This is a genomic window from Mesorhizobium sp. G2-6-1, from assembly GCF_055809095.1.
Genome location: NZ_CM147896.1, coordinates 1,037,413 through 1,093,923 on the forward strand (window position 1 = coordinate 1,037,413; position 56,511 = coordinate 1,093,923).

At 56.7% G+C, this 56,511-nt stretch carries 55 protein-coding genes and 7 pseudogenes; 23 read left to right on the forward strand and 39 right to left on the reverse strand.

Annotation, left to right across the window (positions count from 1 at the left end; translation table 11 throughout):
• Positions 1-206: 206 nt before the first annotated feature.
• Complete coding sequence (locus tag AC0L7S_RS04915; RefSeq protein ID WP_473473334.1) at positions 207-815, forward strand: LysE family translocator; 609 nt, start codon at positions 207-209, stop codon at positions 813-815.
• Positions 816-899: 84 nt separating this feature from the next.
• Here AC0L7S_RS04915 and AC0L7S_RS04920 read toward each other — a convergent pair whose 3' ends face one another.
• The 8 genes from AC0L7S_RS04920 to AC0L7S_RS04955 all read right to left on the reverse strand — a co-directional run bounded on the left by AC0L7S_RS04920 (position 900) and on the right by AC0L7S_RS04955 (position 10,204).
• Entirely contained in the window at positions 900-1,238 is a 339-nt protein-coding gene (locus AC0L7S_RS04920; protein ID WP_473473335.1) for a hypothetical protein, read from the reverse strand.
• A gap of 491 nt (positions 1,239-1,729) precedes the next feature.
• Complete coding sequence (locus AC0L7S_RS04925; protein ID WP_473473336.1) at positions 1,730-3,091, reverse strand: WD40/YVTN/BNR-like repeat-containing protein; 1,362 nt, start codon at positions 3,089-3,091, stop codon at positions 1,730-1,732.
• 259 nt (positions 3,092-3,350) lie between these two features.
• Complete coding sequence (locus AC0L7S_RS04930) at positions 3,351-4,400, reverse strand: ABC transporter ATP-binding protein (RefSeq protein WP_473473337.1); 1,050 nt, start codon at positions 4,398-4,400, stop codon at positions 3,351-3,353.
• 1 nt (position 4,401) lies between these two features.
• Entirely contained in the window at positions 4,402-5,928 is a 1,527-nt protein-coding gene (locus tag AC0L7S_RS04935) for a sulfatase-like hydrolase/transferase (RefSeq protein ID WP_473473338.1), read from the reverse strand.
• A 7-nt stretch (positions 5,929-5,935) separates the two neighbouring features.
• Positions 5,936-7,009, reverse strand: coding sequence for a DUF4432 family protein (locus tag AC0L7S_RS04940; RefSeq protein WP_473473339.1), 1,074 nt, complete (start codon positions 7,007-7,009; stop codon positions 5,936-5,938).
• A complete protein-coding gene (locus tag AC0L7S_RS04945; RefSeq protein ID WP_473473340.1) occupies positions 7,006-7,815 on the reverse strand; it encodes a carbohydrate ABC transporter permease in 810 nt (269 codons plus the stop codon). The genes AC0L7S_RS04940 and AC0L7S_RS04945 overlap by 4 nt, the downstream gene beginning before the upstream one ends.
• A 35-nt stretch (positions 7,816-7,850) precedes the next feature.
• Positions 7,851-8,729 carry a carbohydrate ABC transporter permease gene (locus tag AC0L7S_RS04950; protein ID WP_473473341.1) on the reverse strand — a complete coding sequence of 293 codons (879 nt, stop codon included), beginning with the start codon at positions 8,727-8,729 and terminating at the stop codon, positions 7,851-7,853.
• A 98-nt stretch (positions 8,730-8,827) separates the two neighbouring features.
• The gene (locus AC0L7S_RS04955; protein WP_473473342.1) at positions 8,828-10,204 is read right to left on the reverse strand and encodes an extracellular solute-binding protein; all 1,377 of its coding nucleotides are present in this window, start codon (positions 10,202-10,204) and stop codon (positions 8,828-8,830) included.
• A gap of 91 nt (positions 10,205-10,295) precedes the next feature.
• Here AC0L7S_RS04955 and AC0L7S_RS04960 point away from each other — a divergent pair, with 91 nt between their 5' ends.
• The 3 genes and pseudogenes from AC0L7S_RS04960 to AC0L7S_RS04970 all read left to right on the forward strand — a co-directional run.
• On the forward strand, positions 10,296-11,201 hold the full coding sequence (locus tag AC0L7S_RS04960; protein ID WP_473473343.1) for a LysR family transcriptional regulator: 906 nt from the start codon (positions 10,296-10,298) through the stop codon (positions 11,199-11,201).
• A gap of 285 nt (positions 11,202-11,486) precedes the next feature.
• The gene (locus AC0L7S_RS04965; RefSeq protein ID WP_473473344.1) at positions 11,487-12,470 is read left to right on the forward strand and encodes a formylglycine-generating enzyme family protein; all 984 of its coding nucleotides are present in this window, start codon (positions 11,487-11,489) and stop codon (positions 12,468-12,470) included.
• An 83-nt stretch (positions 12,471-12,553) separates the two neighbouring features.
• Positions 12,554-12,844, forward strand: a pseudogene (locus AC0L7S_RS04970) (FAD-dependent oxidoreductase); the annotation flags it as partial.
• Here the strand turns inward: AC0L7S_RS04970 and AC0L7S_RS04975 are convergent.
• Both AC0L7S_RS04975 and AC0L7S_RS04980 read right to left on the reverse strand, forming a co-directional pair.
• Positions 12,789-13,370 (reverse strand): FAD-dependent oxidoreductase, encoded by a 582-nt coding sequence (locus AC0L7S_RS04975; protein ID WP_473473345.1) that lies wholly within the window; start codon positions 13,368-13,370, stop codon positions 12,789-12,791. The pseudogene AC0L7S_RS04970 and the gene AC0L7S_RS04975 sit on opposite strands and share 56 nt — an antisense overlap.
• Positions 13,371-13,468: 98 nt before the next feature.
• A complete protein-coding gene (locus AC0L7S_RS04980) occupies positions 13,469-13,933 on the reverse strand; it encodes a helix-turn-helix transcriptional regulator (protein WP_473473346.1) in 465 nt (154 codons plus the stop codon).
• Between AC0L7S_RS04980 and AC0L7S_RS04985 the strand changes: the two genes are divergently transcribed.
• Positions 13,932-14,195, forward strand: a complete 264-nt coding sequence (locus AC0L7S_RS04985; protein WP_473473347.1) for a hypothetical protein — start codon at positions 13,932-13,934, stop codon at positions 14,193-14,195. The genes AC0L7S_RS04980 and AC0L7S_RS04985 overlap by 2 nt on opposite strands.
• Here the strand turns inward: AC0L7S_RS04985 and AC0L7S_RS04990 are convergent.
• Positions 14,192-14,521: a hypothetical protein gene (locus tag AC0L7S_RS04990; protein ID WP_473473348.1), complete on the reverse strand. Its 330-nt coding sequence runs from the start codon at positions 14,519-14,521 to the stop codon at positions 14,192-14,194. The two genes, AC0L7S_RS04985 and AC0L7S_RS04990, sit on opposite strands and share 4 nt — an antisense overlap.
• Before the next feature lie 149 nt (positions 14,522-14,670).
• Complete coding sequence (gene rnk / locus AC0L7S_RS04995; RefSeq protein ID WP_473474183.1) at positions 14,671-15,120, reverse strand: nucleoside diphosphate kinase regulator; 450 nt, start codon at positions 15,118-15,120, stop codon at positions 14,671-14,673.
• A 1,187-nt stretch (positions 15,121-16,307) separates the two neighbouring features.
• On the opposite strand from rnk, the gene AC0L7S_RS05000 reads away from it, so the two are divergent.
• Both AC0L7S_RS05000 and AC0L7S_RS05005 read left to right on the forward strand, forming a co-directional pair.
• Positions 16,308-17,828, forward strand: a complete 1,521-nt coding sequence (locus tag AC0L7S_RS05000; RefSeq protein ID WP_473474185.1) for a DegQ family serine endoprotease — start codon at positions 16,308-16,310, stop codon at positions 17,826-17,828.
• A gap of 134 nt (positions 17,829-17,962) precedes the next feature.
• Positions 17,963-19,118, forward strand: a pseudogene (locus tag AC0L7S_RS05005) (ABC transporter substrate-binding protein).
• A 240-nt stretch (positions 19,119-19,358) separates the two neighbouring features.
• Here AC0L7S_RS05005 and AC0L7S_RS05010 read toward each other — a convergent pair.
• Positions 19,359-19,490 (reverse strand): annotated as a pseudogene (locus AC0L7S_RS05010) (IS66 family transposase); the annotation flags it as partial.
• Positions 19,491-19,507: 17 nt separating this feature from the next.
• Here AC0L7S_RS05010 and AC0L7S_RS05015 point away from each other — a divergent pair.
• A pseudogene (locus AC0L7S_RS05015) lies at positions 19,508-19,972 on the forward strand (ISKra4 family transposase); the annotation flags it as partial.
• A 174-nt stretch (positions 19,973-20,146) separates the two neighbouring features.
• On the opposite strand, the gene AC0L7S_RS05020 reads toward AC0L7S_RS05015, so the two are convergent.
• From AC0L7S_RS05020 to AC0L7S_RS05065, 10 genes are all read right to left on the reverse strand, one after another.
• Positions 20,147-21,316: a pyridoxal phosphate-dependent aminotransferase gene (locus AC0L7S_RS05020; RefSeq protein WP_473473349.1), complete on the reverse strand. Its 1,170-nt coding sequence runs from the start codon at positions 21,314-21,316 to the stop codon at positions 20,147-20,149.
• Between the two features lie 66 nt (positions 21,317-21,382).
• Positions 21,383-21,664 (reverse strand): proline racemase family protein, encoded by a 282-nt coding sequence (locus AC0L7S_RS05025; protein ID WP_473473350.1) that lies wholly within the window; start codon positions 21,662-21,664, stop codon positions 21,383-21,385.
• Positions 21,546-23,384, reverse strand: coding sequence for an alpha/beta fold hydrolase (locus tag AC0L7S_RS05030; RefSeq protein WP_473473351.1), 1,839 nt, complete (start codon positions 23,382-23,384; stop codon positions 21,546-21,548). The genes AC0L7S_RS05025 and AC0L7S_RS05030 overlap by 119 nt, the downstream gene beginning before the upstream one ends.
• Positions 23,384-24,007, reverse strand: a complete 624-nt coding sequence (locus tag AC0L7S_RS05035) for a TetR/AcrR family transcriptional regulator (protein WP_473473352.1) — start codon at positions 24,005-24,007, stop codon at positions 23,384-23,386. Before AC0L7S_RS05035 ends, AC0L7S_RS05030 begins: the two co-directional genes overlap by 1 nt.
• Before the next feature lie 115 nt (positions 24,008-24,122).
• Complete coding sequence (locus tag AC0L7S_RS05040) at positions 24,123-24,842, reverse strand: type 1 glutamine amidotransferase (protein WP_473473353.1); 720 nt, start codon at positions 24,840-24,842, stop codon at positions 24,123-24,125.
• Positions 24,843-25,153: 311 nt separating this feature from the next.
• Positions 25,154-26,725: a tyrosine-type recombinase/integrase gene (locus tag AC0L7S_RS05045; protein WP_473473354.1), complete on the reverse strand. Its 1,572-nt coding sequence runs from the start codon at positions 26,723-26,725 to the stop codon at positions 25,154-25,156.
• A 168-nt stretch (positions 26,726-26,893) separates the two neighbouring features.
• A complete protein-coding gene (locus tag AC0L7S_RS05050) occupies positions 26,894-27,232 on the reverse strand; it encodes a helix-turn-helix transcriptional regulator (RefSeq protein WP_473473355.1) in 339 nt (112 codons plus the stop codon).
• 325 nt (positions 27,233-27,557) lie between these two features.
• Entirely contained in the window at positions 27,558-28,052 is a 495-nt protein-coding gene (locus tag AC0L7S_RS05055; RefSeq protein ID WP_473473356.1) for a hypothetical protein, read from the reverse strand.
• A 639-nt stretch (positions 28,053-28,691) separates the two neighbouring features.
• Positions 28,692-28,964 carry a YrhK family protein gene (locus AC0L7S_RS05060; protein WP_473473357.1) on the reverse strand — a complete coding sequence of 91 codons (273 nt, stop codon included), beginning with the start codon at positions 28,962-28,964 and terminating at the stop codon, positions 28,692-28,694.
• A gap of 447 nt (positions 28,965-29,411) precedes the next feature.
• Positions 29,412-29,966 carry an EF-hand domain-containing protein gene (locus AC0L7S_RS05065; RefSeq protein WP_473473358.1) on the reverse strand — a complete coding sequence of 185 codons (555 nt, stop codon included), beginning with the start codon at positions 29,964-29,966 and terminating at the stop codon, positions 29,412-29,414.
• A 241-nt stretch (positions 29,967-30,207) separates the two neighbouring features.
• Here AC0L7S_RS05065 and AC0L7S_RS05070 point away from each other — a divergent pair, with 241 nt between their 5' ends.
• Together AC0L7S_RS05070 and AC0L7S_RS05075 are read left to right on the forward strand one after the other, a co-directional pair.
• Entirely contained in the window at positions 30,208-30,927 is a 720-nt protein-coding gene (locus AC0L7S_RS05070; RefSeq protein WP_473473359.1) for a response regulator, read from the forward strand.
• Entirely contained in the window at positions 30,927-32,339 is a 1,413-nt protein-coding gene (locus AC0L7S_RS05075; protein WP_473473360.1) for an ATP-binding protein, read from the forward strand. Before AC0L7S_RS05070 ends, AC0L7S_RS05075 begins: the two co-directional genes overlap by 1 nt.
• A gap of 192 nt (positions 32,340-32,531) precedes the next feature.
• On the opposite strand, the gene AC0L7S_RS05080 is transcribed toward AC0L7S_RS05075, so the two are convergent.
• The 3 genes from AC0L7S_RS05080 to AC0L7S_RS05090 form a co-directional block, all read right to left on the reverse strand.
• Positions 32,532-32,822: a hypothetical protein gene (locus AC0L7S_RS05080; protein ID WP_473473361.1), complete on the reverse strand. Its 291-nt coding sequence runs from the start codon at positions 32,820-32,822 to the stop codon at positions 32,532-32,534.
• A 417-nt stretch (positions 32,823-33,239) separates the two neighbouring features.
• Positions 33,240-33,461, reverse strand: coding sequence for a hypothetical protein (locus AC0L7S_RS05085; protein ID WP_473473362.1), 222 nt, complete (start codon positions 33,459-33,461; stop codon positions 33,240-33,242).
• A 95-nt stretch (positions 33,462-33,556) separates the two neighbouring features.
• The gene (locus tag AC0L7S_RS05090) at positions 33,557-35,053 is read right to left on the reverse strand and encodes a sensor histidine kinase (protein WP_473473363.1); all 1,497 of its coding nucleotides are present in this window, start codon (positions 35,051-35,053) and stop codon (positions 33,557-33,559) included.
• 351 nt (positions 35,054-35,404) lie between these two features.
• Here AC0L7S_RS05090 and rpmH point away from each other — a divergent pair, with 351 nt between their 5' ends.
• The 5 genes from rpmH (at position 35,405) to yihA (ending at position 39,246) form a co-directional block, all read left to right on the forward strand.
• On the forward strand, positions 35,405-35,539 hold the full coding sequence (rpmH, locus tag AC0L7S_RS05095) for a 50S ribosomal protein L34 (protein ID WP_473473364.1): 135 nt from the start codon (positions 35,405-35,407) through the stop codon (positions 35,537-35,539).
• Positions 35,540-35,555: 16 nt separating this feature from the next.
• Positions 35,556-35,909 carry a ribonuclease P protein component gene (rnpA, locus tag AC0L7S_RS05100; RefSeq protein ID WP_473473365.1) on the forward strand — a complete coding sequence of 118 codons (354 nt, stop codon included), beginning with the start codon at positions 35,556-35,558 and terminating at the stop codon, positions 35,907-35,909.
• 8 nt (positions 35,910-35,917) lie between these two features.
• Complete coding sequence (gene yidC, locus AC0L7S_RS05105) at positions 35,918-37,747, forward strand: membrane protein insertase YidC (protein ID WP_473473366.1); 1,830 nt, start codon at positions 35,918-35,920, stop codon at positions 37,745-37,747.
• 210 nt (positions 37,748-37,957) lie between these two features.
• Positions 37,958-38,596, forward strand: a complete 639-nt coding sequence (locus AC0L7S_RS05110; protein WP_473473367.1) for a CatB-related O-acetyltransferase — start codon at positions 37,958-37,960, stop codon at positions 38,594-38,596.
• 2 nt (positions 38,597-38,598) lie between these two features.
• Positions 38,599-39,246, forward strand: coding sequence for a ribosome biogenesis GTP-binding protein YihA/YsxC (gene yihA, locus AC0L7S_RS05115; protein ID WP_473473368.1), 648 nt, complete (start codon positions 38,599-38,601; stop codon positions 39,244-39,246).
• A 2-nt stretch (positions 39,247-39,248) separates the two neighbouring features.
• Here yihA and msrB read toward each other — a convergent pair whose 3' ends face one another.
• From msrB to AC0L7S_RS05135, 4 genes are all read right to left on the reverse strand, one after another.
• Positions 39,249-39,749 carry a peptide-methionine (R)-S-oxide reductase MsrB gene (gene msrB, locus AC0L7S_RS05120; RefSeq protein WP_473473369.1) on the reverse strand — a complete coding sequence of 167 codons (501 nt, stop codon included), beginning with the start codon at positions 39,747-39,749 and terminating at the stop codon, positions 39,249-39,251.
• Between the two features lie 211 nt (positions 39,750-39,960).
• On the reverse strand, positions 39,961-40,518 hold the full coding sequence (locus tag AC0L7S_RS05125; protein ID WP_473473370.1) for a fasciclin domain-containing protein: 558 nt from the start codon (positions 40,516-40,518) through the stop codon (positions 39,961-39,963).
• Between the two features lie 131 nt (positions 40,519-40,649).
• A complete protein-coding gene (locus AC0L7S_RS05130) occupies positions 40,650-41,378 on the reverse strand; it encodes an anti-sigma factor (RefSeq protein ID WP_473474186.1) in 729 nt (242 codons plus the stop codon).
• On the reverse strand, positions 41,375-41,914 hold the full coding sequence (locus AC0L7S_RS05135; protein ID WP_473473371.1) for a sigma-70 family RNA polymerase sigma factor: 540 nt from the start codon (positions 41,912-41,914) through the stop codon (positions 41,375-41,377). Before AC0L7S_RS05135 ends, AC0L7S_RS05130 begins: the two co-directional genes overlap by 4 nt.
• A 160-nt stretch (positions 41,915-42,074) precedes the next feature.
• On the opposite strand from AC0L7S_RS05135, the gene argB reads away from it, so the two are divergent.
• On the forward strand, positions 42,075-42,968 hold the full coding sequence (gene argB, locus AC0L7S_RS05140) for an acetylglutamate kinase (RefSeq protein ID WP_473473372.1): 894 nt from the start codon (positions 42,075-42,077) through the stop codon (positions 42,966-42,968).
• Between the two features lie 57 nt (positions 42,969-43,025).
• Here the strand turns inward: argB and AC0L7S_RS05145 are convergent.
• A pseudogene (locus tag AC0L7S_RS05145) lies at positions 43,026-43,501 on the reverse strand (Lrp/AsnC family transcriptional regulator).
• Between the two features lie 134 nt (positions 43,502-43,635).
• Between AC0L7S_RS05145 and phhA the strand changes: the two are divergent.
• Positions 43,636-44,469 carry a phenylalanine 4-monooxygenase gene (gene phhA / locus AC0L7S_RS05150; RefSeq protein ID WP_473473373.1) on the forward strand — a complete coding sequence of 278 codons (834 nt, stop codon included), beginning with the start codon at positions 43,636-43,638 and terminating at the stop codon, positions 44,467-44,469.
• Between the two features lie 10 nt (positions 44,470-44,479).
• On the opposite strand, the pseudogene AC0L7S_RS05155 reads toward phhA, so the two are convergent.
• The 3 genes and pseudogenes from AC0L7S_RS05155 to AC0L7S_RS05165 form a co-directional block, all read right to left on the reverse strand.
• Positions 44,480-45,918: pseudogene (locus AC0L7S_RS05155) on the reverse strand (GMC oxidoreductase).
• Positions 45,915-46,103: a hypothetical protein gene (locus AC0L7S_RS05160; RefSeq protein ID WP_473473374.1), complete on the reverse strand. Its 189-nt coding sequence runs from the start codon at positions 46,101-46,103 to the stop codon at positions 45,915-45,917. The pseudogene AC0L7S_RS05155 and the gene AC0L7S_RS05160 overlap by 4 nt, the downstream one beginning before the upstream one ends.
• Positions 46,104-46,332: 229 nt before the next feature.
• Entirely contained in the window at positions 46,333-47,094 is a 762-nt protein-coding gene (locus AC0L7S_RS05165; RefSeq protein ID WP_473473375.1) for a GGDEF domain-containing protein, read from the reverse strand.
• 159 nt (positions 47,095-47,253) lie between these two features.
• On the opposite strand from AC0L7S_RS05165, the gene AC0L7S_RS05170 reads away from it, so the two are divergent.
• On the forward strand, positions 47,254-47,961 hold the full coding sequence (locus AC0L7S_RS05170) for a pyrimidine 5'-nucleotidase (protein WP_473473376.1): 708 nt from the start codon (positions 47,254-47,256) through the stop codon (positions 47,959-47,961).
• A gap of 16 nt (positions 47,962-47,977) precedes the next feature.
• On the opposite strand, the gene AC0L7S_RS05175 is transcribed toward AC0L7S_RS05170, so the two are convergent.
• Positions 47,978-48,817 carry an LOG family protein gene (locus AC0L7S_RS05175; RefSeq protein ID WP_473473377.1) on the reverse strand — a complete coding sequence of 280 codons (840 nt, stop codon included), beginning with the start codon at positions 48,815-48,817 and terminating at the stop codon, positions 47,978-47,980.
• A gap of 142 nt (positions 48,818-48,959) precedes the next feature.
• On the opposite strand from AC0L7S_RS05175, the gene dapD reads away from it, so the two are divergent.
• The 4 genes from dapD to AC0L7S_RS05195 all read left to right on the forward strand — a co-directional run bounded on the left by dapD (position 48,960) and on the right by AC0L7S_RS05195 (position 52,230).
• On the forward strand, positions 48,960-49,814 hold the full coding sequence (gene dapD, locus AC0L7S_RS05180; protein WP_473473378.1) for a 2,3,4,5-tetrahydropyridine-2,6-dicarboxylate N-succinyltransferase: 855 nt from the start codon (positions 48,960-48,962) through the stop codon (positions 49,812-49,814).
• Positions 49,815-49,837: 23 nt separating this feature from the next.
• Positions 49,838-50,215, forward strand: a complete 378-nt coding sequence (locus tag AC0L7S_RS05185) for a DUF805 domain-containing protein (protein ID WP_473473379.1) — start codon at positions 49,838-49,840, stop codon at positions 50,213-50,215.
• Positions 50,216-50,439: 224 nt separating this feature from the next.
• Positions 50,440-51,633, forward strand: coding sequence for a succinyl-diaminopimelate desuccinylase (gene dapE, locus AC0L7S_RS05190; RefSeq protein ID WP_473473380.1), 1,194 nt, complete (start codon positions 50,440-50,442; stop codon positions 51,631-51,633).
• Positions 51,634-51,636: 3 nt separating this feature from the next.
• Positions 51,637-52,230, forward strand: a complete 594-nt coding sequence (locus tag AC0L7S_RS05195; protein ID WP_473473381.1) for a transporter — start codon at positions 51,637-51,639, stop codon at positions 52,228-52,230.
• Between the two features lie 48 nt (positions 52,231-52,278).
• Here the strand turns inward: AC0L7S_RS05195 and truA are convergent, their stop codons facing one another.
• From truA to def, 4 genes and pseudogenes are all read right to left on the reverse strand, one after another.
• On the reverse strand, positions 52,279-53,031 hold the full coding sequence (gene truA, locus AC0L7S_RS05200) for a tRNA pseudouridine(38-40) synthase TruA (RefSeq protein ID WP_473473382.1): 753 nt from the start codon (positions 53,029-53,031) through the stop codon (positions 52,279-52,281).
• A 19-nt stretch (positions 53,032-53,050) separates the two neighbouring features.
• Positions 53,051-53,560 carry a GNAT family N-acetyltransferase gene (locus AC0L7S_RS05205; protein ID WP_473473383.1) on the reverse strand — a complete coding sequence of 170 codons (510 nt, stop codon included), beginning with the start codon at positions 53,558-53,560 and terminating at the stop codon, positions 53,051-53,053.
• A pseudogene (gene fmt / locus AC0L7S_RS05210) lies at positions 53,557-54,506 on the reverse strand (methionyl-tRNA formyltransferase). Before fmt ends, AC0L7S_RS05205 begins: the two are co-directional and overlap by 4 nt.
• 9 nt (positions 54,507-54,515) lie before the next feature.
• Complete coding sequence (gene def / locus AC0L7S_RS05215; RefSeq protein ID WP_473473384.1) at positions 54,516-55,046, reverse strand: peptide deformylase; 531 nt, start codon at positions 55,044-55,046, stop codon at positions 54,516-54,518.
• Between the two features lie 103 nt (positions 55,047-55,149).
• On the opposite strand from def, the gene AC0L7S_RS05220 reads away from it, so the two are divergent.
• Positions 55,150-56,418 (forward strand): DNA recombination protein RmuC, encoded by a 1,269-nt coding sequence (locus tag AC0L7S_RS05220; protein ID WP_473473385.1) that lies wholly within the window; start codon positions 55,150-55,152, stop codon positions 56,416-56,418.
• Positions 56,419-56,511 lie beyond the last annotated feature (93 nt).

Below are 56,511 nucleotides of genomic sequence, written 5' to 3' on the forward strand. Positions count from 1 at the left end.
TCAAGGGCCCCTTGTTTGACCAGTCGGTGATCCGGCTTTGCGTGCGCTCGTACCTTTGGGAGGCACCGATTCGTTCGTCGTTTATGAATTTCCACATAAGCCCTATAGGCGAGCGTTCTTCCTCACCTAGACGATAGCAATCGGATGAAACGGTCATTGACGATTGGAATGATTGCGACGAAGCAGATTTTAGTGAGAGGAACCGGATGTCATTTGAATTTCTGTTTACGTCGCTGATCGTGGTGCTTCTGCCGGGAACAGGAGTCCTCCACACTCTTTCTATTGGCTTGGGACGCGGCTTCAAAGCAAGCGTTGCGGCAGAGTTTGGCTGTACTTTCGGAATTATTCCTGAGGCCATCGCGAGCATTCTCGGACTGGCTACCTTGTTGCATACAAGCGCATTGGCTTTCCAACTGACAAAATATCTAGGCGTGATTTATCTGTTCTACATGTCCTGGAAAATACTGAAGTACAATGGGGCCATGGAGGTATCTGGAAATAGGGATAAAGCAGGCCTCACACGAATTGCAATTACCGGTGCGCTGCTAAACGTCCTCAACCCCAAGCTGTCGCTGTTCTTTCTGGCATTTCTGCCTCAGTTCATTTCTCCCAACGTTCCCAATGCAACAGCAGCGCTAATTGGTCTTGCGGTTACCTTTATGATGATTACCTTTCTCATTTTCGTTTGCTACTGGGCGTTCGCGGCCTCCGCGCACGACTATGTGATCCAGCGCCCTTCCGTGATGCAATGGATCAAATGTTGTTTCGCAGAAACCTTCGTCCTTCTCGGAGCGAAATTAGCGCTCTATAAATAGATAAATGCCATCCCGAACGACTGCCTTGGGTTAAATTTTAGCGCTCGTGAATGAGAACATCATGCTATAAGCATTCGTTGCCAATCAAAGATCGACAATCTTGCCGTCCTCGGCTGTTTCGAACGACAGTTTGTTCAGGCGAGAGAGCATATCATCGTTCATATGCGTAGGGATCAATCGTTTCGGTGCGATCAGCGGGAGCTTGCCCTCAAGCGTCGCCAGATCGAGATGAAGCGGCACCTTCTTTTCGAAAGAATACGCCTCGGCGATCAGCAAATCAGCGTTGCGCCCAATATCTATGAGAGCATCAACCCATTCCGTGTCGCCTGTATAGGCGATGGTCTTATGAGCGCGGGACGCATTTTGCGTTGATTTTATTTTATCTTTCCGGCTTCCCAGGTAAAGGGCGCGGAGAATTCGCACCAGCCGTTTCGAAGTGGGGAACGAGCGATGCTGCGCTTCCGGCGGGTCCGGACATTGCAGAATGTTCGCATCGGTTCACGCCTCAGTCTCCAATCACTTCAATCAGGAACTCAGCCTCTCCTTCCGAGCCCACTTCAAACTGAACCGCGCCGTCGCTCTTGCGGAGTGGCGCCAATTCGGCGCGGCATGAAGGACAGCGGTCTGTCCTTGCAGAGACTGGTTCGCATTCGTCTGACAGCGCCCAAATGCGCCTTTACGATATTGTCCCTTTGATCGAGCGCCGCGGTGTTTGCCACCGAGGGTGATCCAACGCCAGCCCAAGCCGCTAGCCCTGCCCGCCTCCAACCGTCGCGCCTGCCCATCTTCCCCTTGCCCGGCTCTCGCTCCCTGCTCCATCCACCGCTGTACGATAACAAGCGTTGTCGGTCTGCGGTGGTATGCATGTCTCCAGGTCGGTGGCCATGCCGGACCCGGTCATGCGATGCCCGGTGTCAGCGGCCGATCCGCACCTCAGCAATCGATAACCTCCACCGCCAGGATGGTCGGCAGGTGCCGCGCGACCTCGATCCAGGTTTCGCCCTCGTCGAGGCTGGCAAAAACCGAACCGCTGTTGGTGCCGAAATAGACCCCAGCCGGGTCGCGCGCATCGCCCGCCATCGCCTGGCGCAACACGGTGAAGAAGCAGCCTGACTGCGGCAACCCCTCGCGCATCGCCTGCCAGCTTCCCCGCCATCACAGGATCGCCAGACAGCCGCCGCCGCATCCGGCGGAAACCGCCCGACGCTGTCGCCGTTCAGCGGAATTGTCCAGATACGGTCTGGATCGCGCGGATGGACCCGGATCGGAAACCCGAAGGTCGAGGGCAATCCCGCCGTGATGTCGTCCCAGCTCCGCCCGCCGTCGGCCGAGCGCCAGACGCCGTGGTGGTTCTGCTGATAGAGCACATCCTCGACCCCCGGCGCTCGCATCATGTTGTGGACGCAGTGCCCGATCTCGCCGTCACGCGGCGCCGCAGGGTGGCTGTGTTCAGTGCATGCCTCGGCATTCGACAGACGGTTGCGCCGTTCCCAGGTCGCCCCGCCGTCCTCGGTTGCGAATACCCCCGCCGCCGAGATCCCGACCCAGAGCTTCTGCGGATCGCGCGGATCGGCCACGATGGTATGCAGCACCAGACCAGCGGCGCCGGGGTTCCAGCTGTCGGATGAGGGATGATTGCTCAACCCTTCGACCCGGTTAAAGGTCTTGCCACCGTCGCGGCTGGCCAGCAGGCTCGCCGGTTTGGTGCCAGCGTAAAGCGTGCCATCCACCAGCCCCAGGGACCAGACCTGCGAGAACTCGTCGTCGAACGGCAGCGGCTCGTTCTTCCAGCCGATCATCGCGGCGAAATCGGCATCCTTCGCGGCCCAGTCGTCCATGGTCCCCTTGGTCAACCGCGTGACGTCCCAAGACTTGCCGCCATCTGTCGAGCGCCAAACGCCAGCGCCATGCCAATCGCCGCCGCCGCCTGCCCAAAGCGTGCCACTGGCGGGATCGCCTATGACATGGTTGATCGGCCAGCCGTCGCAGAACGGCCCCGAGACCGCCCAGTTGCCACGTGCACCGCCACCCGATACCAGAAACGCCCCTTTGGTGGTGCCGACAAGTACCGTGAGTTCACCGTCCGTCATGATTTTGCGCTCCGCTATCGGGTCTCCAGAATAGCATCCGGCGCCGAACTCGCATAGCAACCCCCGGCGTTCCTTGGCTAAATTCCCCGCCCGTGAGGCGGCGCGACCGTCGGCAAAATGGAACTCCGGCGCATGCGCGTAAGCGCCCCTTGATCCGAGCCCACAACCCGCACTGAAAGCAGGCAAGCCAGCGCGCGCTGCGGCGCCCGAAAGTCTTCACTCGGTCTCTGTCAACCGGGCATGAGAAAATTCTGGCTGTGAAATTGCACCGAACCGTAACACATGGCTGCGGAACATCATCCTGCTGATTCCGCTAAATTTTCGGCGCTTGCAAGGGGTTCGACCAATTCAATTTTCGTTCTTACAAAATGTCAATTTATGGTGCTAAGTCGCATGATAAACTCAATTTTCTAACAGGGTCCAAGTTGGGCAAGAATTCACAGCCTCACACGCGCAAACCCGTTTCGCGGTCGAAAAAATGCAGCCGCTCATCCGCGACAGACAAGGTGACGACATCGCCGGGCTTGAAGTTGCGCCGATCCGACATGCTCACGTTCAGCAGGTTTCCTGCAACCTGTGCGGAAATGATCAGGCGCTCACCGGTATTCTCGACGCTTTCAACGGTTGCGAAGAACTGCCCTTTCCTGTCGTGCATAACCTCGACGTGCTCAGGACGAAATCCCAGGATCACCGGGCGCGTGACGCGCGCGGGGACGGCAATTTCAGTGCCCAAAGCAGCGATTGTCCCCTCGGACACCATTTCCGTGCCCAGAAGGTTCATCGGCGGGCTTCCAATAAAGGCGGCGCCAAACACACTGGCAGGCCGATCATATAGTTCGAGCGGCGGAGCGAATTGTTCGATCCGTCCTTGGTTGAGAAGCATGACCCGATCAGCCATCGTGAGGGCCTCGATCTGGTCGTGGGTGACATAGATTGCCGTCACACCGAGACGTTGTTGCAAACTCCTGATCTCGCCCCGCATCTGCACGCGCAGTTTGGCATCGAGATTGGAAAGCGGCTCGTCGAACAGAAAAACCTTGGGTTCGCGCACGATGGCACGTGCCATGGAGACGCGCTGGCGCTGGCCACCGGAAAGATCGCGTGGCTTGCGATCAAGATACGGCACCAGATTTAAAAGGCCTGCAGCATCGTCAGAGCGTTGCTTGCGTTCATCGCGGGACAAGCCGAGCACTTCGAGTGGGAACTCGATATTCTCGCGCACCGTCATGTGCGGATAGAGTGCGTATGTCTGAAACACCATCGCGATATCCCGCTCCTTTGGCGTCAGATGCGTCACCACACGGCCGTCGATCTCGATCTCGCCCGCTGTGGCGTCCTCGAGCCCGGCGACGATTCGCAGGAAAGTGGACTTGCCGCAGCCGCTTTCGCCGAGAACTGCGATGAATTCGCCATCCGCAATGTCGATATCGAAGCCGTGAAGAACCTCGACATCGCCGAAGGCTTTACGAAGGTTTTTGACTCTTACGCGTGCCATGTCAGGCCTCCTGCAAGGACAGGCAGAGACGGCCAAAGGCTTCGGGCGGTGCATCGTTGCGCAGCATTTCTTCGCGGAGCAACTTCGACAGATGCACCTCGAGTTCCGGATCGTTCAGTGGCGATTGTTGCCCCGGGTCTTCCACGATATCGAAAAGAAGCGTGGCGCTGGGTTCCATCACCGCCGGACCGTGGGACTGATACCAGGGCGAGCCCGGCATGACAGGCACGCGCAGGACCGGATAACCTTCTGCAAACGCCAAATCTGTCGCCAGTGTAGCGGCCTTGAGCTCTTCGCGGCCAAAAGGCAAGAGCATGTGACTGGGCATCAACGTATACTGGTAGATGTCCTGATCCAGCAGATTGGCCGGATACCGGAAATATACGTAGCGTCCGTCAGTCACGTTCACTGCACCGCCAAAATACCCAAAGATCGCAGCTTCATGCCCCGGCGTATCCGGATCGGCCAAGGCGGGCATCAGCGATCGGCCACGCACAGCCTTAGGAGCGATGCAACCAAAGGCATCAAGGATCGTTGGCATCAGGTCCGGCGTCTGGCAAAGACCGTCATATGTCTCGCCGTCGCGATCTGCGTGACCGGGGTGATGGATGAACAAAGGAATATGCGCGATCTCCTGATAGGCAGGCATCCGGTTCTTCGCCCACCAGCCATGTTCGCCAGTCAGAAAGCCGTGGTCCGTCGACACGATCAGCATGGTATCGTCCCACATCTCCAACTCGTCCATCTTGTCGAGCAGCCGGCCAAGCTGTTCGTCGCAATGCGCCAGCAGGGCATTGTAATTTGCGCGCAGCTCATCGGCCTCGTCCGCTGCTTCGCTGACCTTCGCGTAAGGTGGCCAGTCACGGACGGGACCTTCCCAGCCTGTCGGGAAATTTTTCCGCAACCGTTCGGGCGCATGAAAAGGCTCATGCGGATCGAAAGTCTCGATCTGCAGGAACCAGTTGTCGGCGGCGTGGTTGCGGTCAAGAAATTCGCAGCCGAGGTCAAAGCACTGCACGGAGGGGAAATCGCCTTCTTTCGCGATCTCGCCTCGGTTGACCATGTTGTGATATCGCAGATTGCCGGGTGTCTCGCTGTATTGCGCTTTGTGATAAGTCCTGCGCCACTTCTCCAGTGGCGGCGCTACATCGGCCTTCCACCGATCACCCTCATGGCCGCGCACTACTTCGAAGCTGCCAAAAGTGTTCAGATATCCGGCGCCGCCGGTTTCCAGATAGTGATAATGGTCCGTTACGATGTGGCTGTAGACACCGGCCGTTTTAAGGATTTTCGGCATAGGCACGTCAAACGGCTCCAGCGGTCCCCAACTGCGATGCAGGAAATTCAGACGCCCGGTCTGGAGGTCTCGCCGCGCCGGCATGCAGGGCAGCGAACCGACGTAATGCCGATCGAACCGGACCGAGCGAGCGGCCAATCTGTTGAAGTTCGGTGTTCTCACCCCGGTTCCGCCATAAGGCTCGAGACAATGCCGGTTCAACGTATCGAAAAGAACAAAAATCGCGCGCATGATGGGTTTATTCTTTCTCAGGGGCAATGGTTCTCTTGGCAAGCGAGATATCGAGCGCGAAGTCACGCGTCTCTCCAGGTGCGAGTACGGGCAGCTCGCCGGCTTCGCGGGCAGCCTGCCGACTTCGGTGGACGGTCGTGCATGGCTCGATCCCTGTCATGTAGTACCCGGCCCCGCGTAATCGGAGTAATTGCAAGCACGGCAGGGCGGCCACATCAAATGCAATACTCAGTTCCAACCCACGAGCCGGGTTGATCAACCGACACGTCGCCAAACCAGGCGATGTCAAGCGATGCAGGGAGATCTCCGAGACATAGGTCTCACTTGGCGGCCCGATGGGTTCGTCGGGCGCGTGATCCATGCTCTGCCAGACATGTTCGGCAGGACCGAAATCCAACCAGCTTTCCGCATCGACAAGTGGATAGCCAAGGTTGAAATGATACAGCATCATGTTGGGGGCAGGATGCGGGCCAATGTTTTCGATCCTGTCGCGGATGCGAAAACCGAAACCGCCGAGCGGCATCTCGATGCGTCGTCTCATGCGCAGCGCGCCGCGGAACGTCATCGACTGGATCACCTCGCCCTCGCACCACAAATACGGAGTATCTGCGGTTTCGCACAGGCCGTGGCCGATCAGGGTCGCGGGTTGATGCGCGCCCATCCCGTGCAGCGGATATGCGATCTCTGCAGTGGGGTGCAGCGGCAGGTCGTGCGCAGCCTCGGATTCGGGTTGGCGGATATGGTCGAACCCGCAGGTCGATAGAAATCCCGATAGTCCGCGCAGATAGCCCTGCCCGCCGTCACCGTGCGGGTCGACCAGGCTTGGGTGCCGGTACCCGCCCGGCGCATGCCAGGAAACAGTCTCTCCGCCCAGTGCCAGACGACCGATGTCGAAAGACCGGTCTACGACGATCTCGGCCTCGAGCCCAGCTCCCGAGCGCATCTCGATCACCCTCAGGCCTCGACCAGCGCCGTCTTCTAGCCTCACCAGCCGGGTCCCGGCATAGGCGTCGAGGCTAGCATGATGACGGCGCAGCAACTTCATGTCGAGGGGGTTCTGATAAGAGCGTCCGATGATCATTTCACCGCCCCCGCGGTCAACCCTTTTACGATGAACCGCTGACAAAAGATGAGCACCAGGAGCGCTGGGATGGCTGACAGAACCGAGGCCGCCGCCATCTGGGTATACTTGATCTCGTTCTCCTGCGCGAACTTGGCGATGCCCACCGGCACCGTCGCCGACTGGTTGTTGGTCAGGGCCAGTGCCACCGGGAATTCGTTCCAGCTGAAGATGAAGATCAGGATGCCGGTCGATACCAGTCCCGGCATCATGATCGGCACCACTACGCGGCGCATCAGCCGACCGAAACCAGCGCCATCCACGACCGCAGCCTCTTCCAGTTCCCGCGGGATTTCGCGCAGGAAAGACGACAACAACCACAACGCCATAGGCAGGTGCAGCGTGGTGTGTGCCAGGATAAGCGCCGTCAGGGAATTGTTCATACCAACGGCGCGGAATACTTCGTACCATGCGCCAGCCAGCGTCACCGGCGGAACGAGGTTGAATACAACCGTCCATAACAGGAACATGTTGACCACCACGCGCGGCCATCTCATCCGCAGCAATGAATACCCGGCAAGGAACCCGACAGTCAGCGCGATCGCGGTACTGGAGGTAGCAACGATGACCGAATTGAGGAAGTTGACGGTGAAGGTCGAGCTGCTGCCAAATAGCACTTCGACATAGTTCATCGACACAGGCTTGAACGCCACACTACCCATCAGGAGTGCGATTTGCGTCTTCAGCGATGCCAGTGCGATCCACAGGAATGGGCCAAGGGTCAGCACGGCAGCAAGTGCCAGCGCACAATGCAGAACGATGTCCACTGTACGGCGTGCGGGAAATCTGCGGGAAGCGATGCTCATTGATTGCGAGCCTTCTGACGTGTCGTCGCGACACCGATCACGACCGCGACGATGAACATGACAAAGACGGACATCGCGGCGCCGTAGCCGGCGCTGTCTTGGACGAAGAACCGCTGATAGATGGTAAAACTGATCACCTGCGTGGAGGTGCCGGGGCCACCGCCGGTTAGCAGGTAGACTTCATCGAACACCTTGAAGGCAATGATTGCACGAAAGACGAAGGTGGTGAAGATTGCCGGCCACAGAAGCGGCAAGGTTATGCGCCTGAAGGTACGCCACGCCCCCGCTCCGTCGATCTGCGCCGCTTCGAACACATCTCGCGGCAGCGCCTCGACGGCGGCCAGCAGCAGCAGGAAGGAAAATGGCGTCCAGTGCCAGACATCGACCGCGATGACCGAGGCCAACGCCAACGACGAGGAGCCAAGCCAGTCGATTGGACTGATGCCGACAAGGCCGAGCACCTGATTGATGACGCCGAACTGGACATTGTACATCAGCTTCCAGATAGCCCCGATGATGATGCCGGGGATCAGGATCGGTAGCAGAAACAGGGTACGGTAGGCCTTTGCGCGGTGTCCCAGCCGCGAGCAGATCAACGCAAGCCCCAGACCGATTCCGACCTGGATCGTGGTGGCGCTGACAACGAGGATAAGCGTGTTCAGTATCCCCGCCACGAAAAGTGCGTCCCCGGCCAAGGCGCGGTAGTTGGCGAACCCTACCCAGTCCCAAGTCGCGCTACCTTCGGCCCATGTCACCTTGGCAAAACTCAGCGCCACAAGATTGGCCAGCGGCAATGCCGACAGCAATACAAGAAATGACAGTGCCGGAAGCACGGTCAAAAGCTTCACTGTGCGACTGGCTTTTACCGTTGCCATGGACATGTCCAGGATTTGGGGCCACGCAGTGCGCAGACCGGTTACAATGGGGCCACCACCAGTGGCGGCCCTCACCAAGAGTGGGCGCTAAGCAAACTCTATTTGTTCAGGTCAGGAAGACGTCCGGTTTTGTATCCGGCATCCTGCATGATCTTCTCGATCTCTGCAGCCATCGAATTCAGCGCCTCTGCCGGTCCAATCTCACCGGCCACCGCCCGATTCAGGCCCACCTCGGTCACGGCCACGATCTCGGCCCCTTCGGGGATGGTCCACATCCGCCGTGCCATCGGAAGCGCGTCGCGCATCGTGATCATGTAGCGGTTCTCGGGTTTTTGAGCGAACTCACCCTCGTATGCGGCGGCACTGACTGGCGAACCACCCATTTCAGCATAGGCGATTTGCGTCTCAGGCTTTTGGAACCAGTCGAGGAAGGCCAAGGCGGCTTTCTTGTTCGCGTCTGGAATGTTCTTCGGAATGCAGCCGAGCCAATGGCCAAGGGCGGGCGCACTTTTTTGCCCTGGCGCATGTGGCAGGTTCATGTAGCCCACTTTGCCCACTACTGCGGATTTGTTCGGGTCATCCATCTGCGACTGAGCCGCCACCGGCAGCACCGCGTGCGCCGTCTGGCCGGTGACCATATATTGGATCAGAGCCGCCTGATCCATCGCAGCGGGGTTGGGAGGACCAACTTCCTTGGCGATCTTCAGGTACATCTTTAGCCCCTCCAACGCCTCGGGGCTGTTCAGGGTGACGAAAAAATCGCCCCCGCTCTCATCCCGAAACAGAGATCCGCCATAGCTGTTCAAGTAAGGCCAGTAGTCCCAGCTGATCGAAATCGCCGCGCGCGCCGCGCGCTGCATCATACCGACGATACCCTCACCTTCCTGGATCACCTTGGCATTTGCAAGCAACTCGTCCCAGGTCTCAGGGATTTTCAATCCGTACTTCTCGTAAAGATCGGCACGATAGAACATCATCGTGATATTGGGATTGACCGGTACAGCAAGCAGATCTCCAGTTTCCCGGTTCACGGTCTTGGTCTTGCTATCGTACCAGAGCGTGTCGTCAAACGTGTATATCTGCGGGTCCAGTTTGAAGCTGGAATCGATATTTTCCAAAGGCTCAAGAAAGCCGCCCTGATACATTTCGGGGTAGAAAATCCCGTTGACGATCAGGATGTCATACTCGCTCTGACTGGCGCGAACCGCATTGCGCTGCTTTTCCAAACTTCCAGCGTATGGATTGACGTCAAGCGACACCGTGTTGCCAGTCTCCTGTTCGTAGCGATCCACGAGCTTGGAAAACCCGTCCAACCAAGGCGACTGGTTGATAACGATGTCTATGGGTTCAAGCGTCTCGGCTCGACTCCCAGATGCTGAAAAAACGAGCAAAGAAGCTGCAACGGCAAGCGGCAGCGTACGCATATGTTTTGAAATGAAGCTCATGGTTTCCTCCCTTGAGACCATACTCATCATGTGCGCGGCGAGCTAAATCTACAAGCTTCTTTTCTGTAGATTTATGAAACCTTTTGTTATATCAAAGCAGGCCAAACCGGATGGCAATCTCATGATCAATCTTCGGCAGTACGGGCACTTCATCGCCGTTCTGGAAAGCGCCAGCCTGCTCGAGGCCTCCCGCAAGTTGAACATCAGTCAGCCCGCCTTGAGCAAGAGCATCGGGGCGCTTGAGACCTATTACAGGGCAGCTTTGTTCCGCCGCTTACCGCGTGGCGTGCGTCCGACAGCCCTCGCCCTGACGTTGGAGCCGCATGCCCGACGATTGCTACATGATCTTGCCGAAAGCGAGACCGAGATGGCGGCGGTAGCCTCTGGCTCTTCCGGCACGGTGGCAGTCGGGGTTGGCGCTTCGTTTGTGCAAATCGTCAGCGAGACCATCCGTGAACTCGACGACGACTTCCCGAACGTGCAGTTCAAAGTCATCACCGATCATGGGCACAACCTTCGACAGGCACTCCTGGCGAATAGGATCGAGTTCTACATCGGCATGGCCAACAACGAGATGAAGGACAGCCTGTTCGATGTCAGGTTTCTATTCGCCGACAGTCTCGTGGGCATTTGTTCGCCACAACACCCCTTCGCCGACCGTGACATAGAACCCGACCAATGCCACGACAGCGAATGGATCGTCCCTGACCTCGAAGAGCCCGGTCGAGCAGCTCTAAACGCTTATTTCGTCTCGACATTGAAGAGCAGGCCAAAGGTCAAGGTTACGACAAATGCCGACCACCTGATGCGCCAGTTCCTTGCCGACACTCGCTACGTTAGCATCACGCCCGAACTCACGCTACGCATGCCTGGCTACCAAGCTTTTAAACAGTTTCGCCTGCGGGGCTTCGACTTCAAGCGCGAAGTAGGGATCGTCCGGCGCACCGGGAATTTCAGTACGACGCTGGGCATTCGTTTCTCGGACTCACTAGCGACCAAGCTTCGGGCGCTTCCGAACCGCATCTGAACATGCCTTCCAAAAGTGGACATCGATTTCGGGAAAGTGAACATGGTACCATGTCTGTTGGTAAGCCGGGTTAATGCATTTGGCTTCCTGAACCGTACCAACATCTGGCCCTTTGTTCCGATTTCCGGTCGGGGCAACCAGTTGACCCCTTGAATAATCTCGTGACGATTGGGATCATAATTGCTGGTTGCCCCCAACGTTGGGTTTCCATTTGGTGAGCGCCATGCAACTAAGAAATGCAAAATGTCTTTATCAAGCGCGTTCCGATGAGGAGGTTTGGCGGCGTTGAAAGTATCGGCACACCTCTCGCACAAACCGGCAGATAGCACCATCAAGGGGTGCTGCTTACCTTCGCGCCCCTGCGCCGGTGCCTCGCCATCCATAGGTAACAACAACAGCCTGCCGCTCGACAGCGCCCGGATTGAGATCGAGACAGTCGACATTCCCGGTGGGCGGTCGATCCTCGGCACAACCCGACCACGGATCGCCGATGATGGCGAAGAGCTTCGGAAATCGCAGCCTCTCAAGGACTATCGGATCGGTACACTCACAGTAACAAATGCAGAATTTGCGGCTTTTGTTGATCAGACAGGCTATGTGACCGACGCGGAGCGAATTGGTTGGTCTTTTGTGTTCTGGTCCGACGTGACGGCGCACATCTCCGAGACCGAGGGTATCGTCGGTATCGAGTGGTGGCGCCGGGTCGACGGTGCAAACTGGCGCGACATTCATGGCCCCGGAACGTACAGCCAAGCTTGGAAACCCGAGCATCCGGTCGTACAGGTCTCCTGGAACGATGCCAACGCCTTTGCGGCTTGGGTAGGCGGCCGCCTTCCGACCGAGGCGGAATGGGAACATGCCGCCCGTGGCTGCGTTGGGGACGTTCCCTATCCTTGGGGCGAAAGGGATCCTGACGATACGCAATTCATGCCTTGCAACATCTGGCAAGGCGAATTTCCCCACACCAATACCTGTCAGGACGGATACGCAGGCACGGCGCCGGCAAAATCATTCGAGCCAAATGGTTACGGATTGTACAACACTGTCGGCAACATTTGGGAATGGACATCGGATCCTTTCCGCATCCCCTCGCTCAAACGAGTCGTGAAAGAAAAGCTTCAAACGATGGTCGGCTACAAGATAGTTAAAGGCGGTTCATTCCTTTGCCACAAGAACTATTGCTGGCGTTATCGCATTCCCGCGCGCTCGGGCAACTCACCAGACAGTGCGACACCGCACATAGGATTTCGCTTGGTGTTTGACACGTAGCAGAGCCACTCTGACGCCGGCCCTGAGCGGGTGGCTGGCTTCAGTCCAAGTGCACTGGGACTAGGCACTCGTGGTGTGTCGGCGTGAGTGGCCGCTACGCATGCCATCGATTCAGAAGTAAACTGAACTCTCCCATTGACCTCGCCCGTGAGAGCGCGGACACGCTTGGCGTCGGCGGTATCCAGTTGCATTTTAAAAAGGCGGTTCTCGCGTCGGGAGCGCGCCCAAAAACCCCCAATATATCGGGACGCGTCCAGATGGATTATCGCACTAGTGCGACGATTTTCGAGATGGCAGCGTTGCCGAATCGTCTCGCCGTCATCGGTGGAGGCCCACTGGGATGCGAACTGGCACAGGCCTTTTGCCGTTTGGGATCGCATGTGACAATCGTGCAAAACGGACATACATCATCACGGCCATGTGCAGCCTCTTGGCGCGAGTGTTCAGCCGCACCGGCAATCCGAACTTTTCGGCGTAACTTTCGAGGTAATCCGCCATCTGGTCTTTGGTTGGGAAGGCATCCCGAGCCGCCGGGAAGCGGTAACCGTCAAGCGAGTCGAACTTCGCCGGGGTGAAGAGCCTGAGCGAGTCCCAGCGGTTGCGCCAGACATCGCCGACACGAGAGGCGCCATCCAGGATAATGTGGTCGATGCCCTTCCGTTTCAGGTGATAGGCAACCGACAGCCCGGCCTGGCCTGCCCCGATCACCACTACTTCGTGATGCTGGGGCTTGGCATCAAGCTGTTTCTTCGCAGATGCCGCTGGAAATGCACCGGGCTGAGTTCTGAGCAGATTGCCCGGCTCTACTAAGTCCGCGGGATGGCGGCCAGCGTGGAGCATCTCTACTGTTGGTTTTGTCATGCGCGGGGTGTCCATAATCATTCTCCAGTTTTGTGCCATTTCCGGAGACGAGCCTAGTCATGCGGCCACCGTGCTTCATCGTGAGGATGCCCCACTCCAAGTATTTTCTGAATGGGGTGTTCTACCCACTCTCTGCTTCAAATCGAGCCGGTCTTTAACGCCTTCGCGACGGCGGCAGCGCGCGAAAAGACACCGAGTTTGTCGAAAATGTTCTCGACATGGCGGTTCACCGTCTTGGGACTGAGGTTCAGTTCCTCGGCAATCTCGCGGTTCGTGCCGCCATCGGCCACAAGCGACAGCACCTGTCGCTCGCGCGCCGTCAGATTGTCCGCCCTTGGTGCCTTTGTCCCAGTCCGAATTTCATGGATTCGAGCCAGGTCAGGCGTGGCGCCGAGGCTCTGGAATATCTTCTCAGCCGCTTCGAGCTCCCGCTCGGCGCTTTCTACGTCGCCCAACTCGGCACAGCCTCGTGCAATGTCTACGCGCAGTCGCGCCACGAGATAGGGCGCGCCGAACTCCGACCAGTAGCGCCGTGCACGAGTCAGTGCGGCTACAGCATCACCGAATTTTCCATGCGCCAGAGCCAGCGAGACCCTGTCCATGATCGGCCACGCGGGCGAGGATTTCCGTCCCGAAGAGCTCTGCTATGTCCGACAATTCACCGCAAAGCCGTTCGGCCAAGTCCAGATCACCGCAAGCGATGAATATCTCAATGCCGGCAGGCAGCAACGCCGTTTTCCGGGGCATGTCTCCAGTCAATTCCAGTGCGCGCCGTATCGCAGCAGTCGCCTCGTCATGTCTGTCCTGCGCAAGTCGGAGCAGCGCCAGTCCGGGCTGTGGGTCGATCCCGATTTCGCCGGCTAGGCGATATTCGGCATCGGATTTCTCGAACTCACCACGCAGCCGCAGAATTCGCGTACCTTGCCGTTGCGCTGCACGACCTCGGCATCATCGTTGCCCGCCTCGCTGCGGATACGGGTGTCGGTTTCGCCTCCATTAATGTTGAACGCGACACGGCTGCTCAATGTGGCCACGTTCGTAGGCACGTCTTCGCGAAACACGACCTTCGCCGCGTTCAGCATTCTCTTCAGGAGAGGGACCATCGGGTCGTCCCGGCCCAGGCAGCGATCAAGCATGACTTCGAGGATTGTTAGGTCTTTAGTCATTAGGATACATGCTTCATTGGACATCGCAGTTCTCCATCGCTCCATCAGGGAAGCAATTTCAGTTGAAACAACAGTGGAGGATCCCCTGGCCGCATATTGGCGGCACAGGGGCTACGATTCTGCGATCAGACAGGTTCCATAAAGAGAGACGCGGCGGCGCAACCAGAAGTTTGTCATGATACTGCGCGCAGTTCGTTGCCCATCTCAGGGGCACCTGCACGACGCGGCTTTTCCACGCTCTCAACGGTAAGACGATGGACTTGCCCATCACGCGCGATCCAGTCGATGGATTGCCCGTCGGAAAGACCGATTAGTGCAGCACCGATTGGTGTCAGGACCGAAATCTTGCCTTCTGCGATATCAGCCTCGCCAGGGAATACCAATGTCACCGTCCGGTCTTCGCCTGCACTGGTGGTGAAACGTAGAGTGGAACCCATCCGGACGACATCCTCACGGAGCTGATTGTCAGACACAATTTTCGCACGATCGAGCTCGGAGAAGAGCTGGTCCGCTACGGTGGGGTTTCTTCCCACAAATGCCTCAGCCATCAGCGACAGCCGCTTGTGATCCGAGCCGGTCATCTTGATTGCCGGTTTGCGTTGTTTTTTAAGCGCGGGTGCCATCTCGTGACCTCCTGTAAATTCGCGTGCGAACGCATCATAGGCGTCCACGATCATGTTTTTCTTAGCTTGTGAGTTGGTATCGTTTTGTCCGGATCGTCTTTCCTGCGTCAGGAAAGCTTATCCAAAAACCCCGCGACCGGGGCGCACCGCGACCGAGCCGGGGGTTAATTTCCCGCGATGGGGCATACCCGATGAAGAATAAGAATTGGATGCTCGGTGATGTACATACCCTTGAACTTGGTGGCACAACCACGAATTGTCAAGCCAATGCTCTGGTTCAGAATTATCTGACATACAAGATGATCGCGTTCCGACTTCATGACGTGATTTCCGATCGTTCATTTTGATCGTTCATGGCTCTAGGCATCAGGTGAGGAACGTCGGGCCATCGCATTCTTTCAATTGTGGACAAGGGATGGCACGCTGTTCGAATGATCGCGAGCGTCTCTGCTGCCGATTTCGCCAGGCGCACCATATCCCGCAGAGTGGCTGAACGAAACGCTCGACACGCGCTGGCTAACGCCGGCAGGAAATTACCGGTATCATGTCGCGGCCATAGCAGTGTGAAAATGAGATCCACTGGCACGTCATCCGGGGCACCGAAATCGATTGGATGTGAATTTCACCCAACCTGGACCCTCAGTCGAGTTAGCGTTATCATGCTGATTTGGCAGTATAAATCGACATTTCTATGAAGACGAAAAATGCGCTGGTCGCACCCCCGTGCCAGCGCCCAAAAACCTTGCGGATGGCGAGCGCATTCCCTGCTTTGCCGCGTAGCACAAAAATCTCCGCAAAGTCACGCCCGACTGTGTAAATATCCGCGGAACTAGGACCCCGTGTCGAGAAATCCAATCATACGGATTTCACGGTATAAATTGGATTTCCACGAGATAGCGAATTCCGCTGGTCGTGAACCTACTCGTAGTTGGATCGGTTGGTTGATGTTCCACAGTCTGGGGTACCGTTCTGAGTCGCTTCACATCAAATCATTGTGATTTGGTTCCGAGTGCCTGATCCTGGTCACATTCGGCCCTAGACTTCCTTGCATCGACTGATCGATAGCCACCCGTGCGAGGCTGGCCGCCCCCGACAATCGACGTGCCGGATAGACGGCTCCACCTGATGGAACACGCCACGACGCTTGCACCAATGTCTCGCATGGACAAGATCATGTCGACTCCTCTATTCTAAGCAAGCATCGCCTCGCTACCCTCCTTGGCGCGGCATTTATCATTTCTCCATTCGTGTTGCCGGTTGGGTTACGAACAATCGAAGCGCAGGCACAAACTGCGGCGCCGGCGCCCACTGCCAGTTTGGCTATGCATGGTGGATCGTTCGCTCCGATAGTGGCGCAGGATAAGCCGGCCGTGGTTACCATAACGGCCAAATTAGAGACACAGTCCACCGACACAGCCACGCCCTTCGGCAATTCGCCGTTCGACCAGTACTTCCAGCAATTTTTCGGTCAACAAGGCATACCACTACCTCAGCCGACGCCCCAGCAGTCCGCTCCGCAAGCCAAAGTGCTGGGTTCCGGGTTCATCATATCGGCCGACGGCATTATCGTCACAAATAATCACGTCGTCGAAGGAGGCTCTGACATCAAGGTCACACTGGACGACGGGACCGAACTGGCGGCAACGGTCGTCGGCAGTGATGCCAAGACCGATATGGCGGTTCTCAAGGTGAAGGCCGCCAAGCCGCTACCGACCGTTCATTGGGGTGATTCAGACAAGCTGTTGGTGGGCGACCAGGTGCTGGCGATCGGCAATCCGTTCGGCATCGGCACGACCGTCACCGCGGGCATCGTCTCGGCTCGGGGCCGCGACCTGAACAGCGGTCCTTTTGACGATTTCATCCAGATCGACGCGCCGATCAACCACGGCAATTCTGGCGGCCCCTTGGTTGATCTCGAAGGCAGGGTCGTCGGTATCAACACGGCGATCTATTCGCCGAACGGTGGTAGCGTTGGCGTGGGCTTCGCGGTTCCTTCCGACGAGGCGCAACAGGTCGTCACCAAGCTGATCAAGAACGGATCGATCGAATATGGCTATCTGGGCGTACAAATCCAATCGGTCACGCCGGATGTGGCAAATGCGATTGGGCTTGATCAAGCCGAAGGCGCGCTGGTCGCACATGTAGGTGAAAGTTCGCCGGCAGCGAAGGCCGGGATCGAATTGGGCGACGTCATCACAGGCATCGACGGAAAGGAGGTCAAGGATCCGAAAGACCTGTCACGCAAGATCGCCGATATTGCTCCTGGTGTCAGGAAAACGCTCACCGTCTGGCGCAAGGATCAGAGCATCAAGCTCCCCGTGATTATCGGTGAAAACAAGGACGAGCAGAAGACGACAACTGCCAACGACAATGGTACCGGTAATCCGCCCGCAGAGCAGGAACTTCACATTCCCACGATAGGTATTGGCCTTGCCGACATTTCGCCCCAACTGAGACTGGCGATGAACCTGCCGGTCGACGAAAAAGGGGCGTTGGTCGAGAGTGTCAAACCAGACAAATCCGCCGCCGACGCCGGGATCCAGCCGGGCGACATCATTATATCTGTCAACCAGATGAATGTTGTCACGGCGGAGGAAGTAAATCGCGCCGTTTCCGAGGCCGAAAAGTCAGGCAAGAAGTCGATCTTGCTCCTCGTTCAGCGTGGTGACTCGCAGACCTTCATCGCGGTGCCGCTTAACAACGCTTGAGGTCGGCTAACGAAACCTGGTCGATCAGCATAAACGGGACCCTCAAACCGATCGACCATTTCCAGAAACTGACCAGTCCGACGATCCAATGAGTGGTGCTGTCGTATTCGGTTTTTTAGGAAAGGAATAAACCCATGCAAATACACGCCCCCATCATTGCGGTGCTGGCTCTATCGCTTTCTACGGCGATGGTCGGTATCGCCAGCGCTGCTACGATCAAGATCGGCGTCAACGAACCACTGACCGGGCCATTTGCTGCATCCGGCACATATATCGTCGAAGGAGCAAAGATCGCCGTCGCTGAGATCAACGCCAATGGCGGTATTCTGGGTAACAAGGTCGAACTGGATGTCGAAGACAATCAAAGCAACCCCACGGAAGCAGCGGGCGTCGCCGAAAAGCTTATAGAACGCGACAAGGTCCCGGTTCTGATGGGCGCCTGGGGCTCAAGCTTGACCCTCGCAACCATGCCCAAGCTGATGCAATATCAGGTGCCGATGCTGGTCGAGACTTCGTCCTCCAGCAAGATCACTAAGCAGGAAATCCATACGTGTTCCGCATTTCACCGCCTTCATGGGTGGAGGCGGACCTGTTCAAAAAATTCTTGCCTTCGCTCGGCATCAAGAAAGTCGACTTCCTCGTGATCAACAATGATTGGGGGCGCGGCACGATGACCGACTTCACCAGCATGCTGAAGAAGAGCGGTGTCGAAGTCGGCTTAAACGAAATCATGAACGAAGGGGCGCAGGACATGAATGCGCAGCTTTCCGAGATCAAGGCTTCCGATTCCGACGCCATCATCGTCACCACCGCCGTCGAGCAGCTGACCCTGGTGCTCAAACAGGCAGCCGCGCTCGGCATAACCAAGCAGATCATCACCACTGGCGGTTCCCAGAATCCCGACCAGCTGATCGAGCAGGCCGGAACGGCGGCCAACAACACCAAACACCTGGTGTTCTTTGCACCCTGGTTTCCGAAAAGGCAGCCCATCCTGAACTTGCCAAGCGGTTTATCGACGCATGGGCTGCAGCCGGTTATGACAAGGCAGGCCTGACCGAAAGCTATCGCGGCTACGATGGCATACTCGTCATCAAGGCGGCAATCGAGAAGGCTGGCGTGGCCGAACCCAAGGCGATCACGGATGCATTCTGGAAGATCGACGTTCCGACAATCAACGGCACCGTAAAATTCGTGAAAGACGGTCCAAAGGGCAAGGAGAGCGGCCAGTACATGGCGAACGGAACGCTTGTCGAGATCGTCGATGGCAAGATCGTCCTGCCGGCATCTTGACCTCGCGACAATCCAGCCTTACCCGTCGCATCCACCACGCACACGATGCTCTCTTTCAGCGAAACATCGATTCCGACATAATGCTCCATGGCTGTTCCTCTCATGAGGTTTGGCCCGATTCCTCGGCCCATTTCCAACACCATCATTCTGAGGGACAGCCACCAGTGTCGCATCAAAATGGAAAACCAAAAGTCCCTGTTTCCGGGCGTTTGAAGAGGGGGTGCAGTATGAATCGGTCGTTGCGATGGGACGGATGGCGCGTTCGACGGGATTGCTATCGAGCTCGGCGCGTCCATCATTGATGAACCGGCTGAGTCCGGCCCAGCGGGTCAACGCATATCGGATCAACTCGGCAAGCTTGCCACTTTGAGGAATGCGCGGTAACTCGCCATCATGACGAGGAAGCCGAAACCAATATGATCGGCAACCAGTCCCGCATCAAGTGGCATCTCTGGCACGGCAACAGCTACAGGGCACGAGAGGAGATCAACGATTTATATTGCGACGCTGAGTGCGTCGAGGCCGAGTACCCGAACGTGCATAAATTCCTTACCGCATTTGGCGAGTTCCGCGCCTACATCGCAGCCAACAATGCCAGCCTGATCAATTACGGTGAGCGTTGCCGGTCTGGAGAGCGGATATCCTCCGCCTTCCTCGAGGCGACCGTCAACGCCGTCGTCAGCAAGCGATTCGCCAAGAAACAATAGATGCAATGGAGCCGGATCGGCGCTCATCTGCTATTGTAAACCAGAACCCAGACCCTCCACGGCTCCCTGCGCGCAACATTCCAGAAATGGTATCCCGGCATGACCAACGACAATCACGACAGCACAGGAATGCGTGCGACGGCATAACTGCTACACAAATCCTCATGCTCCCCTACGACCTTAATACCCGGCAACTGCCGATCCCTGCAACACGGTCGATCGGAGGCGGAGGCTTCCGCCCGGACAAAACCGCGCGAGCGCCGATGAACTGGGCAGAGGAAACGCCGTTCGCGATCTCGGCAGCCGCCGCGTCCCTGCGCGTCAGAGCGAGCCGAAGAAGCGCTGCAGGCGGTCCATCGCCTCGGTGATCCGTTCGGTCGATTGCGAGCCGAAGCAGACCCTGAGATGGCCTTCGCCGGCGGGGCCGTAGAAGGAGCCGGCCTCGACCACCACGTCGGTCTTTTCCAGGATGAGTTCGGCAAGCTCCTGGGACGGCAGACCGATCTGCGAAATGTCGGGGAAGGCATAGATGGTGCCTTCAGGCCAGTCGCAGGTGACGCCCGCCATCTGGTTGAGGCGCGCGACGACGATGTCGCGCTTGGCCCTGTCTTCCCGCACCAGTTCGGCGAGGACCCCTGCGGGGCCGGTCACAGCTGCATAGGCACCTTCCTGGATGAAAGTGTTGACGTGGGTGACGTCGCTGGAGGTGATCTTGAGGATGCCCTCGATCATCGCCGCCGGTGCGGCGAGGTAGCCGATGCGCCAGCCGTCCATAGCGAAGCTCTTAGTGAAGGCGAACATCGAGACGGTGCGCCCCGCCATGCCTGGCAGCGAGGCAATGGAGATGTGCCTGGCGCCGTCGAACAAGATCTCCTCGTAAACCTCGTCGGAGATGACGACGAGATCGTGGCGGATGGCGATCTCGGCAAGCGCTTCCAGTTCGGCGCGGCTGTAGACGCGCCCGGTCGGATTGCAGGGGTTGACGAGACAGATCATCTTGGTGGCGGGCGTGATCTTCGCCTCGATGCGCTTAGGCTCGATGGCGAAGCGGTTGGCCGCGTCCAGTTCGGTGAAGACAGGCTTGCCGCCGGCCAGTTCGATCTTGCCGAGATGCTGCGGATAGTACGGCTCGAGCAGGATCACCTCGTCGCCGGGATCGACCAGCGCCATGATGGAAGCGAAGGACGCATGGGTCAGCCCGTTAGTGACAATGATGCCAGATGCATCGACATCGAGGCCGTTGTTTTCGCGCAGTTTCGCGGCAAGGGCCGCGCGCAACTTAGGCAGGCCCTGGAAATGCGAATAGTGCACGTTGCCGGCCAGCAAAGCGTCGATGGCGGCCTGCTTGACCGGCAGGGGCGTGTCGGCGTGGGGGCTGCCCAGTTCCATGTGGATGAGGTCGCGGCCCGCTGCCGTAACGGACGCAGCCTTGGCATACATGCCGTAGGATTTCTTGCCGCCCTGGGTGATGCGTTGCGCGAGATAGGTCATGAGAGAGCCTCCTGATGGGTTGGGGCGCGGTTCACTGTGGTGTTGCCGCTGTCGAAGACCGCGATGTCAAGCGAGATAGCCGACGCTGAGAGGGTCCGCCGGGTCGACGAGCAAGGTAGCGCAGGCGGAAATCCACGCGCTGCCTTCGACCTCGGTTGCAAAGGTCCGGCGACCGTCATTCATTGCCTCGTTGCGCGGCATGCCGCGATAGATCGTGCCCAGAAGCCCTTCATTGACGAACGGCTCGCCTATCTTCAAGGCGCCTTTGGCGACAAGCGCCGCCATCCGGGCGCAGGTAGCGGTGCCGCAGGGGGAGCGATCGAACGAGCCGGACGGTGAGATTGGCACGTTCCTGTGCCGCGCTTCGGGGTGGCTCGGCTCGCCGATCCAGACGATATTCATCGGGGCGGGCGCCGGCGTGCCGGAGGCAAGCAGTTGTGCCATCCCGGTAGCCGAAGCGCTCCCGCAATTGCGCACGCCCACCAAAGTTGTTTGGGTGTTCTCCGATGATATAGCCGGAATAATCGAAATGGCGAGGCACCCAATCACGCATGTCCGGCAGGCCCTGGCCAAAACTGTGCGGGATGATATCGGATGGGCCTCCGACGAAAATCGCGCGGTCGCGAACACCGGGATGGTTTTCGACATGCTCAATCATTTCGGCGTTGTAGTCGGTTGTCAGCCGCGCTTCGTATGCACCGTTTTCCGGCATAGGCACCCAACCAACAAAGTCAGTAAGCCAGGCAATCTGCGTCTTCTTCAGTTCTGGATGCTCGTGCCAATAGTGGTCTACATCCCACGCCTCGTCGGCTATCACCAGGTCATAATTTCCTTCTTCCAGCACCTCTTGAAACACCATGAAATTCTTGATCAGGATTTCATCCATGTTTCGAATCGCCTGAAAGGCGTTAAGATCATGTTCCCCGGATTCTTCCTCAATATGCTCGGATTCATTGGCCAGGAGGCGGCTAGCCGGATGGATTTTTTCTTTGTTGGCGTCGAGAAAGCGCGTGACCGGATCCTGTGCCAGCCACTCAACCTGGAGATCAGGATGCAACGCACGCAATTCGCGCGTGACTGCCAGATCCCGTCGCGCATGCCCAAGACCGATTGGTGAAGACAGATAGAGCGCTTTTGCCGGCAGTTTGCTACCTGTTCTTTCGGGCCTTGGCGGTTCATGGCGATTGTCTGCGGGATGATAGGTTCCCAGATGGCGAGCCAGAAAATCACGGGTCAGCGTGTTTACTCTGGCGGGAAAGCGCGCGTTGGGCGCGTGTCCGGCGTCCGGCCATAAATGCAACTCCCCGCCGGTCAGTTCTGCAGCCTTTTCGGACATTGCTGGCGGTGTGATTTCGTCGGCAGTCCCGTGGATCCATAGTGTCGGACAAGAAATGCGCCGATACGTGGCTTCGTCGACAGGATATTTTGACGATTTCCCGGAAGCATAAGTCATCGACAGCATCTCGCCGTCGCCACCCGATGACCATCTGATTGCGTCTTCTATCTGCTTGGTGGAATGCTTCTCGCAAAAAATACGGCTCATGAAGAAGTCACAGAAATCCTCATAGTTTTCGAGCCAATACCGCTGATTGAACTTCTGCCAATCGCGGTAGGTGGTTCGCTCCGCGATATAGGACTGATGGCTTTTGTGGTCATGCGTCGGAACCAGTGGCATGACGGCTCCGCAGGCAATGAGCGCCTCGACGCGTTCGGGAAAATGGGATGCCAATAAAGCTATGTATAGGCCGCCCAGCGACAAACCGAAGAGTATCGCCTTCTTCGTTTGCGTTACATCAAGAACCGCAAGTGCATCCTCCACCATGCAGTCGACATTATAGTCATTGGCAGTTGCCGGCCGATCGGTCTTGCCGTTGCCGCGCGGGTCGAATGTGATGACACGGAATCTGTCGCTGAAGTATGGTATCTGCGATTTGTATATTCTCGAATGGACGATCGACCAGGGCGGAACGAACAGGATCGTGTGCTCGCCCTTGCCGTAGATTTCGTAATGGACGTGGATGCCGTCGCGGTCGATCTTGCCGGTGGTGTGGGGCAGCCTGGCGCGCATCACATTGCTCCTTTAAGTCCCCTTGTTTCGTACATGCGGATAATTTCTCCGAAGCGGCGCAAAGCACGACGCAACGGCATTCCATCATCTTCGCATCCGAGTAGGAGATAGGACTCAACGCCTATGAAAACAGAACCGACAAGAGCGCCAATATCTTCGGGCTCGAATGGGCCCAGCGACCCCAACTTTGCTTGAAACTGTTCGGCCAGATCGACGTGCAGATCACGCCACAGTGACAGAGAGGACTTTACCGCGTCACCGATAAGCGGGTTGTTCCACCCCACGGCAATCAGTTCCTGCAAAACCCCCACATATCCGGATTCAATATCGGCATCCAGATAATCGCACGACATATCCCATTTCTTGGAAAGCGGAAGATTTGGGTCCGTGAACAGGCTGGTTTGACGCTCGATCAACTGGGCGGTCATATACTCGTAGAGCGCCAGCACCATGCCTTCCTTTGATCCGAAATGATAGCGGATCTGGCTCATTTGCGTGTCGGCAGCCGAAGCAATGGCGCGGGTGGAAAGTCCTGAATAGCCTTCCGTCAAAAGTACCCTTTTGGCAGCCTCCAGCAATGTGACCTTGGTCGGATTGGCTTCGAGTTTGATGTTCTGTTCCATCAGTTCTGCCGGTTTATCAGCATTATTCGTGAATATATTAATTCATTCGAACGAATTAATCAAGAGCGCGGCACGACTGTCTTTGTTCCTTCATGTGAATATTCACACCACTCGGCTATTTCGCTTTGATGATGGCGGTAAGGTTATCGTCTAGCAACCGTGCAGCGGATTGGAATTCCGGCAGTTTGGGGGCAACGAGCCTGTTGAGGTTTTGCGCTCCCTCAATACCAAGGGCGGCCTCCAGACTAGCCTTGTATTCCGGGATGATCTCCCAATCCGGTACCGTGGAAGGCGTGATTTCGGTATGGTACTGGAATCCGTATGCCCACTTCCCCCACCGAAATGCCTGCACCGGGCAGGCCGCATTCGCTGCCAGGACGACGGCCCCTTCGGGCAGCTTTGATACTTCGGCGCCATGCCATTGCAATGTCTCGATGGCCGGATGAAAGCCGGAAAACATGGGGTCCACCCGACCCGCGGGTGTCAGATCGATTGTGGCAAGTCCGACTTCGGGCCTTGTCATAGACGTAACCTTGCCACCGAGCGCCTCGGCCAGAAGTTGGTGGCCCAGGCATATTCCCAGATAGGGACGGTCAAGCTCCTTGACCCATCGACGAATGGCTGTCTTTTCCGCAACTAACCATGGATGAATGTCTTCTTGCCAGACATCCATTGGTCCTCCCATGACAGCGAGCAGATCGAAACCCTCGAAGTTCGGGATTTCCTCTCCCGCATCGAGTTCGACTGTCACACGCTCATGGCCATTGGCATCCCAGAATTCGCGGAACACACCAGGATGCTCGACGTCGAGATGTTGGAAAACCAGTATCCGCATTCTCAGCTCCATATGGTCGCGTCACTTCGGGATGTATTTCAACCATCATTGCTTTTTCTGATTAACACCGTGGCGCTGTAACCACATTTCAGAGACCTGCTTCAAACACCTTGATAAGCCGCAGTGTGCCCCGATCCGCCTCCTTTTGCGAGAGGGTAGAAAAGCCCAGAATCGGCCCCCGCATTGGTCGCGCGGCAAGCGACATAGGCGAGATCGGCAACACCGGCCAAAATTCGATGAGATTTCACATCGTGGCGCTTCCGCGTGAACTTGGCCCATAATTTGGGAAAGCAAGCACGTGTAGTTCCAGGCTAATTCTCTTGACCGCGAATTTGTCGTGCCAGGAGTTCCAGTTGTTCGGCGACAGTTGCGTTTTCCACACTACTCTTGAAGCCCTTGGCAATCTGGAGTCCTCTCTCCTCCAGTGAAGATCGTCCGTAGTTCTGGTGGCTGATTTGCAAATTTGCATGACCAAGATTCTCACTGATTGCACGAGCCATTTCTGGCGAGCGTCCAAAACCAATCTTGACCCACATATGCCTGAAGGTGTGCGCTGTGTAAGCGGGAAGACCAGACGCCACAAATGCCCTCTTGATGATTGTGGAAGCATGGCCCGAACTCACGAATTGCTTTTGAAATCCCGCGCCGCCGCCGCCTGGTATGCCGCGTTTAATGGCCGGAAATAATTGGTCCTCATCCGAAAATCCCTCGGCCCGCAACTCCTTGATATAGTCCAGGAAGATTTCTAGCCAAAGCGGATCGTATGGCATGAAGATGGTCGTCTGGTGTTTACTGAATTTGGTCTTGACTTCGCGTGCATTTTGAACGACGGCATTGTGTTCTAGGTCGACGTGTTTCAGGCGCAACGAAACCATCGCGGTAGCGCGTAAGCCTAGTAGTGCGAAGGCTGCCATAATGGCTCGGTTCCTGCGCTGGAGTGGCGTGGCGCTCGGCATGTGCTTTAACGCCTCTGAAACCTCAAGCGGAGTTGGGCAGGCAACGATTTGCTCGGACACAGCTGCCGCCCGCATGTCTTTCCTACTGAGGTTGAGATATTCAATTCGAGCTAATGGTATGTTACGCGCATATCCCTTCTGTTGGCGAAGGAATAATAAGAATGCCTTGACCGATTTGAGCGTCGCCTTTTGGACGGGAAGCGTTAGGTGGCTTTGGCTCAGAGACGCCTTGAAATCAATGAACTCGTCGGTGGTCCACTTGTCGAAGTCACGATAGCCGAAATAAGCTTCGAACCTGAACAAAGCGATGACATCCTTGGCTATCGACTTGTCGTCGCGCCCGCATGCGTGTTTGGCGTACTCGAAGTGCCTCCGCTTCAATCTCTCATTGTGGATATTTTGGGGTAGATGTTGACCACGCACTTTTATGTCCGTGCCAGCGTTACCCACCAAGGATGGCTCACTTTCCGGGCTACTGGGTGAAATGGGAGAATCTTTGAATCCCTCTACTTCATCCAGTGAAGCCCCAGCGGCGAGCAGAAAATCTGCCACATCATCGCGACGCGTACAACGATTGACTTGCCGTTCGCAGACGCTGCAATTGCCCTCGATGTTGATTGAATTATTGGTGCGGAGTTGAATCGATAGGCTGTCCGGGCGTGGCCAGCGAGTTTTCTGACAACCAAAACAAAAGATTTGACCTAATAGTGCCGTTCGGCTCTTGGCGGCCCATCGCTTAGCCAACCACGAGCGTGCCTGATATCCAAAGATCAATTTTGGGAAGTCATGACTGGCGACAGGCAAGCCGTCGTGAATCCATTGGTAAACGGTGCCTGCAGATCTGCCCGTTTCAACTGCGAGTCCTTCGACCGTGTAAGTTTTCGTATCGCAGATCTTTCGACGGTCAGGACGACGTGTCGGTTTCATTTCTTACCTCCTGATTGGCTGTGGCATGTTCTTGGATTGGGATGTGGTTACTTGAAAAAATGACAAGACGAGCGGCGTACTGGGTTGCCTAGGCATCGCGGGTCTTGAGGAGGCGATCGCGGCCATCGACTAGCCGATGGCCAGACCAAACTAGGTGGTGGCAGTCCGCTAAGAGTCATGGGAGCGTGAACCGTCATTGCCGGTTTCATTGTCGAACTGAGGATTCTCTGAAGGTTCAGAATCCGCCGACATCTCGCCGGGATAGACCTTGCTGCGACGAATATCGGCTCGATGAAACGTTCGGCTTTGGATCCAGTGCTCGACTTCGGATTCGATCCAAGCAACCGCACGCGCACCAAGTTTTATGGGTGCCGGGAACTCACCAAGCTGGACCATATCGTAGATCGTGCTGCGACCACGATTGGTACGGGCGACTACCTCGCCAATCCTAATAAAGCGAATAGGCGGTTTAATCACCGGCAGATCGGTGGCGTCGTCGGCGACCACCTGCTTGACTTTTGGCCAGCGGTTGTGACGCAGGTCGATGATGGATTAATTTCGGGCTTCTTGTACATAGCCGGATATTGTCGGAAGCCCTTCAGACAATGGCGGGTATGTCTGAACTATTTTTTCAACTGATTTTTCGACTGAAGACGATACCAAACTTTGCTGTTTGCAGACTTGCTGGTGCCAATTCCACGGGCGGCGGCAAGTTCGGCTGCCCGGTCTATTGTACTTCCGTCATCTATAATCCGCGTCATTTCGGCGATAATCCGATTGTTTCGAGGATCATTTCGGCGGTCTAGCCCCGCAGTCCTGGCGCCGGCAATTACTACCATTCCCCTGACAGCATGTGATTCGAAAGGTTTCCCCAACTGGCCTGTACGTGACGACCTATCTCAAAGGCGATCTTTCCGGCCTCGGCCATCCAGGACGGAGTGTCGTTCATTTTGGAGGGATCTTCCACCTCGCTCTTGGGGGTTGCCCACAAAATGACGACCTTGTAGTGGCGGATCAACTCCAGGATTTGCAGGGCGTGCCATTCGCGAGACAGATATTTGGCCTCGCTCGCCGGTTTGGGTTTGACATCAGATTGCTCCTCCGACGACACACCCAGTTCTGCCAGCGCATCGCAAGCTTGCTTATTCGCTACTTCAAGCCAATCGGGTTCTTCGTCAAAAAAACCCGAAATCTCGTTGAGCATTAGCGCAGCAAACTTTATCTCGCGGTCCTCGATCTCCTCTAGTTGCGCAAATGTGTTTAGAGATTCGAGCCCATCGCAGCGTGGCATCTTGGGAACCACGTCACAAAGTTGCTCAAAAAGCAATTTGAGTTCCCCGAGGTCGCGACGATCCTCCACCAGATCGGGCCAATGAATTTCGGTCCATTGACCTTTGGAAGCATAGATGCGCCAATCGTTATCCGAACTGTCTGAAATGGAGAGCCCTCCTTGAAATGAATTGCCGAACTTGTACCTTCAACGTCGCAGTTCGCGTCGCCAACCTATCACCGCACAGGTTCCGTTCAACTCATGCTTCAGACCCGAATTAGAGGGTTGTTGCACCTAACTCAGGGGCAGGCTCTGGCGGCCAATGCACCGTATTGTTCCACAGGATATTTATCCATACCATTCCCGATGGTCGCCTTCGCAGTGGATCGCAATGACGGTATCAGGGACGGTATTTTATAGAATATATCCTGTAATAAATAATTAATTCAATACTTTATGGTGTCTGTTCGATTCCCGCTACCCGCTCCAATTTTGTATCCGACAGCGTTCGAGATCGTATTGTAATGCCTTGCTGTGGAATACCGGCCAACTTATTCCGCTACACTTTCAAATGGTGAAATGGGGTTACGGTCGGCGTAACTCTCGCCGTTATGAAACGGTCGATTTGTTCGGTCTAATCAACATGACAGAACCTGTTTGCGTAAGGTTCGTGTTCAGCGCGATTTTACACGCGGGTCAACCCGACATGATCTTGTCGTACTCGCCAAGCCGCATATATGCGAGTTCGCGCATCAAGGTTATCGTCGGGCGCAGACCGAATAGAACTGACCCGATTAGGAACAGCCATGTCGCGACATATGTCGTACTCGCGCTGAAAAAGAGAATGCTGCCGATGACGAACAGCGCGGCAGCCAAGAAATCGACGATGGTGTAAGCAAGCGCGTAGAAAGCAAATATCTCTTTGTGCCTTGCGCTAAGCGTGTGATTGTCTGGATCGAAGATCTTCATGATTTATCCTATCTGGACCAATCCGCGCGGGATGGCCTTCTTACCCGCTGCTACGATCATCTCCAGCGAAATTGCAAGAGATTCATGCCCATCAATAGCGGTGTTATGACCTGCATGGTGCCGGTGGGCGCGCTGCGGAGCATCGGCCAGCTGAATTCGCAACGCTTTCGGGCGGTGGCACCCTTGCGGAAGGCAGGTGGGCTGATCTTCTGGCGCTGGGCATGAGCCAAACCGATCTCGACGGCCCGGTTGGCGATACCGTGCCAGGCAGCTTTGCAATGATCTCTGGTCTTAAAGCACATCGCGTCTATAGGAATTCATGCAGGGTGCTTTGAGCTTTATTTTTGTGCATGTCATTGTCTGAAAAACCGCTGCACACTTTGGGGCGACATGCACCAGTCAGAAGGCGTTGCGACGGGGCTTGATCAGCCCCCGTCCTGGTCTTCCTCAACCGCGGCGATCGCCGTGACGGGGGCCGCCACGGTCATGACCCGTATGATTGCGGCCACCCCGATCGTCGCGGTCCAGCTTGCCGTCGTCATTGCGATCCATTCGTTCGACGACATGGCCAAACCGATTGTCCATTTCCGCCTTCGTCACAACGCCGTCACCGTCTTCGTCGAGTTTCTGGAAGGCGTCGACCATCCGCGTGCGGGTCAGATCGAGATAAATCTTCTCGAATTCATCGAGCGAGATGTCGCCCTCGCCTGATGCGTCAGCGTCGGCCACGATCGCAGCGCGGAACGTGTCGATTTCGGCCTGCGTCACAGCGCGATCACCATCGGCGTCCACCATTTTAAGTATCTGGCCCAACATTCCGCGGCCGCCACGATCACCATGCGGGCCACGAAAATCGACAGGCATGACTGCAGGCACCTGTTTCGCTGTTTCTGTCCGAACTGGTGTGGTTTCGGCCGCGGTTTGCGCAGTGGCGATGGTCAGGCCGGACAGAACGCCGATGATTGCCAGTATGCTGACCGGGAGGGTTTTTGAGTTTTTCATGTCGTATCCTTTCGGGTTTCAAATGAGGCGCCCATCGCCTCGGTGAACCTCATTTAGAGGCTATTGCGCCGAGAGGTTTGTCAGCGGCTCCACCACTTTGTCGCCGTTTGTCGCAAGGCTGCGGCGTGATACATCTTGCGACAATTCAGTTTGGAAGCCGCCCGTCAATTGTTTGATTATTTTGTAGAAAAGGACGCTATTAGGGGCAACGCGGCACGAAAAATACCCGAGGAGAACAGCGATGGCAGACCCGATTACGCCCCAGATCCTTATCGTCGACGATGCCCGTGACATTCGCGAGCCACTCGGTCAGTATTTACGCAAGCAGGGGTTTCGAGTTCGCCTTGCAGCGCATGCCGCAGAGGCGCGCGATGTTCTGGCAGAGGCCGCCATTCATCTTGTCGTCCTCGACATCATGATGCCTGGCGAGGATGGGCTGAGCCTGTGCCGATGGCTGATTGCCCATGACGGCCCGCCGGTGCTGCTACTGACCGCCATGGCCGATGAAACCGACCGCATCGTCGGGCTCGAGCTTGGAGCCGACGATTATCTCATCAAACCGTTCAATCCTCGCGAGCTCTTGGCGCGGGTCCGTGCGATCCTGCGTCGCGCTCCGCCCGCGGTGGTGGCACCGCCAAGTGGACGGCGCCAGTTTTCTGCTTGGGTGCATGACCCGGATGCGCTGAAAATAATCGACGGGGATGGTCAGGTCGTCGATCTTACCACCGCTGAAAACCGCCTGCTCGGTATTTTCCTCGACCAGCCGCGCATGGTGCTGAGCCGCTCAACCTTGCTTGACTTGACCGCCGGGCGCGAGGCGAAGGCCTATGATCGCGCCATCGACAACCAGATCAGCCGTCTGCGCCGCAAGATCGAGGTTGACCCGAAAAATCCACAGATCCTCGTGACCGAATGGGGCGGCGGGTACAGGTTGGTCGCGGACGTGGAGGAGGCAGATTGATGAATCGCCTCAAACGCCTGTTCCCGGATGCTTTGGCAGGCCGTATCGTGCTTCTGCTGACGATTGCCATTCTTGTCGCCAACATCATTGCGCTCGCCGTCCTCAATCTAGAACAGCAACGCTTCGATCGGCAGACCAGGGAGGAACGCGAGATCGAGCGGATCGCCGCACTCATCCCCGCGATGGAAGCCGTCAATGCACAGGTCCGGCGGGTGATTGCGCGGGATGCATCGACGCGCTTCGCACGCGTAAGGGTGGAAGATACCCCGCTGTTGACCAAGACCGCTACTGACAGCCGTTCCACATATATTGCGCAGCGCCTTGTCGAAACATTGAAACGCAAAGATCTGGCCGTGGCAATCGTCGACCGTCCTCCCACGCCCGACGCACCTGAACGCCGGAGTGGCTTTAGAACTGCTCGTGTCATTGCCATCACCATTCCGCTATCCGCCAGAGCTGGGCAAGCGGAGTGGCTCAACGTCGTGACCAACGGCGCGTCGCCACCCCCAGGCCGTGTCGACCGCAAGCTTTTCCTGACCGTTCTCATCCTGTCGCTGCTCCTTGTTCTTGGCGGGGCCATTTTTCTTACCCGTCACCTGACGAAACCACTCGGACGGCTTTCCGAAGCAGCCAAAGCTGCCGGGCGTGGCGACCGGACCGCGCGGGTTCCTGAAGGAGGGGCCCGGGAAATGCGCGAAGCGGCGCAAGCTTTCAATGCAATGCAAGCCGAAATCTCGCAGTTCGACGCGGAACGAATGCGGATGCTTGCGGCTGTGGGTCATGACCTGCGTACGCCTATGACCAGCCTGCGCATTCGCGCGGAAATGGTGGAAGATGACGAGCAACGCGAGGCGATGATCCGCACGCTCGACGAGATGACCGTGATGGCCGATGGTCTTGTCAGCTATGCGAAGGAAGGGCAGGACGCGGAAAAGATGATTGCGCTCGATCTTGGCGACCTGCTCAAGCAGCTCTGCGCGGATCGTGGCGCAATATGCAGTGCCGCATTGAACGTTCGGGTACTGGGCCGCCGCGTCGGCCTTGGCCGCGCCATTGGCAACCTTATCGACAACGCGCTGCGGTATGGTGATGAGGCCACCGTCACGCTGTCGCAGGACAAGCAACATGCCATTGTCATCATAGAGGATAATGGCCCCGGCATCCCGTCCGAACGTCTGGACGCCATGTTCCAGCCTTTCACCCGAGGCGACGACAGCCGCAGTGGTGAGACCGGCGGTGCCGGACTGGGCCTTTCCATCGCCCGGACGATCATCATCGCCCATGGTGGCCGGATCACTCTTGAGAACCGCGTGAATGGTGGGCTGGCCGCGATAGTGACGCTGCCAACTACTTCCCCTGCATCTGGCGTGTTGCATGGATCACGATCTGCCCGGAAAGCGCCATATCCGTGACCTCGCCACACATCACATTCACACCCGGCCCGGCCGAGATACGACCAAGCCACCAGAGGGTGGCGTAATCATGCGCGGCGTCACGCCTTATAAGGCTATTTGCAAAGACTGGTTGGGTGAACCGTTCAGGCTCATCGGTGATCCGGACCACCGAATTAGACGATCAAACACTTGGGACAACATAGTCAGCGCCTATTCGGCGGCGTTCATTCCAAATGTACCTGCACCGGCTTGAAATATCGTTTCAATGTCGTGTGCAGTGAGGGTGACAGTATATCGATGACTGGCCCCGGCGCTGTAGATATCCTTTGCCACAAGCGTCAGGACAACGTCCTCCGTCGAGATCGAGATATTTTGCGCTTCCAACGCTGACTCAAAGATAATCTTCGGGTCGCCGTCACGCTTTGCTGGTCGAACAGATATTTTCATAACAACTGACAAAGCATGATCCGTGCCATATCCTTTTGTGCCAAAATAGAACACAGCTAACGCATGTCGTGTGTGAAGGGTTTCACGCAGCGCGCTTTAAGCCTTTGTTTTTGTGCATGTCGTCGTCCCAAAACCGCTGCACACTTTTGGGCGACATGCATTGAACCCGCGCTGCCCGTATTAACGGGAAGGAGATACACTTTGTTAACGGTGGAGGCCTACCCTTTCGCGATGACTCATCGCGCTCAACTCTGGGTATTCCTGATTGGCGGCAACATGGCTTTCTGGATGTTGCTGTGGAAGGCTCTCAGTTAGCTTAAAGCACGACGCGCATTGGAAAATTCATTCCGCGCGCTTCAAGTCGTTATTTTCTCGCATGTCGTTGTCTAAAAATCCGCTGCACACTTTTGGGCGAGATGCTTTAAGGGCTGTCAACCTGAACTGAGCCGTGCTCATCACTTGCATCTCAATTCAATCAGGTTTGAATAACAGGCTTATCAAATGGTAGGCCCAGGAAACGACAAACCAGACCCAGGCCACGGTCGCCACGGCGCACAACACAAGTGTCAGGCCGACAACAGTCTTTTCGACCTTCCTGCGCAGCCGCGTTTTGGACGGCTTCACTTCTGTCCCGCTTTGCAACATTTCGTCCTGTTCCTGAACCAATCCCATCCTGATGTGAATGGTCCGCAAGTTTCGTGCCGCAATATCAACCGACCCGGATCCTGATAGAACAGATCAGCGCTACGATGCTTTGCACTTGCGAAAAAAGCATAGGACAATCGGCATCACTTGCCGGTGCCGCTCCTGAGATCGGGCAAGCCATGCAGGCGCGATCCGGCATGTCGGTCGGGAATGGTAATGGCAAAGACCGTGTTGCCGCCGACGCTTTCCACCAATTCCACGGAGCCGCCGTGAGCGCGCACCAGTTCCTGTGCTATCGCCAGACCAAGCCCGGTACCACCGCTGCGGGCAGAACCGCGAAATGCCTTGAAAAGGTTCTCGCGTGCTTTTGGCGGCAGGCCGGGGCCTGTATCAATCACCAAAATCCTGCAGGAGACGTCCAGTCGCTCCGACGATATGGTCAGTCGGCGCACGACGGCGCTGTCGCTGTCGGATGCCATTGCCTGAACGGCATTGCGGCCGAGATTGGTCAGGATACGAAACATCTGGTCCGGATCGGCATCGATCTCGAAGTCCGGCTGGATGCCGTTGGTGAACTCGATCCCCTCGCCCACGTCGAGCAAGCCGTGAACATCTTCCACCAGTTGATGCAGGCGAAGCTTGCGGCGAGAAGGTGGAAGCTCCTGCGTGCGGCCATATGCCAGCACACCTTCCGAATAGGAGACGGCACGGTCGAGCGTACGCAACAGCTTGGGCGCGAAAGCCTGAACTGTCGGATCGGCAACCTGAAGCAGGCGATCCGAGATGATGTGCGCGGAGGCGAGAATATTGCGCATGTCGTGATTGATTTTCGACACGGCAAGGCCAAGATCAGCCAGATGCTTCTGTTCGGCCAGCATCTTTTGGATGCGTTCCTGCATCTGCGCCAATTCCCGCTCGGCAACGCCGATCTCGTCGGCACGCTCGGCGGGCTGGATGACGCGCCCCGGATCTTCGGGCGTTTGCGAAAATGACAGCATGGAAAGCGTCAGCTTGCGCATTGGCCCAATCATGATGCGGTCGATGGCGACATAGACGAGGGCTGCGGTGAATAACGAGATCAGCAAAGACAGAACCGCAACATTGCGCGAATAGGCGAGCATTGCCGCGCGCAATTGGGTGTCCGGCATGATCATTTCAAATTCTTTATCGCTTCCGCCGACCGGGCCGAACACGCGCAGCATGCGATCACCGCCGGAAAACAGCGTACCGAGCGCGCCAGACAGTTCATCGAGCATCGAGGCATTGGCTATGTCGATATGCTCGTCGACATGTGGCGGCATTTCGGCCACAGCAAGCAGGCGCGAAACACCACCATCGCGCACGGCAATGGCCGTGGCTCCCATCGCCATCAGCACATCGTTCTGCGCAGCCGGCGATAATGATTGCGCATCACCTTGAACCAGCACAACCGAGACAGCGGCGGCGGTCGCAAGCTTTTCCTCCAGCCAGTTCAAACGATAACCGGCAATCGAGGGAAAGAATATGAGCACCTCGGCCAATAGCACGAAGGTAATCGTAAGAAGCAGCAGCTTGGCCGACAGACCGCGCGTGAGCGGCACCGCGTTGGTGGCTGGTCGCAGCTCCGCAATGGGCTCCCGGTCAGGCGATTCTACGCTCATGCTTTCGAAATTCTCTTCTCTTCAGGCTGCAAGAACGCTTAAGGCTTCATGTGCAGCTTTGGCCAGAAGTGCTGCCCTCACATGATCTCCGAAACGCTGCGATGATAACGGAACTACGCTATGGTGTCTTTACAAGCCCCCGTTCATAGAAGGTAGAGAAACGGATCGGCCTGATATCGCGGCATTGCTTCACGAGATCGGATTGACTTCCAAAATCCTTATCCATATAAGCCGCACACGCTCGGGCCAACGATCCCGGCGCTGTTTTGGTTGTGCCAAACAAGGCCAGACTAAGCTCCTGTTACATAGTGACAGAATCAAGAAGGGCCGCACCCCGCGGTATTAAAACAAATGAAGCGTACCTATCAACCATCGAAACTCGTTCGCAAGCGTCGGCACGGTTTCCGTTCGCGCATGGCGACCAGGGGCGGACGTGCCGTTGTTGCTGCCCGTCGCAATCGCGGCCGTAAGCGGCTTAGCGCCTGAACGGAAGACGAAACCGTTGTCCGCAACAGGCAAGTCGGCAGGGCAAGCACCTGGCAGACTTCTGAAACGCGCGGAATTTCTAGCCGTCCGGCGTGGTGAAAAACGCCGCGGGCGGCTATTCCTTGTTGAAACACTTGCTCGCGGCGACACCAATAAGCCGCGGGTGGGGTATACTGTAACTAAGAAAGTCGGCAATGCTGCGGTTAGAAATCGTGTTCGGCGTCGTCTGAAAGAAGCCGTTCGCACTCATGCCGCAGGTGACATGACGCCAGGCAATGACTATGTCATCGTCGGACGAAGGGACGTGCTCAGTGCTCCGTTCGGTCAGTTGAAGGCCGAACTCTCCCGCCGAATCCGTGGATCACGATAGGGTTTTCGATGGAAAACAACCGCAATTTCTTCATTACCATCGCGCTGTCGGTTCTGATTCTGACGCTTTGGCAAGTCTTCTACATGAACCCGCGCATCGAGGCGCAGCGTGAAACCGCCAAGGTGGAAGCCAGTCGCACGGCAGAACAGCAGGCTGCCCAAAGCACCGAATCAGGCACTGCGAAACCGTCGACACAATTGCCGACGCAGCAAGGTTCCATCCCGACCACGCCGGCGGCGGATGGTGCCACCACTGTCGGGCGCGAGGAGGCGCTGGCAGCAACGAGCCGCGTCAAGATCGAAACACCAAGCCTTGAAGGTTCGATCAATCTTGTTGGCGGTCGCCTCGACGACCTCAAGCTGAAGCATTACCGGCTCACGGTCGACAAGGATTCACCGGAAATCGAGTTGCTCAATCCGGCGGCGCTGGCCGATGGCTATTATGCGGAAATCGGATTTGTAGGGGATAATGCCACCGGCGCTGTGCCCGGACCGGAAACGGTGTGGACGGTAGACGGAAATTCCACGTTGACGCCTACAACACCGGTCACGCTAACCTATACCAATGACAAGAACCTGACGTTCAAGCGGACCTACTCGGTTGACGCAAACTACATGTTCACCGTTTCCGATATGGTCCAGAACGGCAGCGCCGCACCGGTGACATTGTCGAATTACGGCCGCGTTACGCGCTTCAGCAAGCCAACGAAAGCCAGCACATATGTGCTGCACGAGGGTCTGATCGGCTTCACAGGCGAGGAAGGCCTGCAAGAGCACAAATACACTGCGGTCGAAAAGGACAAGCAATTCACGCCCGGCAAGTCCACCGACGGGTGGCTGGGCATTACCGACAAATACTGGGCGGTAACGCTTATTCCGACAGCGAAGCAGCCATTTCAGCCGCGCTTTGCCTATTTCGAGGATGGCCGCCACCGCTACCAGTCCGACTTTTTGTCCGACCCGATTGCTGTTGCGCCGGGCCAGTCCACAACGGTCGAATCGCTGATCTTTGCCGGGGCAAAGGAAGTCGGCAAGATCAATGCATATGAGAAAGACCGCGACATTCGCCGCTTCGATCTGCTGATCGACTGGGGTTGGTTCCACTTCATAACCAAGCCCATGTTCTGGCTGATCGACACGCTTTACAAATTCTTCGGCAATTTTGGCCTGGCAATCATTGCCACCACCGTTCTGGTCAAAGCCCTGTTCTTCCCGCTGGCCAACAAATCATATGCCTCCATGGCCAATATGAAGAAGGTTCAACCGAAGATGACCGAGATCCGCGAGAAATATGCGGATGACAAGATGAAGCAACAAAAGGCGATGATGGAGCTTTACAAGACCGAGAAGATCAATCCGATTGCCGGCTGTTGGCCGGTTGTCATCCAGATCCCGGTTTTCTTTGCGCTCTACAAGGTGCTCTACATCACCATCGAAATGCGCCACGCGCCATTCTTCGGCTGGATTCACGATCTTGCCGCACCCGATCCGACATCGCTTTTCAACCTGTTTGGCCTGCTGCCCTTTGCGGCTCCAGCGTTCCTGCACATTGGCATTTGGCCGCTCATGATGGGCGTGACCATGTTCTTGCAAATGCGCATGAACCCGACACCGCCAGACCCGACGCAGGCGATGATCTTCACCTGGATGCCTGTGGTGTTCACATTCATGATGGCAGGTTTCCCGGCCGGGCTGGTCATTTATTGGGCGTGGAACAACCTTCTGTCTATTACGCAGCAGGGCATCATCATGAAGCGTCAGGGCGTCAAGGTCGAACTGTGGGACAATCTGGCCGCTCTGTTTCGAAAAAGTCTTCCGCAACGAAATAGGCGAGCGTGAAGCCCTGCATTCATTCAAAGCCCCGGTTCATCCGGGGCTTTTTGATTGGGCAAATGTTAGTTGGACGCAGGCATGTGGCCCTTTTATAAGCACGACCTTGCTTTCGGAACGCGCCGCTATGATCTTGTCTTGAGCACCTTTAGAGCATCGGGCGCATGACAAAGCGCCCTGATCGTCGCTAGTCCTGAATAGAATTGAGTGGACTCCACCATGACCGGCCCCAATCCCAACATCAAACACCCTATCGCGCTCCATCCGCGCGTCGGTTTTCTGAAGGCGTTGATTAGCGCGCCAAACATCGAAATTGGCGACTATACCTATTATGATGACCCGGACGGGCCTGACAAATTCGTCGAAAAATGCGTCCTGCATCACTACCCGTTCATTGGCGATAAACTGGTCATTGGCAAATTCTGCGCCATTGCCGAAGGTGCGCGCTTCATCATGAACGGGGCCAACCATGCGATGTCGGGCTTTTCGACTTATCCCTTCAATATTTTCGGTGGAGGCTGGGAGGACGGCTTCGACGTTGCGACGTGGGAAAAAGAGAATCGCGGCGACACGATCATCGGCAATGACGTATGGATCGGCATGGAGGCGATAATCATGCCCGGCGTATCCATCGGGCACGGTGCCATCGTCGCGGCCAAGTCTGTGGTCACACATGATGTCCCGGCCTATGCGATCGTTGCGGGAAATGGCGCGAAAATTGTAAAGATGCGCTTCAACCAAGGCAGCATCGCACGATTGCTCCAGTTTGCCTGGTGGAATTGGCCGATTGACAAGATCAGTCGAAACCTCGACGCCATTCGCGGTGCCGACCTTTCCCTTCTAGAAGCAGCGGTTTGAAAATGGCCAACCCAGTCGAGCCAATCCTGTTCACCCGGCCCTGGGTGTTCATTCGTGGAGTGCCTGCCATGAAATTCCTTCCGCCCGAGGGGCCGCCGGAAATCGCTTTTGCGGGTAGGTCGAATGTCGGCAAGTCATCGCTGATCAACGCTCTCGTCAACCAGAAAGGATTGGCGCGCACGTCGAATACGCCGGGGCGCACACAGGAATTGAACTATTTCGTACCGGACGGTTTTTCGGGTGAGAATGGTGACTTGCCGCCGATGGCGTTGGTCGACATGCCCGGATATGGCTATGCCTCGGCACCGAAGGAAAAGGTCGACGAGTGGACGAAGCTGGTGTTCGATTATCTGAAAGGCCGCGTCACGCTGAAACGCGTCTATGTGCTGATCGACGCCCGCCATGGCATCAAGGCAAGAGACGATGAGGTTCTTTCGCTGCTCGACAAGGCAGCGGTATCCTACCAGATCGTCCTGACCAAGACCGACAAGATCAAGGCAGCCGGCATTGCGCGCCTGATCGAAGAGACGCTGCAAAAAATCAAGAAGCGGCCAGCGGCCTTTCCCTTCGTTCTTGCAACGTCATCGGAAAAATTCGAAGGCCTCGACGATTTGCGGGCCGCCATTGCGCTGGCAGCGAATGGCGGCTGATATCAAGCTACATCTGCCTTAAACGTCAGGGCCACACCATTGATGCAATGGCGCTTGCCGGTCGGTTGCGGGCCATCATCGAAAACGTGCCCGAGATGACCACCGCAACGGCTGCAATGAACCTCGGTGCGAACCATTCCAAATGTCGAATCCTCACGGGTGGCGACGCCATTGGGCAGTGCCTGCCAGAAACTCGGCCAACCTGTTCCCGATTCAAACTTCGTCTCCGACGAATAGACGGGAAGGTCGCATCCAGCGCAAGAAAAAGTGCCTTTGCGATGTTCCGCGAGCAGCGGGCTGGTGCCGGCGCGCTCGGTGGCCTCATGGCGCAGGACGGCATATTGCTTTTCGTCCAGGATGGATTTCCATTCGGCGTCGGTTTTGGTGATCTCGAAATTTTCAGCCAATGCCTGTTCAGGGCGCGTTGTGCGCCAAAGTGCGCCTAAAGCAACTGCGCTGGCTATAGCAGCGGCTCCGTTCAATAAAATACTGCGACGTTTCATGATCTGCGCCTCCTGCCCTCTTTTGCCAGTTCTACACATCACACGGAAATCACAAGCGGGTGAGATGCTTGCGGTCTATGATGCAAATCCCGCGCTCCCGCCTTGGCGGGCGGGAGCGCGGGCATTCATGCCGAATTCAAGAGGGGGTGTTTGTGCACTCCATTCACTCGGCAGGAATATTGCCATTGCTTCGTCGGCAAGGCCGGTTTTGTTACATCTTCGGCAAGAGAACCTTGTCGATGACGTGAATGACGCCGTTGGACTGCTCGACATCGGCGATCGTCACATTGGCAACGTTGCCGTTCTCGTCGGTGACGGTAACCTTGCCGCCATCGTCCTTAAGCGTAAGTTCACAACCGCCAACCGTCTTGACCGCGTGCATACCGCCGTCGTCCTTGACCATTTTCATGACATCGGCGGCCATCGCCTTGGCGGCAACGACGTGACAGGTCAAAATCTTGACGAGCTTGTCCTTGTTCTCTGGCTTCAGGAGCGTATCGACAGTGCCGTCCGGCAAGGCAGCAAACGCTTCATTGGTTGGGGCAAAGACCGTGAAAGGGCCATCGCCTTGCAAGGTTTCAACCAGACCGGCTGCCTTGACGGCTGCGACCAGGGTGGTGTGATCTTTCGAATTGACGGCATTCTCGACGATGTTCTTGTCGGCATACATGGCAGCGCCACCAACCATCGGGTTTTCTGCATAAGCGACGGTGGAGAGGGCTGAAATGGCAACGGCGCCGGCGAAAAGGGCTGTAGCGAACTTGCGCATTTTGTAAAACTCCTTGGGTTTGGGTTCCCCGTTCTGTCGGGGCCACAAGGAGATACGGGGCTTAAAGACAAGAGTTTCGCGGCGGACAAAAAAATTTGTCCTATTTTAAAAAAGAAACCGCCTGCCTGAATTTATACGCTTTTCAGATCGCCCGCAGCGACGACCGGGCCTGTCGGCTGTCCGGTCGGTGAACCGCCGGTGGGCTCAACGCTGACGGCAAGAACCGCACCTTGCGCGAGCTTTTGCTGAAGCTCCGGCGAAATCGGCAATTTCGTTGACGAGCCGACAGGAATGACGCCAACCGAGATTGGCGGGTTGTCGCCCTCGATCATCCACAATTCGAAATCCTTGCCTTGGGCACGCTCACCAGAGACATGCGACAAGCCGAAATCGTGGTGGGCAGCATCATAGACAACCAGATATTTCACATCGCTGCTGTCGGCTGCGAGCGAGGCAACATATCTTGGCTGCTCGGTCTCAATCGGCGTCTGGAGATAGGGCACAGTGATGGCAATAACCAGGCCCGCCACCGCAGCGGCAGCCAATCCGCGCCAGAAACCGAGACTTGACCAGAAGCCGGATGCGGAAGGTTTCTGCGCTGTATCTGTGCCGGCCACGACAGACAGCCTGCGGTCGAGTGCAGCCTTCACGGACGCCGGTGCCTCAACCTCCCCATATGCTTCGGCCAATGGCGACATGTGGACTTCCCACGCGTCGACAAGGCGTGCGAAGGCTGGCTCGCGATCTATCCGAAGTGCCGCTTCCTGCCGCTGTTCGGCGCTCAGCACACCTAGAACGTATTCAGCGGCGAGCGTGTCGTCGCTTTCTCGTTCCGGTCCGTTTTCCTCAGGTAGTGTCATCTTTCCAGACATTCCCGTAACTTCAACAGGCTGCGCCGCAACCAGGTTCTCATCGTATTCAGCGGCACTTTGTAGCGCTCAGCCAATTCGGCATAGGTTTCACCATTCAGATAGGCGCCCCGAACGGCCGACGCCCGGTCATTGTCAAGTTCCTCGAGGCAATGATGGATACGGCCCGCCTCACCACCTGCCACTGCCGCAGCCTCCGGGGTTGGCCCTGGATCGGCTACGTCGAGCACTGTGTCGATGTCGGCATTCGGCTTGCGCCGCGCCCTGATGCGGTCGATCGAATGGTTGCGGGCGACCGCAACCAGCCACGAAATCGGGCTCAAATCCGAAACCGCAAAGCGATCCGCCTTCGCCCATATCTTGACGTAGACTTCCTGCAACGCATCCTCGGCTTCACCACGATCATTCAAGACACGCAGGCAAACCCCGAAAAGTTTCGCGCTCGTTTGCCGGTAAAGCAAATCGAACGCAGCTCGGTCCCTCATGGAGGTGCGAACAATGAGCTTTGTGATGTCTTGTGCCGTCATTGCCATCAAACTAGAGAGTTGTCTTGCATTTGCAACGGCAGAAAACGCGGGCCGCATAGATCAACACCGCGCCACCCTTTTCGAGGACAAGCCATTTGCTCCGGCTGTCGTTTCCCGCTAAGACGCCGCCGTCCACTCCAGTAAGCCGGGAACCACGCCGATGACGGACATCGCCGCCACCGCCGAAATGCAGGCAGACCTTCTTTCCAGAGCCCTGCCCTATATGCAGCGTTACGAGAACAAGACGGTCGTCGTCAAATATGGCGGTCATGCCATGGGCGACATTGAGCTTGGCAAGGCATTTGCCCGTGACATCGCCCTTTTGAAGCAGGCAGGCGTCAACCCCATTGTCGTGCATGGCGGCGGCCCGCAAATCGGTGCCATGCTCAACAAGATGGGCATCGAATCCAAATTCGAAGGCGGCCTTCGTGTGACCGATGCCAAGACCGTCGAGATCGTTGAAATGGTCCTTGCCGGCTCGATTAACAAGGAAATCGTTGCGCTTATCAATGCGGAAGGCGAATGGGCAATCGGACTGTGCGGCAAGGATGGCAATTTGGTGTTTGCCGAAAAAGCCCGCAAAACGATGGTTGACCCGGACTCGAATATCGAGCGCGTCATCGACCTTGGCTTCGTTGGCGAGCCGGTGGAGGTTGATCGCACATTGCTGGATCTTCTGGCACGCTCCGAGATGATCCCGGTACTGGCACCCGTGGCACCGGGGCGCGATGGCCACACCTACAACATCAATGCCGATACATTTGCCGGTGCCATTGCCGGCGCTCTGGCGGCAACGCGTCTGCTTTTCCTGACCGATGTTCCCGGTGTGCTGGACAAGAACAAGAAGCTGATCGACGAACTGACCGTTGCCCAGGCCAGGGCATTGATCAAGGATGGCACGATTTCCGGCGGCATGATTCCAAAGGTCGAGACCTGCATCGAGGCCATCGGGCGCGGCGTTGAGGGCGTCGTCATCCTCAATGGCAAAACGCCACACTCCGTCCTGCTCGAACTGTTTACCGAACATGGCGCGGGCACGCTGATCGTGCCTTGAAGCACTGTGGCGGCAAGCCCGGACGGAAAACCGCACCACACTTTTCCTGGAATTGCTCTAGCGCCTCAGATGTGCGAGCGGCACATGCCCCGGCCCCTTGATGTTTTGCAACACCAGTTGCGTATGCACGTCGCGCACACCTTCCAGGCGCATCAGACGGTGCATGACGAAGGCGTTGAGTTCGTCAACTGTTGGAACCATGACATGCAGCAGGAAGTCATGGTCCCCGTCATCGTCCAGCATGAAGAAATTTCGTCCATGCGTTCCACGGCAGCAATGAAGGCTTCGGGCGAGCCGTCACTGTGGCTGGTCAGGCGCACCTGAATAAACACCTCCACCATCAATCCGACAGCGCGACGGCTTATACGTGCGGCAAACCCCTTGATGATGCCCGCATCCTGAAGCGCTTCGAAGCGGCGCGCGCATGGTGTCGTTGAAAGCCCTATTTCCTGCGCCAGTTCCGACACCGGCTTGCGCCCATCACGTTGCAAAATATCGAGCATCTTTATCTCGAATTCGTCAAATCGAGGCATATTCTCTCCATTCAGCATTTCTTCGAGTGGATATTACCTCATTTTCCGAGAATGCGCGATGATGAAAGCGGAAACTCCCCGCCGCTCAACGCTATCCTTGCCGTTCAATCGGTGTGTTTGGCGAGGATCGAGACATGACAATCAGCGTTGGTGATTACGCCCGCGAGTGCGCTGCGCAGGGCCTTCGCGGCGACTATCTGGCATGCCGCCCGGATTTCACTGTGCCGCAGGAATACGCCTACAGTGCCGCGGAACAAAAAGTCTGGAGCGTCCTTTGCAATCGTCAGACCAAGTTGACCGAAAAGCTTGCTCATCATTCCTATCTCGATGGTGTCGAGGCGCTTGGACTGCTTGATCGCATCCCGGATTTCAATGAAGTGAGTGATCGCCTGTGCAAGCTTACGGGTTGGGAAATCGTCGCCGTTCCGGGCCTCATTCCTGCAACGCCTTTCTTCGAGCACCTCGCCAATCGCCGCTTTCCGGTTACGAACTGGCTGAGGAGCGAAGATGAACTCGACTATATCGTCGAGCCCGACATGTTTCACGATTTCTTCGGGCACGTGCCTGTCCTGACGCAACCGGTCTTTGCCGATTTCATGCAGATGTATGGCGACAAGGCAGCCGACGCCATCGCTGCAGGCGGCGATGAAATGATCACCAGGCTCTACTGGTACACAGCCGAATATGGCCTGATGCAAACGCCTGGAAAGGCGCTGAAAGCATTTGGAGCCGGTCTTATGTCATCATTTACCGAACTGGCGTTTGCAGTCACCGACGACAAGGCGCATCGCGTGCCCTTTGACCTCGAAACAGTGATGCGCACAACTTACGAGATCGACAAATTTCAGCGCGCCTATTTTATCCTGCCGTCTTTCGACGTGCTGCGCGATACGTTTCGCCACAGCGACCTGAAAGCAATCGTCACGCGCTGGAAAGATGAACCGGCGCTCGACCCATCCGACCTTTGATCTTCTGCGGTCAGACTGCGGCAATCTTGGCGAGGTGATCGCCGAGACGGCAGGCAAGTGCGGTAATCGTCGTGGTCGGATTGGCCTCACCCGATGTGCAAAATACGGAAGAGCCGCCGATATAAAGGTTGGCCATGCCATGCACCTTGCAGTCGCCATCCACCACACTCTTCGTCACGTCGGTGCCCATGCGGGTGCCGCCCATGTGATGATTACCGGCCAGTTCCTCATTGGCCGGATAGTCTTCTCCCTTGAGGATCCAATCGGCGATGCGGATGCGACCAAGGTCTTTTTCGGCCAGGGTTGCACCGAATAATCGCAAGCCTTCCAACAATGTGCGCCGTTCGAGACCGGATTTTTCCAGTGCAGTTCGATACGGGGCACGCCCGCATGGTCGATCTCGCTGTTTGAGAGCGCGATGTGGTTCGAGGCAAGGGGTGCCTGTTCCCAGGCAACATAAAGCTGGGCCGCACAGCGGAGATTCTGATTCAGTTTGCGCGATGTCCATTCGGCCAGATCGGGTGCCACGCAGGCGAGGTCGGCTAGGAGCCTTTTAACGCCGTGATAGGGCGTTTCTATCAACCTGATGCCGAAATTCATGATCTCGAGGCGCTGCATCGCCGCGGGTGACGGCGAGAAGAATGCTTCGTTGACGCCATCGACCTCGAACTCGTCGTAATTGGCAAGAATTGCGTTGCCACCTTCAAATGTCGGATGTTCCATCCAGTATTTGCCCAATGCGGCAGGTGCCGGGACAACGCCACCATTGGAGCGTTCGTTCGACCATAAAAGCAGGCGCGAATTTTCCAGCCCGCCTGTGCAAACAACCACATAGTCGGCGTGGAAATTACCGGCATCCTTGCCATTTGACCAAAGCCTTGCGCCGGTGATCCTCGTACCGTCGCCGCCAAGTTCGGTGGCATAAGTGTTCAACACCAGGGCAATATTGCCGCTCTTGTCCAATTCGTCGCGATATTTTTCGCCAAAACGAACGGCTGGGCTCTTGATCAGTTGAACCCAGCGTATGTCCTGCGAGACCGCCACGTCCGGGCGAAATTCCGGCAATTCAAGAATTTCGCGAACTTCGCTCACATATGGTTCGAGATCGGTGCGGCTGATTGGCCATCCTGTGTCTGGCACCCAAGACTTGGGAAGGAAGTCGGCTTCATCCAGGAGCCGGCACCAGCCAGCCCAGTGATTGGAACTGCCTCCCATATAGCGCAGCCGGGCGGCATCGAGGTCGAAATAGGGATCGCCCACAGTTTCGCCGCGGTAAAAATCCTGCGACTCGTCGCTGAATTCGTCCGATCCGGCTTCAAGTATCACGACTGGAATGCCCGCCGCACCAAGCTTGCGAGCTATCGTGATTCCCGCAGGACCCGAGCCGAGGATAACAACCCGTGGAGCAAAACCTGTTGTCTTGAACGCCTCGTAGCTATCGAAGATCACGCGAGATCACCCTTCTTCAGGATCCAGCCATTGATCTCGACGATCTCATCAGACACACCCGTTGCAGGCACATCCGTTGCAGGCTTCAACCGCGGCAGCACCAATGAAAAGACGGGCCATGCCATGAAACACCCGAGCAGGGATCGGCGTGAAATTTTTACCGTGCGGCGAGACAGGGAATTCATCTGACCAATCGATTTCCTTTGCCTCAAGCAATTGCGATGCTGATCGGCGGCTGCGTCCTATACAACATCTGTGAGAACAACAGCCATCAAAATTCTGGAAACTGGTAAACGCCTCTTGTTCTGGAAACACGCTTGAATTTTCTGGTCGCGTTCATAAATTGCAGTCACCGGGAAGCGGTGCGCCCAATTGGCCAAAACCTCGCATGAGAGATGGCTTCGTGAAATCGCCTCAGGCGGCTTCGGGCAAGTCGTGGTCGACGATCACCAGATTGCGACCGCCGTGCTTGGCTGCGTAAAGACGCCCGTCTGCACTGCGCATCATTTCGGATACCGTCGCCCCTTCCCCGCAAATCGTGCCGCCAATGCTGACGGTCAGTGGAATGACTTCGTCATGATCGGAAAGGAACTGGATGGATTCGACCTTGCGGCGAATGCGTTCGGCAATGCGTCTGGCCTCCTGTTCGTTCGCTCCGACCAGAAACGCACCGAACTCTTCGCCACCGATGCGACCGAGAATATCGCCTTCGCGCACGCCCTGCCTCAGTGCCGACGATATTTGAAGCAGCGCATCGTCGCCGACAAGGTGTCCATATCTGTCGTTCACGGCCTTGAAGTGATCGGCATCAATAATAAGCAATGCACCACGATCTGCTTTGCGTTGCGAACGGTCGAGCACCAAAAAGAAGCTCTCGCGGTTGAGCATGCCCGTCATGTCGTCATGGCGCGCCTTTTCCGACAGGCGCCGATGTGCGGCAGCAAGCTGGGCATGTGTACGGGCAAGCTCGCGGTGCGCGCGTTTCAAGCGGGCGTTCTGGCTGAACGTATAGGCGCATGTCGGCCATGCGATCAGAAGTGGACAGATCGCACACGCAATCAGGACATTTCCATCAATGCGACCGCCGAGTGCGGGAACGAGTGTGAGAGCCACAATGAGTGAGGCTGCTGCGCAAACAACAGCCACAAACAAGGATCTCAGTAGTATGCGATTCATTTAATGCTCCAGTCACACCCCTCTTGCCAGCGATCCTTAAAGGTCACGTTTCGTGCTCATTTAAAATTTGAACTGTCTTGCAGATTTACGATTTTTATCCCGCAAAAGTTGTGGATAAATCCCCACCCGCGAAGAGCGATTTCATGCCATAAGGACAACATGACAGAGATTCCCGAACCAACCCGCTTCGCCCATGTCACTGATTGGGTATTCGATCTGGACAATACGCTCTACCCGCACCACTCGAATCTGTTTTCACAGATAGACGTGAAGATGACAGCCTATGTGTCGGAACTCCTGACACTGCCGCGCGATGAGGCGCGCAAGCTGCAAAAAGAACTCTATCTGCAATATGGAACGACGCTGAATGGCCTGATGGAGCGCCACAAAATCAACCCGGACGATTTTCTGGAGAAGGTTCACGACATCGATTATTCATGGCTGGTGCCTGACCCTGTTCTTGGGGCAGCTATCCGCCAATTGCCCGGCCGCAAGTTCATCTTCACCAATGGTGACCGCAAGCACGCAGAGCGCGCAGCGCGCCAACTAGGCATTCTCGATCACTTCGACGCGATCTTCGATATCGTTGCCGCGGGCCTGACGCCAAAGCCTGCGCGCCAGACCTATGAGAAATTTACCGCGCTGCATTCCATCACCGGTCACAATAGCGTGATGTTTGAGGATCTGGCGCGTAATCTTGCGGTGCCAAAGGCGCTGGGGATGACGACCGTGCTGGTTGTGCCGCGCAATTTCGAGCCGACATTTTCCGAAATCTGGGAAAGCGATCCGGACAATGTCGACGATGTCGATTTTGTTACGGACAACCTTTCCAGCTTCCTGAACACCATTGTCGAGGGTAGCACGTAACTGGGAACACTGTCCGTCAGAGGCGGTAAAACCGGGAAACGATGCTCCATGCCTCGTCGGCCGTATCGACAAAATCGATAATATCCTGATCTCCGGGCGAGATCGTGCCTTGCTCGGCAAGAAAATCGAGGTCGATGGCGCGTTCCCAGAACGACTTGCCAAACAGAATCACCGGAACACGTTCCATGCGGCCTGTCTGGATGAGGGTCAGCGTCTCGAAAAATTCATCCATCGTACCGAAACCGCCGGGGAACACGGCCACCACTTTGGCGCGCATGACGAAATGCATCTTGCGGATGGCGAAATAGTGGAAATTGAAGCACAGTTCCGGCGTCACATAGACATTGGGCGCCTGTTCATGCGGCAAGACGATATTGAGGCCGATTGACGGGGCTCCGACATCGTCGGCACCACGATTTCCCGCTTCCATCACGCCGGGACCGCCGCCCGTTACGACGACGAACTCGCGATAATAGGAGGATGCGGAATGCTGCGAGCATAGCCGGGCAAATTTCCGCGCTTCCTCGTAGTATTTGCTGTTTTCCTCAAGGTTCTTCTTTTGCGTCTCGTTCTTGGCAGCCCAGGCATCGCCGCCCGGTTCGGGCAGCCGCGCGCCGCCGAAAAGGATCACCGTGGAGCGAATGCCGCGCTCGGCCAGCATCATCTCCGGCTTGAGGAGTTCGAGTTGCAGCCTGACAGCCCGCAACTCGCGCCTCGTCATGAATTCTTCGTCGTTCCACGCCAGACGATAAGTGGCGGCACGCGTTTGCGGTGTATCGGGCACACTTTTTACCCGCTCCAGATCCTCATCTGAATGCGGGAGCGGCGTCCAGCCTGCCTTTTCCTCCGAGTTCATATAGACAATTCTCCAAAATGCGCGTCTGCACCATCCCATGACGCAAGCTCGATTGACCCTTGCGAAGCCTTCACATAGGGTCCGCGCGGCTTTCAAACACGTTAACGGCAGCCTCTTAACAGCATGTGTAATGGAGCAATAGATGACGAAGCCCGATCTGGCCAACCTTGAAAAGACAATCGACAGGGCTTTCGAAGAACGCGATGGCATTTCGACGGCAACGCGCGGTGATGTCCGCGACGCCGTGGTGACAGCACTCGGCCTTCTGGACAGCGGCAGCGCACGGGTCGCCGAACGCCAGACCGACGGGACCTGGCACGTCAATCAATGGCTGAAAAAGGCGGTGCTGCTTTCCTTCCGCCTCAACCCCATGACCCTTATCAAGGGTGCCCCCGGCGACGCCTGCTGGTGGGACAAGGTGCCATCGAAATTCGATGGCTGGAGCGCCGTCGATTTCGAGAAGGCGGGCTTTCGCGCCGTCCCTTCGGCAATTGTGCGCCGCGCGGCTTTCGTGGCACCCGGTGCGGTGCTAATGCCGTCTTTTGTCAATATCGGTGCCTATGTCGACACCGGTACGATGGTCGATACATGGGCTTCGGTCGGTTCTTGCGCGCAAATTGGCAAGAACGTCCATCTGTCGGGAGGCGTTGGCATTGGCGGTGTCCTGGAACCGATGCAGGCCGGTCCAACCATCATCGAGGATAATTGCTTCATCGGCGCACGCTCCGAAGTGGTTGAGGGTTGCATCGTGCGCGAAGGTTCGGTTCTCGGCATGGGGGTCTTCATCGGCCAGTCGACCAAGATCGTGGACCGGGCGAGCGGTGAAATTTTCTACGGCGAGGTGCCGTCGAATTCCGTGGTCGTTGCCGGATCGCTGCCGGGCAAGCCGTTGCCAAATGGCGAACCGGGACCAAGCCTTTATTGTGCCGTGATCGTCAAACGGGTCGATGCCAGGACGCGCTCGAAAACCTCGATCAATGAATTGTTGCGTGATTGATCTTGCCTGAACGGACACGACCTTTGCCAAGCGGATCGCAGCTTATCTGGCTTTTCTTCGGGATTTCAGGCCGCGTCAGCCGGTCGGCCTATTTCCTCGGCGGATTGTTTGTGGCCATCGTGCAGGCGTTTCCTTTCTACCGCTTCACACTGGTCGTGGAGGGAACGCCAGAAAGCGCCATGTGGTCGATGTTGTTCCTTATCGCCTTGCTCGCCTCGCTATGGTCGAATGTTACTCTGGCCGTCAAACGCCTGCACGATCTTGGCAAGCCTGGCATGGCCGCAGTCATCCTGTTCGTGCCTGTCGTTTCAATCGTCGCCTTCCTCGTGCTTTGTCTTTTTCCGGGGCAAAATGGACCCAATCGCTATGGTGAGCGCACCAACGCCCCCCAGGGCGGTTGATCCAGCTTCCGTTTTCATGGCGCAACTGACAGTGCTTCGACAAGGCGATGAGCTCGGGCATTGTCCTGTCCTTGATCTGCCCGCGTGACAGCATCTAGAGCGTTTCTGGTTTTTGATGAATCGGCAGAACCGCTCTATCTCTTTGTTTTAGCCGCATTTCCGGACGCAAAACCGTTTCACACTTTTACTGGAAATGCTCCAATGTTTCGACTATCGGTTTTCCCATGACCTTGGCGACCAACCCTTCCGACAATCTCGCGGCCCTTATCCGCTGCGCTTCCGTCACGCCAGATGAAGGCGGTGCGCTGACCGTTCTTGAAACGCTATTGAAGCCACTCGGTTTTAGCGTGGAACGGCCCGTATTCAGCGATGACGGCACGCCCGACATCGAAAACCTTTATGCGCGGCGTTCCGGCAATGGTCCCCATCTGATGTTTGCCGGCCATACCGATGTGGTGCCGGTCGGTGACGAAGCCGCATGGACCCATCCGCCATTCGCAGCCAATATCGTGGACGGCGTCATGTATGGCCGCGGCGCGGTTGACATGAAAGGCGGCATTGCCTGTTTCATTGCTGCGATTGCGCGCCATATCCAGGAACATGGCGACCCGAAAGGTTCGGTTTCGCTCCTGATTACCGGTGACGAAGAGGGTCCGGCGATCAACGGAAGCGTCAAATTGCTCGAATGGGCGGCGGCCAAAGGCGAAAAATGGGACGCCGCCATCGTTGGCGAGCCGACCAATCCCGACGCACTCGGCGATATGATAAAAACAGGCCGACGCGGTTCCCTTTCAGGCATTATCACCGTCAATGGCCGTCAGGGCCATGTTGCTTATCCGCATCTCGCAGACAATCCGGTGCGCGGTTTGCTGACGCTGGCGGATTGCCTGCTCCACCCGGTGTTCGACAAAGGCACGAAAGATTTTCAGCCCACCAATCTGGAAATCACGTCCATTGATGTCGGCAATCCGGCAAGCAATGTCATTGCGGCAAAGGCAAGTGCTGCCTTCAACATTCGCTTCAACGACACTTGGACTGCTGAAACGATCCAGGCCGAGGTTCACAACCGCCTCGATACGGCAGCTCGCAAAAAGAAATATCGGCAGGGGCGCAAGGAAAGCATCGAGTTCGACCTCGCATGGAAGGATCGGCCAAGCCATGTCTTCCTGACACGCGATGAGCGGCTTATCGAGACGCTTGGCACGTCCGTCAAGAAGGTGACTGGCAAGAAACCTGGCCTGTCGACATCGGGGGGCACGTCCGATGCCCGCTTCATCAAGGATTATTGCCCTGTGGTCGAATTCGGCCTCGTCGGCCAGACGATGCACATGGTGGATGAGCGCGTCGCAATCTCCGATCTTGAGTTGTTGACGCAAATATACCAACGTTTCATCGGTGACTGGTTTGCACGAGATTAGATCATGCTTTCGGCGGACGAAACTCAAACATATCTGAGCGGGGCATGGCAGCTGATGATGGGCAAGCCCGAGGGTTTGCGCCGGCTTGATCTTTCGGCTGACGGCTTCTGGAATTCGTTCTTCGCGCTGTTTGTCGCGGCCCCGGCGCTAATCGTCGGCTGGGTCAGTGTGGCAAACGAGATCGGCGATCCCGACGCTTTCGCTGGACGCTTGGGCATGCTGGTCCGTCTGGCGGTGGTCGATATTGGCGGCTGGGTATTACCACTGCTGGCGCTGGCGCTTGCTGCCCCTCATGTTGGCATAGGCGACCGTTTCGTTCATTATGTCGTGGCAAGCAACTGGGCTTCGGCCATCATCGCCTGGCTGGTATTGCCCGCAGCACTTGTCGGGCTGTTCCTGCCTTCAACAAACGAGCTTGCCAATGTCGTCACCCTGTTCTTCTTCCTGTTGTCGATGTTCCTGACCTGGCGCATGACCAATGCGGTCATCGGCAAGGGTCCGGCGATGGGCTCCGCTGTCTTTGCAGGCATGTTCATCATATCGGTTATCGTTCTTTTTAGCCTGCAGGCACTGCTTGGTATCGTCGTTATAAAATAACCACTGTCGCGACAATTGGGATTTGGGTGTGGCGCCAAACATCTCCCCTCAGATGGGGGGATAGTCCACGCCGACCAGAAAAAGACCGTCGGGCGGTGCCACCTGCCCACAGGCCGCACGGTCATGGGCATCAAGTGCTGCTTTCAGGTTGCTTGCCGTCCACGCGCCCTCACCAACCCGTTTCAACGAGCCGACCATTGAACGCACCTGATTGTGCAGGAAGGAGCGCGCCGCCGCGCGGATTTCAATGTCATCGCCATTTCTGGCAACATCGAGCCTCTCCAGCGTCCTCAGCGGGCTGTTGGCCTGACACTGTGTCGAGCGGAAGGTCGTGAAATCATGCCTTCCCAGCAGCATTTTCGCAGCTTCGTGCATGGCAGCCGCGTCCAGCCTTTTGGGCACCCACCAGACCTTGCCCTTGTCGATGGCAGAAGGCGCGCGCCTGTTCATGATGCGATAGAGATAGTGGCGTCCCGTTGCCGAAAAGCGCGCATCGAATTCCTCCGACACCCTGCTCGCCTTCAAAATGACAACGCGTTCGCCTGCCATTTGAAGATGCGCGTTGAGGGCATCGCGTACCTTGTCTTGCGGCCAGTTCTTTGTCAGATCGGCATGTGCTACCTGTGCGGTTGCGTGAACGCCTGCGTCCGTTCGCCCGGCCGCGCGCAACGATATCCGCTCACCGCAAAACTTCGCGATAGCCTCTTCAATCGCCTGCTGCACCGAAGGTTGGTCTGCCTGCCGCTGCCAGCCGGCATAGGGCCTGCCGTCATATTCTATATCGAGGCGATAGCGCGGCATGGCAATTGCTGTGTATTCTTCAGGCGGCCAGCGCCGACGTGAAGGCCGAGGCATAGACCAGCTTGCCGCACTCGGGTGCATCTGCCCAGGCAAGCGCTTGCAAGGCATCGCCTTGATAATCGCTTTCAAATTGTGCTGCGCGCTCGTGGCTGTAACCGAACCGGCCATAATAGGCAGGATCACCCAGCACCACGGTCAGGGTTTCACCAGCGCTTTTCAGACGCAGATGGGCTTCGCGGATCAACGCGCCACCGATACCGGTTCCGTGAAAGGATGGCTCCACTGCAAGCGGTGCCAATGCAACGGCAGGAAATGCCTTGCCGGCATTTTGCACTATAAGGCGTGAAAACAGGATGTGGCCGACCACCTGACCATCTTCTTCTGCCACCAGTTCAACAATGGCGTCACCGGCGCCGATCAATGCGTCGACCAGTCCGGCCTCCGATTCCTGCATGAAAGCGTGTTCTTCAACGAGGCGTATTGCTTCGCGGTCGCGCGGCGTTGCAGTGCGTATCGACATCATGCTCATGACAGTTTCATTCCTTTTTCGAGCTTGGTGCCGCGTAAAAATCCGACGCAGAAACCGGCTTTCCGCCCGCTCGTTGAACTTCGACCAGCCGAACCGCACCCGCTGCGCAAGCGATCGTCAGTTGGTCATCAATTATAACACCTGCGTCACCACCGCCCTCGACATGGCTGTCATCAGCGAGGGTTGAGCGCAGTAGTTTCAGCCTTTCGGTCCGGCCGCCGATTTCCGTTTCGCACCATGCACCGGGAAAAGGCGAGAGGCCGCGAATATGGTTATGGACCTCACCAGCCTGCAAGCGCCAATCGACACGCGTTTCGGCTTTTCCAATCTTTTTTGCGTAAATCGCACCAATTGCGGACTGCGGCTGGAAGGAAATCGTTTTTTCCTGCATCAAGGCAAGCGCCTCCACCATCAGGCCAGCGCCGACTTCCATGAGTTGATCATGCAGGTCGCCTGCCGTCATATCGCTGCCAATCGGCACGATTTCGGTAAGTGCCACCGGCCCCGTATCGAGCCCCTCTTCCATGCGCATCACCATCATGCCGGTCTGCCTATCACCTGCCATGATGGCGCGCTGGATGGGCGCGGCGCCACGCCAGCGCGGCAAAAGAGACGCGTGGCCGTTGAGGCAACCGAAGCGCGGCATATCGAGCAAGGGTTTGGGCAACAGCAGGCCATAGGCGACAACCACGGCGACATCGGCGTTCAAAGCCTGAAACGCAGCCAATTGCGCCTCGCTGCCCAGTGAAGTCGGCGTGCGCACTTCGATGCCCAGCCGCTCTGCCGCGCGTTGTACGGGTGAAGGCGTCAGTTCCAGCCCGCGACGGCCTGCCGCGCGTGGCGGTTGGGTATAGACGGCAACAACTTCATGTCCGGCAGCCACAACCGCATTCAACGTCGCCGTTGAAAAATCCGGCGTTCCCATGAAGACGATGCGAAGCGGCATGGCGCGGCCTTATCCCGCCATTCGGCTTGGCGGCTTGTCCTTGGCCAGCTTCCTGAACTTTTTCACCACCATGTCGCGCTTGAGTTTGGAAATATAGTCGATGAAAAGCACGCCATTCAGATGGTCGATCTCATGTTGCAGGCAGGTTGCCATCAAGCCTTCGGCCATGATTTCCTGCTCTTTTCCATCACGGTCGAGATATTTCACCCGCACCCCTTCCGGGCGCTCGACCTCGGCATAATAGTCGGGAATGGACAGGCAGCCCTCCTCATAGACCGAGCGGGCGTCGGCACTTTCAAGAATTTCGGGATTGATGAAGACGTGGGGGGCCGGTGTCTCATCTTCCTTGGCAAGATCAATGACCAACATGCGAAGCGGTTCGCCGATCTGGATTGCAGCCAAGCCAATTCCCGGCGCATCATACATCGTCGCCAGCATGTCATCGGCAAGTTGGCGCACAGGCGCATCGACACATTCCACCGGCTTCGACACCTGGCGCAAAACGGGATCGGGGAGAATGATAAGCGGCTTGATCGTCATGCCGTTTCACCTAAATCCTCGGCTTGATTGCGTCAACTGTGGGCTGTCATTTTCGTTCACGTTTTGATCTATCGGCGCGACCCGAATCAGATATGCTGGTGTGATGAACGATCTGACCGCTCTTTTATCCGCGCCAATTGCCCAGTTGGGCGCAACGACCATTACATTGGGCCAGATATTGGCCTTTGGTGCCTTGTTGTTCGTCGGGCTATTTGTGGGGCTTGGCTTTGCTCTTTGGCAGACCGCCAAGGCGCGCGCTGCGGCAGCGGTGGAAACCGCAGACCATGCCCGTGACGCGGAAGCGCGAATGGCAGGCATTCTTCAAAGCCAGGCGGAAATGCAAGGCCGCATGGGCGCGATTGCCGAAGTGTTCGGCTCTCGTCAGGCAGAACTCACCCAGTCGATTGGCCAACGCCTAGACGCGATGACCGGACGCCTTGGCCAAACCATGAGTGAACAGACGAAATCAACCCATGAGAGCCTTGCAAAATTACAGGAGCGGCTTGCTGTCATCGACACCGCGCAAGGCAATATCCAATCGCTGGCCGGACAAGTGGTGCAACTTCAGGCCATCTTATCCAACAAGCAGACACGCGGCGCATTCGGACAATCGCGCATGGAGGCCATCGTTGCCGATGGCCTGCCGCTTGGTGCCTATGAATTTCAGGCAACCTTGTCGAACGGCAACCGCCCTGATTGCCTTGTGAAAATGCCCAATGATTCACCTTCGCTGGTCATCGACGCCAAATTTCCATTGGAGGCATGGAACGCGATCCGTGCCGCCGAAGGCGCGGATTTGCAAAAGACCGCAGCGCAGGCATTCCGGCGTGACATTGAAGTGCATATCCGCGACATCTCGGAGAAATATCTCATTCAGGGCGAGACGCAGGATACGGCATTCATGTTCGTTCCTTCAGAATCCGTTTTCGCAGAAATCCACGAAAATTTCGAGGCGTTGATCCAGAAAGCACACCGCGCCCGTATCGTCATCGTCTCGCCTTCGCTGCTGATGCTGTCGATCCAGGTCATTCAGGCAATTCTCAAGGATTCGCGCATGCGCGAACAGGCGCACCTCATACAAGGCGAAGTGATCCGCCTGATGGAAGATGTGAAGCGCCTCGACGAGCGCGTGCGCAAATTGCAAAACCACTTCGGTCAGGCATCGAAGGACATCGATGAAATTCTGGTTTCATCGACCAAGGTGACAAAGCGCGGCCAGAAGATCGAGGCGCTCGAATTTGGCGAACAGGGAGCGCAGGCAAATGACGCTCCTCCTGCCGCCAATCTCAAGTCAGGAGCGGCCTCGCAAAAAGATGATAGCGTGTCGAAAACCAGCCAACTCAGGCTGCGGGTCGTGGAAGACGGCAGTTGAACGGCGCGCCGTCCCCGGCTTGATGTCATCCGATTGCGAAATCACCATTTTTTGCATGATGACGGGCCTTGCGAAGAAGCTTATTACTCGGTT

Coding starts and splice junctions, on each gene's coding strand:
- AC0L7S_RS04915 (WP_473473334.1), top strand. CDS start 207: ATGTCATTTGAATTTCTGTTTACGTCGCTGATCGTGGTGCTTCTGCCG.
- AC0L7S_RS04930 (WP_473473337.1), bottom strand. CDS start 4,400: ATGGCACGCGTAAGAGTCAAAAACCTTCGTAAAGCCTTCGGCGATGTC.
- AC0L7S_RS04935 (WP_473473338.1), bottom strand. CDS start 5,928: ATGCGCGCGATTTTTGTTCTTTTCGATACGTTGAACCGGCATTGTCTC.
- AC0L7S_RS04940 (WP_473473339.1), bottom strand. CDS start 7,009: ATGATCATCGGACGCTCTTATCAGAACCCCCTCGACATGAAGTTGCTG.
- AC0L7S_RS04950 (WP_473473341.1), bottom strand. CDS start 8,729: ATGGCAACGGTAAAAGCCAGTCGCACAGTGAAGCTTTTGACCGTGCTT.
- AC0L7S_RS04955 (WP_473473342.1), bottom strand. CDS start 10,204: ATGATGAGTATGGTCTCAAGGGAGGAAACCATGAGCTTCATTTCAAAA.
- AC0L7S_RS04960 (WP_473473343.1), top strand. CDS start 10,296: ATGATCAATCTTCGGCAGTACGGGCACTTCATCGCCGTTCTGGAAAGC.
- AC0L7S_RS04975 (WP_473473345.1), bottom strand. CDS start 13,370: ATGGCACAAAACTGGAGAATGATTATGGACACCCCGCGCATGACAAAA.
- AC0L7S_RS04985 (WP_473473347.1), top strand. CDS start 13,932: ATGATCGGCCACGCGGGCGAGGATTTCCGTCCCGAAGAGCTCTGCTAT.
- AC0L7S_RS04980 (WP_473473346.1), bottom strand. CDS start 13,933: ATGGACAGGGTCTCGCTGGCTCTGGCGCATGGAAAATTCGGTGATGCT.
- AC0L7S_RS04990 (WP_473473348.1), bottom strand. CDS start 14,521: ATGTCCAATGAAGCATGTATCCTAATGACTAAAGACCTAACAATCCTC.
- rnk (WP_473474183.1), bottom strand. CDS start 15,120: ATGGCACCCGCGCTTAAAAAACAACGCAAACCGGCAATCAAGATGACC.
- AC0L7S_RS05020 (WP_473473349.1), bottom strand. CDS start 21,316: ATGACCTATCTCGCGCAACGCATCACCCAGGGCGGCAAGAAATCCTAC.
- AC0L7S_RS05030 (WP_473473351.1), bottom strand. CDS start 23,384: ATGCGCGCCAGGCTGCCCCACACCACCGGCAAGATCGACCGCGACGGC.
- AC0L7S_RS05035 (WP_473473352.1), bottom strand. CDS start 24,007: ATGGAACAGAACATCAAACTCGAAGCCAATCCGACCAAGGTCACATTG.
- AC0L7S_RS05040 (WP_473473353.1), bottom strand. CDS start 24,842: ATGCGGATACTGGTTTTCCAACATCTCGACGTCGAGCATCCTGGTGTG.
- AC0L7S_RS05045 (WP_473473354.1), bottom strand. CDS start 26,725: ATGAAACCGACACGTCGTCCTGACCGTCGAAAGATCTGCGATACGAAA.
- AC0L7S_RS05060 (WP_473473357.1), bottom strand. CDS start 28,964: ATGAAGATCTTCGATCCAGACAATCACACGCTTAGCGCAAGGCACAAA.
- AC0L7S_RS05065 (WP_473473358.1), bottom strand. CDS start 29,966: ATGAAAAACTCAAAAACCCTCCCGGTCAGCATACTGGCAATCATCGGC.
- AC0L7S_RS05070 (WP_473473359.1), top strand. CDS start 30,208: ATGGCAGACCCGATTACGCCCCAGATCCTTATCGTCGACGATGCCCGT.
- AC0L7S_RS05075 (WP_473473360.1), top strand. CDS start 30,927: ATGAATCGCCTCAAACGCCTGTTCCCGGATGCTTTGGCAGGCCGTATC.
- AC0L7S_RS05090 (WP_473473363.1), bottom strand. CDS start 35,053: ATGAGCGTAGAATCGCCTGACCGGGAGCCCATTGCGGAGCTGCGACCA.
- rpmH (WP_473473364.1), top strand. CDS start 35,405: ATGAAGCGTACCTATCAACCATCGAAACTCGTTCGCAAGCGTCGGCAC.
- yidC (WP_473473366.1), top strand. CDS start 35,918: ATGGAAAACAACCGCAATTTCTTCATTACCATCGCGCTGTCGGTTCTG.
- AC0L7S_RS05110 (WP_473473367.1), top strand. CDS start 37,958: ATGACCGGCCCCAATCCCAACATCAAACACCCTATCGCGCTCCATCCG.
- yihA (WP_473473368.1), top strand. CDS start 38,599: ATGGCCAACCCAGTCGAGCCAATCCTGTTCACCCGGCCCTGGGTGTTC.
- msrB (WP_473473369.1), bottom strand. CDS start 39,749: ATGAAACGTCGCAGTATTTTATTGAACGGAGCCGCTGCTATAGCCAGC.
- AC0L7S_RS05125 (WP_473473370.1), bottom strand. CDS start 40,518: ATGCGCAAGTTCGCTACAGCCCTTTTCGCCGGCGCCGTTGCCATTTCA.
- AC0L7S_RS05130 (WP_473474186.1), bottom strand. CDS start 41,378: ATGACACTACCTGAGGAAAACGGACCGGAACGAGAAAGCGACGACACG.
- AC0L7S_RS05135 (WP_473473371.1), bottom strand. CDS start 41,914: ATGACGGCACAAGACATCACAAAGCTCATTGTTCGCACCTCCATGAGG.
- argB (WP_473473372.1), top strand. CDS start 42,075: ATGACGGACATCGCCGCCACCGCCGAAATGCAGGCAGACCTTCTTTCC.
- phhA (WP_473473373.1), top strand. CDS start 43,636: ATGACAATCAGCGTTGGTGATTACGCCCGCGAGTGCGCTGCGCAGGGC.
- AC0L7S_RS05160 (WP_473473374.1), bottom strand. CDS start 46,103: ATGAATTCCCTGTCTCGCCGCACGGTAAAAATTTCACGCCGATCCCTG.
- AC0L7S_RS05165 (WP_473473375.1), bottom strand. CDS start 47,094: ATGAATCGCATACTACTGAGATCCTTGTTTGTGGCTGTTGTTTGCGCA.
- AC0L7S_RS05170 (WP_473473376.1), top strand. CDS start 47,254: ATGACAGAGATTCCCGAACCAACCCGCTTCGCCCATGTCACTGATTGG.
- AC0L7S_RS05175 (WP_473473377.1), bottom strand. CDS start 48,817: ATGAACTCGGAGGAAAAGGCAGGCTGGACGCCGCTCCCGCATTCAGAT.
- dapD (WP_473473378.1), top strand. CDS start 48,960: ATGACGAAGCCCGATCTGGCCAACCTTGAAAAGACAATCGACAGGGCT.
- dapE (WP_473473380.1), top strand. CDS start 50,440: ATGACCTTGGCGACCAACCCTTCCGACAATCTCGCGGCCCTTATCCGC.
- AC0L7S_RS05195 (WP_473473381.1), top strand. CDS start 51,637: ATGCTTTCGGCGGACGAAACTCAAACATATCTGAGCGGGGCATGGCAG.
- truA (WP_473473382.1), bottom strand. CDS start 53,031: ATGCCGCGCTATCGCCTCGATATAGAATATGACGGCAGGCCCTATGCC.
- AC0L7S_RS05205 (WP_473473383.1), bottom strand. CDS start 53,560: ATGAGCATGATGTCGATACGCACTGCAACGCCGCGCGACCGCGAAGCA.
- def (WP_473473384.1), bottom strand. CDS start 55,046: ATGACGATCAAGCCGCTTATCATTCTCCCCGATCCCGTTTTGCGCCAG.
- AC0L7S_RS05220 (WP_473473385.1), top strand. CDS start 55,150: ATGAACGATCTGACCGCTCTTTTATCCGCGCCAATTGCCCAGTTGGGC.